Annotated in this window: 52 protein-coding genes, 1 pseudogene and 1 other annotated feature; of the genes and pseudogenes, 43 read left to right on the top strand and 10 right to left on the bottom strand. The window is 37.9% G+C overall.

The features are described from left to right. Positions 1-179: 179 nt before the first annotated feature. The 18 genes from AC59HZ_RS21310 to AC59HZ_RS21225 all read left to right on the top strand — a co-directional run bounded on the left by AC59HZ_RS21310 (position 180) and on the right by AC59HZ_RS21225 (position 17,531). Complete coding sequence (locus AC59HZ_RS21310; protein WP_496547781.1) at positions 180-1,349, top strand: aminotransferase class I/II-fold pyridoxal phosphate-dependent enzyme; 1,170 nt, start codon at positions 180-182, stop codon at positions 1,347-1,349. Between the two features lie 15 nt (positions 1,350-1,364). Then, positions 1,365-1,997 (top strand): acetyltransferase, encoded by a 633-nt coding sequence (locus tag AC59HZ_RS21305; protein WP_496547780.1) that lies wholly within the window; start codon positions 1,365-1,367, stop codon positions 1,995-1,997. Between the two features lie 28 nt (positions 1,998-2,025). Next, positions 2,026-2,259: an acyl carrier protein gene (locus tag AC59HZ_RS21300; RefSeq protein ID WP_430065324.1), complete on the top strand. Its 234-nt coding sequence runs from the start codon at positions 2,026-2,028 to the stop codon at positions 2,257-2,259. Between the two features lie 191 nt (positions 2,260-2,450). Next, positions 2,451-4,001 (top strand): amino acid adenylation domain-containing protein, encoded by a 1,551-nt coding sequence (locus tag AC59HZ_RS21295; protein WP_496547779.1) that lies wholly within the window; start codon positions 2,451-2,453, stop codon positions 3,999-4,001. Between the two features lie 98 nt (positions 4,002-4,099). Next, positions 4,100-4,330: a hypothetical protein gene (locus AC59HZ_RS21290; protein WP_430065320.1), complete on the top strand. Its 231-nt coding sequence runs from the start codon at positions 4,100-4,102 to the stop codon at positions 4,328-4,330. Continuing rightward, positions 4,327-5,391 carry a 3-oxoacyl-ACP synthase III family protein gene (locus tag AC59HZ_RS21285; RefSeq protein ID WP_496547778.1) on the top strand — a complete coding sequence of 355 codons (1,065 nt, stop codon included), beginning with the start codon at positions 4,327-4,329 and terminating at the stop codon, positions 5,389-5,391. The genes AC59HZ_RS21290 and AC59HZ_RS21285 overlap by 4 nt, the downstream gene beginning before the upstream one ends. A gap of 31 nt (positions 5,392-5,422) precedes the next feature. Further along, positions 5,423-5,791: a holo-ACP synthase gene (gene acpS, locus AC59HZ_RS21280; protein WP_430065315.1), complete on the top strand. Its 369-nt coding sequence runs from the start codon at positions 5,423-5,425 to the stop codon at positions 5,789-5,791. Between the two features lie 205 nt (positions 5,792-5,996). Then, positions 5,997-6,743 carry a YveK family protein gene (locus AC59HZ_RS21275; RefSeq protein ID WP_496547777.1) on the top strand — a complete coding sequence of 249 codons (747 nt, stop codon included), beginning with the start codon at positions 5,997-5,999 and terminating at the stop codon, positions 6,741-6,743. Positions 6,744-6,753: 10 nt separating this feature from the next. Next, positions 6,754-7,410: a CpsD/CapB family tyrosine-protein kinase gene (locus tag AC59HZ_RS21270; RefSeq protein ID WP_496547776.1), complete on the top strand. Its 657-nt coding sequence runs from the start codon at positions 6,754-6,756 to the stop codon at positions 7,408-7,410. Between the two features lie 75 nt (positions 7,411-7,485). After that, positions 7,486-8,250, top strand: a complete 765-nt coding sequence (locus AC59HZ_RS21265) for a tyrosine-protein phosphatase (RefSeq protein ID WP_496547775.1) — start codon at positions 7,486-7,488, stop codon at positions 8,248-8,250. Between the two features lie 79 nt (positions 8,251-8,329). Then, entirely contained in the window at positions 8,330-9,862 is a 1,533-nt protein-coding gene (locus AC59HZ_RS21260; protein WP_496547774.1) for a lipopolysaccharide biosynthesis protein, read from the top strand. A gap of 274 nt (positions 9,863-10,136) precedes the next feature. Beyond that, the gene (locus AC59HZ_RS21255; RefSeq protein ID WP_496547993.1) at positions 10,137-11,192 is read left to right on the top strand and encodes an O-antigen ligase family protein; all 1,056 of its coding nucleotides are present in this window, start codon (positions 10,137-10,139) and stop codon (positions 11,190-11,192) included. A gap of 14 nt (positions 11,193-11,206) precedes the next feature. Further along, positions 11,207-12,328: a glycosyltransferase family 4 protein gene (locus AC59HZ_RS21250; RefSeq protein WP_496547773.1), complete on the top strand. Its 1,122-nt coding sequence runs from the start codon at positions 11,207-11,209 to the stop codon at positions 12,326-12,328. Between the two features lie 57 nt (positions 12,329-12,385). After that, on the top strand, positions 12,386-12,994 hold the full coding sequence (locus AC59HZ_RS21245; protein WP_496547772.1) for a sugar transferase: 609 nt from the start codon (positions 12,386-12,388) through the stop codon (positions 12,992-12,994). Between the two features lie 254 nt (positions 12,995-13,248). After that, positions 13,249-14,652, top strand: a complete 1,404-nt coding sequence (locus AC59HZ_RS21240) for a glycosyl hydrolase family 28-related protein (protein ID WP_496547771.1) — start codon at positions 13,249-13,251, stop codon at positions 14,650-14,652. A gap of 84 nt (positions 14,653-14,736) precedes the next feature. Then, positions 14,737-15,654, top strand: coding sequence for a beta-1,6-N-acetylglucosaminyltransferase (locus AC59HZ_RS21235; protein WP_496547770.1), 918 nt, complete (start codon positions 14,737-14,739; stop codon positions 15,652-15,654). Between the two features lie 185 nt (positions 15,655-15,839). Next, on the top strand, positions 15,840-16,976 hold the full coding sequence (locus tag AC59HZ_RS21230) for an O-antigen ligase family protein (RefSeq protein WP_496547769.1): 1,137 nt from the start codon (positions 15,840-15,842) through the stop codon (positions 16,974-16,976). A gap of 51 nt (positions 16,977-17,027) precedes the next feature. Next, positions 17,028-17,531 carry a serine O-acetyltransferase gene (locus tag AC59HZ_RS21225; RefSeq protein WP_496547768.1) on the top strand — a complete coding sequence of 168 codons (504 nt, stop codon included), beginning with the start codon at positions 17,028-17,030 and terminating at the stop codon, positions 17,529-17,531. Between the two features lie 329 nt (positions 17,532-17,860). Here AC59HZ_RS21225 and AC59HZ_RS21220 read toward each other — a convergent pair whose 3' ends face one another. Further along, positions 17,861-18,913 (bottom strand): lactonase family protein, encoded by a 1,053-nt coding sequence (locus tag AC59HZ_RS21220; protein WP_496547767.1) that lies wholly within the window; start codon positions 18,911-18,913, stop codon positions 17,861-17,863. Between the two features lie 618 nt (positions 18,914-19,531). On the opposite strand from AC59HZ_RS21220, the gene AC59HZ_RS21215 reads away from it, so the two are divergent. From AC59HZ_RS21215 to AC59HZ_RS21175, 9 genes are all read left to right on the top strand, one after another. Then, the gene (locus AC59HZ_RS21215) at positions 19,532-21,472 is read left to right on the top strand and encodes a BglG family transcription antiterminator (protein ID WP_496547766.1); all 1,941 of its coding nucleotides are present in this window, start codon (positions 19,532-19,534) and stop codon (positions 21,470-21,472) included. A 2-nt stretch (positions 21,473-21,474) separates the two neighbouring features. Next, on the top strand, positions 21,475-21,792 hold the full coding sequence (locus AC59HZ_RS21210; RefSeq protein WP_496547765.1) for a PTS sugar transporter subunit IIB: 318 nt from the start codon (positions 21,475-21,477) through the stop codon (positions 21,790-21,792). A 245-nt stretch (positions 21,793-22,037) separates the two neighbouring features. Continuing rightward, entirely contained in the window at positions 22,038-22,343 is a 306-nt protein-coding gene (locus AC59HZ_RS21205) for a PTS sugar transporter subunit IIB (protein WP_496547764.1), read from the top strand. A gap of 37 nt (positions 22,344-22,380) precedes the next feature. Continuing rightward, positions 22,381-23,709: a PTS cellobiose transporter subunit IIC gene (celB, locus tag AC59HZ_RS21200; protein WP_496547763.1), complete on the top strand. Its 1,329-nt coding sequence runs from the start codon at positions 22,381-22,383 to the stop codon at positions 23,707-23,709. Positions 23,710-23,779: 70 nt separating this feature from the next. Beyond that, positions 23,780-24,106 carry a PTS lactose/cellobiose transporter subunit IIA gene (locus AC59HZ_RS21195; protein WP_496547762.1) on the top strand — a complete coding sequence of 109 codons (327 nt, stop codon included), beginning with the start codon at positions 23,780-23,782 and terminating at the stop codon, positions 24,104-24,106. A 181-nt stretch (positions 24,107-24,287) separates the two neighbouring features. Further along, on the top strand, positions 24,288-25,727 hold the full coding sequence (locus AC59HZ_RS21190) for a glycoside hydrolase family 1 protein (protein WP_496547992.1): 1,440 nt from the start codon (positions 24,288-24,290) through the stop codon (positions 25,725-25,727). Between the two features lie 29 nt (positions 25,728-25,756). After that, the gene (locus AC59HZ_RS21185; protein WP_496547761.1) at positions 25,757-26,023 is read left to right on the top strand and encodes a phosphocarrier protein HPr; all 267 of its coding nucleotides are present in this window, start codon (positions 25,757-25,759) and stop codon (positions 26,021-26,023) included. A gap of 273 nt (positions 26,024-26,296) precedes the next feature. After that, entirely contained in the window at positions 26,297-27,001 is a 705-nt protein-coding gene (locus AC59HZ_RS21180) for a DsbA family protein (RefSeq protein WP_496547760.1), read from the top strand. A 1-nt stretch (position 27,002) separates the two neighbouring features. Continuing rightward, a complete protein-coding gene (locus AC59HZ_RS21175) occupies positions 27,003-27,428 on the top strand; it encodes a disulfide oxidoreductase (protein WP_496547759.1) in 426 nt (141 codons plus the stop codon). Between the two features lie 11 nt (positions 27,429-27,439). Here the strand turns inward: AC59HZ_RS21175 and AC59HZ_RS21170 are convergent. From AC59HZ_RS21170 to AC59HZ_RS21155, 4 genes and pseudogenes are all read right to left on the bottom strand, one after another. Continuing rightward, positions 27,440-27,850 (bottom strand): annotated as a pseudogene (locus AC59HZ_RS21170) (DUF2935 domain-containing protein); the annotation flags it as partial. A gap of 105 nt (positions 27,851-27,955) precedes the next feature. Then, positions 27,956-28,039 carry a YjcZ family sporulation protein gene (locus tag AC59HZ_RS21165; protein ID WP_496547991.1) on the bottom strand — a complete coding sequence of 28 codons (84 nt, stop codon included), beginning with the start codon at positions 28,037-28,039 and terminating at the stop codon, positions 27,956-27,958. A gap of 94 nt (positions 28,040-28,133) precedes the next feature. Beyond that, positions 28,134-29,393 carry an FAD-dependent oxidoreductase gene (locus tag AC59HZ_RS21160; RefSeq protein ID WP_496547758.1) on the bottom strand — a complete coding sequence of 420 codons (1,260 nt, stop codon included), beginning with the start codon at positions 29,391-29,393 and terminating at the stop codon, positions 28,134-28,136. A gap of 128 nt (positions 29,394-29,521) precedes the next feature. Continuing rightward, on the bottom strand, positions 29,522-29,968 hold the full coding sequence (locus tag AC59HZ_RS21155; protein WP_496547757.1) for a Dps family protein: 447 nt from the start codon (positions 29,966-29,968) through the stop codon (positions 29,522-29,524). Positions 29,969-30,309: 341 nt separating this feature from the next. Here AC59HZ_RS21155 and AC59HZ_RS21150 point away from each other — a divergent pair, with 341 nt between their 5' ends. Continuing rightward, the gene (locus tag AC59HZ_RS21150; RefSeq protein ID WP_496547756.1) at positions 30,310-30,906 is read left to right on the top strand and encodes a cell wall hydrolase; all 597 of its coding nucleotides are present in this window, start codon (positions 30,310-30,312) and stop codon (positions 30,904-30,906) included. A gap of 78 nt (positions 30,907-30,984) precedes the next feature. Here the strand turns inward: AC59HZ_RS21150 and speB are convergent, their stop codons facing one another. Further along, complete coding sequence (speB, locus tag AC59HZ_RS21145; protein WP_496547755.1) at positions 30,985-31,917, bottom strand: agmatinase; 933 nt, start codon at positions 31,915-31,917, stop codon at positions 30,985-30,987. Positions 31,918-32,121: 204 nt separating this feature from the next. Between speB and AC59HZ_RS21140 the strand changes: the two genes are divergently transcribed. The 11 genes from AC59HZ_RS21140 to AC59HZ_RS21090 all read left to right on the top strand — a co-directional run bounded on the left by AC59HZ_RS21140 (position 32,122) and on the right by AC59HZ_RS21090 (position 46,587). Further along, positions 32,122-33,462 (top strand): APC family permease, encoded by a 1,341-nt coding sequence (locus AC59HZ_RS21140; protein WP_496547754.1) that lies wholly within the window; start codon positions 32,122-32,124, stop codon positions 33,460-33,462. A 268-nt stretch (positions 33,463-33,730) separates the two neighbouring features. Then, positions 33,731-35,083: an APC family permease gene (locus tag AC59HZ_RS21135; RefSeq protein ID WP_496547753.1), complete on the top strand. Its 1,353-nt coding sequence runs from the start codon at positions 33,731-33,733 to the stop codon at positions 35,081-35,083. A 280-nt stretch (positions 35,084-35,363) separates the two neighbouring features. Beyond that, positions 35,364-36,365, top strand: a complete 1,002-nt coding sequence (locus AC59HZ_RS21130; protein WP_496547752.1) for a nuclease-related domain-containing protein — start codon at positions 35,364-35,366, stop codon at positions 36,363-36,365. A 126-nt stretch (positions 36,366-36,491) separates the two neighbouring features. Beyond that, positions 36,492-37,781 (top strand): Glu/Leu/Phe/Val family dehydrogenase, encoded by a 1,290-nt coding sequence (locus AC59HZ_RS21125; protein ID WP_496547990.1) that lies wholly within the window; start codon positions 36,492-36,494, stop codon positions 37,779-37,781. A 16-nt stretch (positions 37,782-37,797) separates the two neighbouring features. Next, complete coding sequence (locus AC59HZ_RS21120) at positions 37,798-38,088, top strand: SAV0927 family protein (RefSeq protein ID WP_430065265.1); 291 nt, start codon at positions 37,798-37,800, stop codon at positions 38,086-38,088. A 23-nt stretch (positions 38,089-38,111) separates the two neighbouring features. Next, positions 38,112-38,360, top strand: coding sequence for a biotin/lipoyl attachment domain-containing protein (locus AC59HZ_RS21115; protein ID WP_430065263.1), 249 nt, complete (start codon positions 38,112-38,114; stop codon positions 38,358-38,360). 112 nt (positions 38,361-38,472) lie between these two features. Further along, the gene (locus tag AC59HZ_RS21110) at positions 38,473-40,608 is read left to right on the top strand and encodes a sigma-54 interaction domain-containing protein (protein ID WP_496547751.1); all 2,136 of its coding nucleotides are present in this window, start codon (positions 38,473-38,475) and stop codon (positions 40,606-40,608) included. A gap of 207 nt (positions 40,609-40,815) precedes the next feature. Further along, positions 40,816-42,288, top strand: a complete 1,473-nt coding sequence (locus tag AC59HZ_RS21105; RefSeq protein WP_496547989.1) for an aldehyde dehydrogenase family protein — start codon at positions 40,816-40,818, stop codon at positions 42,286-42,288. 50 nt (positions 42,289-42,338) lie between these two features. Next, positions 42,339-43,712 carry a putrescine aminotransferase gene (locus AC59HZ_RS21100; protein ID WP_496547750.1) on the top strand — a complete coding sequence of 458 codons (1,374 nt, stop codon included), beginning with the start codon at positions 42,339-42,341 and terminating at the stop codon, positions 43,710-43,712. Between the two features lie 45 nt (positions 43,713-43,757). Then, positions 43,758-45,128, top strand: a complete 1,371-nt coding sequence (gabT, locus tag AC59HZ_RS21095) for a 4-aminobutyrate--2-oxoglutarate transaminase (RefSeq protein ID WP_496547749.1) — start codon at positions 43,758-43,760, stop codon at positions 45,126-45,128. A 37-nt stretch (positions 45,129-45,165) separates the two neighbouring features. Further along, positions 45,166-46,587: an NAD-dependent succinate-semialdehyde dehydrogenase gene (locus AC59HZ_RS21090; protein ID WP_496547988.1), complete on the top strand. Its 1,422-nt coding sequence runs from the start codon at positions 45,166-45,168 to the stop codon at positions 46,585-46,587. A 179-nt stretch (positions 46,588-46,766) separates the two neighbouring features. On the opposite strand, the gene AC59HZ_RS21085 is transcribed toward AC59HZ_RS21090, so the two are convergent. Continuing rightward, positions 46,767-47,210 (bottom strand): MarR family winged helix-turn-helix transcriptional regulator, encoded by a 444-nt coding sequence (locus AC59HZ_RS21085; RefSeq protein WP_496547748.1) that lies wholly within the window; start codon positions 47,208-47,210, stop codon positions 46,767-46,769. A 172-nt stretch (positions 47,211-47,382) separates the two neighbouring features. On the opposite strand from AC59HZ_RS21085, the gene AC59HZ_RS21080 reads away from it, so the two are divergent. After that, a complete protein-coding gene (locus AC59HZ_RS21080) occupies positions 47,383-48,510 on the top strand; it encodes an HAD family hydrolase (RefSeq protein ID WP_496547747.1) in 1,128 nt (375 codons plus the stop codon). A gap of 155 nt (positions 48,511-48,665) precedes the next feature. Here AC59HZ_RS21080 and serA read toward each other — a convergent pair whose 3' ends face one another. Next, the gene (serA, locus tag AC59HZ_RS21075; protein WP_496547746.1) at positions 48,666-50,309 is read right to left on the bottom strand and encodes a phosphoglycerate dehydrogenase; all 1,644 of its coding nucleotides are present in this window, start codon (positions 50,307-50,309) and stop codon (positions 48,666-48,668) included. 66 nt (positions 50,310-50,375) lie between these two features. Next, positions 50,376-50,589, bottom strand: a binding site (T-box leader). A 279-nt stretch (positions 50,590-50,868) separates the two neighbouring features. Between serA and AC59HZ_RS21070 the strand changes: the two genes are divergently transcribed. From AC59HZ_RS21070 to thrB, 3 genes are read left to right on the top strand one after another with little or no spacing between them, the layout of a single operon-like run. Further along, on the top strand, positions 50,869-52,164 hold the full coding sequence (locus tag AC59HZ_RS21070) for a homoserine dehydrogenase (RefSeq protein ID WP_496547745.1): 1,296 nt from the start codon (positions 50,869-50,871) through the stop codon (positions 52,162-52,164). Next, complete coding sequence (thrC, locus tag AC59HZ_RS21065) at positions 52,161-53,231, top strand: threonine synthase (protein ID WP_496547744.1); 1,071 nt, start codon at positions 52,161-52,163, stop codon at positions 53,229-53,231. Before AC59HZ_RS21070 ends, thrC begins: the two co-directional genes overlap by 4 nt. After that, entirely contained in the window at positions 53,218-54,135 is a 918-nt protein-coding gene (thrB, locus tag AC59HZ_RS21060) for a homoserine kinase (protein ID WP_496547743.1), read from the top strand. The genes thrC and thrB overlap by 14 nt, the downstream gene beginning before the upstream one ends. 623 nt (positions 54,136-54,758) lie before the next feature. On the opposite strand, the gene AC59HZ_RS21055 is transcribed toward thrB, so the two are convergent. Then, positions 54,759-57,164, bottom strand: coding sequence for a bifunctional diguanylate cyclase/phosphodiesterase (locus AC59HZ_RS21055; protein ID WP_496547742.1), 2,406 nt, complete (start codon positions 57,162-57,164; stop codon positions 54,759-54,761). 161 nt (positions 57,165-57,325) lie between these two features. After that, entirely contained in the window at positions 57,326-57,514 is a 189-nt protein-coding gene (locus AC59HZ_RS21050; RefSeq protein WP_496547741.1) for a hypothetical protein, read from the bottom strand. Positions 57,515-57,671: the final 157 nt, after the last annotated feature.

The raw sequence follows: 57,671 nt of genomic DNA, 5'->3' as shown, positions 1-57,671 counted from the left end.
TTCCTGGAGATGGCAATTAAATAATCCTGATGGGTATATTGATGAACAAAAATTTCCAGAAGATTCCCAGATAGCCGGAATGATAATTAACTAGAATTATTTTTGTCATGTGAATTTATTTCTTCCTGGAAGAACCCGGAATAAAAGTATGAAATGCAAGATGATTGGGGGCCTATAATTTGGTAGTTAAAACAAAGCAAAGGAGAATTTTTCTTTCCCCGCCCCATATGAGCGGAAGAGAACAGAAATATATTAATGATGCATTCGCATCAAATTGGGTTGCACCTCTAGGTCCAAATGTCGATGCTTTCGAAATGGAAATAGCCAGATATACTGGTGTCAAGAGTGCTGTTTCTGTTAGTTCAGGAACCGCTGCGATTCATTTGGCACTTTCTTTATTGGATGTCCAAAAAGGAGATACCGTATTTTGCTCAAGTCTTACTTTTGTAGCGTCCGCCAATCCAATCTTATATCAGGGGGCAGAGCCAGTATTTATTGACTCAGAACCGACTACCTGGAATATGTCTCCATCAGCACTGAAGGATGCATTTGTGAATGCTGTTGCTTCCGGTAAACTGCCAAAAGCCGTCATCGTCGTAAATCTTTACGGACAATCTGCCAAAATGGATGAGCTTGTTTCCATTTGTCAGCAATACAGTGTTCCCATAATAGAGGATGCTGCAGAATCCCTTGGTGCCAAATATAAAGGAAAAGTTAGCGGTACATTCGGAGAATTTGGTATTTATTCGTTTAATGGCAATAAAATTATTACAACATCGGGCGGAGGCATGCTTATTTCTAATAATTCTGAAGCAATAGGTAAAGCCCGGTTTTTAGCCACTCAATCGAAGGATCCTGCTCTGCATTATCAGCATAGTGAAATCGGGTATAACTATCGCATGAGCAATATTTTGGCTGGAATCGGCAGAAGTCAATTAGAGGTATTAGGAGAAAGAGTCGATGCCAGAAGGAAAATCTTTGAAACTTATCAAAAGGAATTAGCCCAGCTTCCCGGAGTTTCGTTTATGCCGGAATTGGCCGGAACTTTTTCGACTCGGTGGTTAACGGCATTAACCATAGATGCAAATAGACTCGGTGTTACCAACGAAGAATTACTATCGTCATTAGATTCGGAGAATATTGAGGCTAGACATGTTTGGAAGCCGCTCCACATGCAGCCGCTATTCAGTAATTGCAAGTACTTTCCGCATTACAAGAATGGGAGTGTTTCCGAAAAGCTTTTTAAAACGGGAATATGCTTACCATCCGGTTCTAGTATGACAATTGAAGAACAAATGAGAGTGATTAACTGTATCAAAAAAAGAGTAAAACAAATAAACTTTTTGTGAGGAGAAATCTTAAGTATGAAAAGATTATTGATCGTTGGTGCCGGAGGTTTTGGTAACGAAGTATTATTTTGGGCTGAGCAAATTCAAAAAGAGAATATCTTATGGGAGGAAATAGCTTTCATTGATGATAACCCAGATGCTCTTAATGGATTAAGTATTGATAATAAGGTCGTATCCTCAATTGAGGAATTTGAACCTCAAAAAGAGGATTATTTAGTATGTGCGATTGGGAACCCAAAGGATAAACTTCGTATTTGTAATCAACTTTTACAAAAAGGTGCTAAATTTACAAATTTAATTCATCCTACAGCAGTAGTTGCAGAAAATGCTGTTTTAGGGACAGGTGTTATATTAGCTCCTTATTCAATTGTTTCTAACAACAGTGCTATTGGTGATTTTGTTACATTAATGAGCTTCTCAATTATAGGACATGATGCAAAAGTAGGCAGTGGCTGCACTATTTGTGACCATTGTAATGTAATGGGAAACGTTAGTATAGAAGACTCTGTTTTTCTTGGCGGAAGTGCAGCCGTTTTGCCAAGTATTCATATTCAAAACAATGCAATAGTAGGTGCAGGAAGTGTAGTAACACGTAAGGTAAAAGAAAATACAACAGTATTTGGCAATCCAGCGGTTAAGGTTAATTAAGAATTTAAATTTAGAAAGGGAGATCAAAATGAAAATAGAGGAATTTATTCAAAAAATCGCTGAGGCTTTATATGAGGAGGAAAATGTATTAACAATTGATACTGTTTTAGATGAATTGGATGGCTGGGATTCCTTGGGCAGATTGGAGATTTTTTCTCTTATTAAAGAGGAGTTTGAAAAAAGTATAGACCCAGAATCCCTTAGAAACTGTCAAAAAGTTGGAGACATTATTGATTTAGTGGAAGACGGTTTAAAAGTTTAAAACGATTCATGTACCATTAATTATATTTTTATTTCTCTTCACCAAAATTTCGGTATTATGTTCGCCCCCTAAGTACACTTTCAAAAGGGGAAAATTGGCTTTTGATATCAGAGATAAATTGTTTTGGCTTCTTTAAGGGTTTAGGATTATTCGCAATGAAAAAGAATAATTTGTAAGAGGAGAAATATAATTTGAAAATCAATGCACTAGAATATTTAAAAGAGACGGCAATAAAATATCCTAATAAGCCAGCAATCATTGATGGGGAAAGAAGTATCACGTTTCATGAATTAGAATTAAAATCAAAATGGTTAGGATTTATTATACAAACAAAAACAAAAAGTCGTAATCTACCAATTGCTATTTTTTTGCCAAAAGGATTGGATGCCATTGTTTCCTTTATGGGTACGATCAACAGCGGGAACTTTTATGTACCTATGGATGTGAAATCCCCTGAAACAAGAATAAATGCAATATTATCTAATCTTAATCCATCAATAATAGTTACAAATAAACATTATAGAAGTATTTTACTTTCATATGGTGTAGCTGAACATCTATTTGTACAAGTTGAGGATATAGATGAAGAACCGGATAATTTTGCAATGTCTTTTGAAGAGCATATTTCATTTAATATGATCGATACAGATCCGATTTACACAATTTATACCTCTGGGTCAACGGGAGTTCCAAAAGGGGTTGTCATTTCACATAGAGGTGTTATCGATTATATTGAATGGGCAAAGATAACTTTTAATATAGACGACAAAACGATTATTGGTAATCAGGCACCTTTTTACTTTGATAACTCAACTCTGGATATTTATCTTTCCATGGCTGCCGGTTGTACTTTAGTAATCATTCCGGAACAGTATTTTGCATTTCCTATAAAATTAATGGAATACATTAACGAACTAAATATTAACTTCATATTTTGGGTTCCTTCTATCTTAATAAATATAGCAAATTTTGATATTTTAAGTCAAATGTCGAATTTTAGCTTAACGAAAATTCTATTTGCCGGAGAAGTAATGCCTACTAAGCAGCTTAATTATTGGAGAAGAAATTTACCTAGTGCCTTATATGCTAATTTATATGGCCCCACTGAAATTACTGTTGATTGCGCATATTATATAGTTGATCGCGACTTTGATGATAATGATCCATTACCAATAGGCAAGCCGTGCCGTAACAGTAATATCATTATTATAAATGATGATAACAAAGAGGCTGGGGTTAATGAAATTGGGGAGTTATGTGTAAAAGGTAGTTCTTTAGCTTTGGGCTATTGGAATGATCCGGTAAAAACGAATGCAAGCTTTATCCAAAACCCCTTAAACAGTAACTATCAGGAAAAAATTTATAAAACCGGTGATTTAGTCTATATAAATGAATATGAAGAAATCATTTATGTTGGTAGAAAAGATACACAAATTAAACATATGGGTTACAGGATTGAACTTGGGGAAATAGAAATGGCAGCTATAAGCCTGGACTCCATTTTTAATGCATGTGTTCTATATGATCATGAAAAAAAGGGAATTGTTTTAGTATATGAATCAGAAAATAATTTAGCTGTTTCTGATATTAGAAGACAATTGATGAATTTGGTACCTAAATATATGATACCAACTACAATCATCCAATTAGATCATTTGCCCTTAAATCCAAATGGAAAAATTGATCGGGTTTTATTGAAAGAGATTTACATGAACAGAGGATTTCCTATTGAACAAAGGTAATCTAAAAGCAGTTAATGATTACTTTGTCAAAGTGTCTGAATGTAATAAGACATATTTTATGGGAAACATTGGTTTCTTATTTATAAAAGGAGATTAACATGGAAAAGGTTTTAAGAATGTTAGAAGAGATAAGACCTGAATTTAACTTTCAAAATTCAAGCAACTTTATTCAAAATGGGTTCCTAGATTCACTGGATATCATTACGCTTGTTTCAATGCTGGATGAATCTTTCCACATATCAATAAATGGAACTGATATAGTTCCTGAGAATTTTGAAGATATCGAATCTATCAAAAAACTTATATTAAAGAGTGGTGGTACTTTATGAACCTAACATTTCAAAATAAAAAAATAACAGGCGTATTGACAGTTCTTCCTAAAAATGAAGTAAATTTCGATGATGAAGCTGCCAATTATAACTTTCCTATTGAAAAATCCTTAAGATTGAAAAAAATTATGGGGTTTAATAAGCATCGAATCGTAGACGAAGAGACATGTGTTTCAGATTTATGCGTTTTTGGCTTAGAACATTTAATTGAATCAAATTTTTTAAAGAAAGACGACATAGACGCTTTAATACTAGTAACACAGACTCCCGATCATTTCATACCTCCTACCAGTAACATTATCCAAGGGAGGCTTGATCTTAAACAAGACATGATTTGTATGGACATTAATCAAGGTTGTGCCGGATATTTATTGGGCTTGATTCAGGCTTTTATGCTTTTAGAACAAGACTCCATTAAAAAAGTAGTGTTATTAAATGCCGATGTATTAAGCAGAAAGACGTCATCAAAGGACCGCAATAGTTATCCGCTCGTAGGTGATGCAGCTTCTGTGACGATTGTTGAAAGAGGAGATCAAAATGTTCCGATATACTGCAACATTAAGATGGACGGGAGCAAAGCCAATTCTTTAATTATTCCAGCTGGAGGATTAAGGATGCCTTCTACACAGGAAACTAGTGAATTGGAAGACACAGGTGATGGAAACCTTAGGAGTAAGGATGACTTAATAATGGATGGAACAAGTGTATTTAATTTTGTTCAAACAGAAGTTCCACCAATGGTAAGTGATTTATTAGATATAAGTAAAGTTAACAAGGCCGATGTCGATTATTTTATGTTTCACCAACCTAATAAGTTCATGCTTAAAAAGTTAGCGGATAGTATGGAAATTCCCTATGAGAAAATGCCAAATGATATTGTTACTAATTTCGGAAACTCAAGTAGTGTGACAATTCCGACAACCATTACATTCCATCTTGGTGAGCAGCTGCAAGATAGGTCCTACAAGATTTGTCTAGCTGGTTTTGGGGCAGGGTTGACATGGAGTTCAATGATGATCGAACTAGGGAATTTAGACTTCTGCAATATCATTGAATATTAGATTTGCATAAATTGGATTGGGGAAATTTTCTATGTATATAGGCATTGATATTATTGAAACAAATAGAATTTCTAAGCTTCTTGATTATGAAAAATCTCTATTGAACATTTTCACTAAAAATGAGTTAGACGTTGCAAATAAGCTTGGAGCAAAAAGGAAAATAGAAAGTCTAGCTGGTAAATTTGCAGCAAAAGAAGCTACGGTAAAGGCACTCGGAAGCGGATTTAATGAATTTATTCAACCAAGTGATATTGAAATTTTAAATAATGAAAATGGAATGCCTTTTCTGATACTTCACAATAGATCTCTTGAATATTCAAAAAAAATGAATATTCAAGAATATAAAATTTCAATATCCCATAATAAAACAACGGCTGTAGCAGTTGTGGTGCTGTTATAAATTTAACTTAACGCTATAGATAAATCATTTTTCAAATTTTTACTGTACACATAATTGAGTAAAAATACTGCCAGGGAGTTAAGCTTTCGCAACTTCTTTTCTTTTTTATTAAATGGAAAAAACCAAAAACGGAACATTAATGAAATTCTGTACATCGGCTGGTTCTATTATGGTCTGTTTTGAAACAAATAAATTGGAGGACATTATGGATAGTACAGTGAGTTTAATGGATATATTCAAGACATTGAAGAAGCGCTGGAAGTTTATTGTGCTCTTAACATTGGCGGCCGCATTAATAAGCGGTGCTGTTTCTTATTTAGTATTGAAACCTGTTTATCAGGTATCCACGCAAATTCTAGTTAATCAAAAAACTGCGGACAAACAGCCTGATCTTACTCTAATGCAAAGTAATGTAAATTTAATTAATACGTATAGCGATATTATGAAAAGTCCGGTTATTCTGGAAAAAGTCATCAATGAGCTTAACCTTCCACAAAATGCTGAGGAACTGAATAAAGATATTTCCATTACCAATCAAGAGAATTCACAAGTCTTTACTTTGAATGTAGAAAATGAGAATGCAAGTTTAGCTGCTCAAATTGCAAATACATTGTCTGAAACATTTCAACAGGAAATCAAAGGCATTATGAACGTCGATAATGTGACTATTCTTGCTAAAGCAGAAGTAAAAAAGAATCCTGTCCCTGTAAAACCAAAGCCGCTGTTAAATATCTTTGTTGCCATCGCATTAGGTTTCATAGCGGGATTAGGGACTGCGCTTCTATTGGAATTCTGGGACAATACCATAAAGGATGATCAGGATGTTGCTGATTTGGGACTGCCAGTTCTAGGGTCAATTCAAAAAATGTCAATGGTTCATAAAAAGGTGAAAAGAAAATCAATTACACCTGCATTGGGGAGTGAAACAGTTGTCTCGTCAGGAGAAAAATAAATATAAAAAAATGGTAAATTTAATTACACATTATGATTCCAATTCAGCAGTTTCTGAACAGTATCGGCTAATTCGGAATAATTTACACTTTTCCTCGGTGGATAAGGATATCAAAACGATCGTTGTAACTTCACCGGATGCCTCGGAAGGAAAATCTACAACCTCTGCCAATTTGGCCATTGTTCTGGCGAACCAAGGAAAACGAGTATTACTTGTGGATACAGATTTAAGGAAGCCCACTGTGCATCATTCATTTGGTGTTAGTAATTTAGATGGGCTGACAAGTGTACTTACAAAGGACATTTACTTGGAGCAGGCAATTTCGAAGACAATTATAGCAAATTTGGACATTTTAACATGCGGACCCATCCCTCCCAATCCCTCAGATCTATTAGATTCAAAAGCTATGGAAAAGGTGATAGATGAGCTAAAACTAACATATGATTATATTATTTTGGACACTCCGCCAATACTTTTGGTGACAGATACACAGATTATCGCAAGTAAAAGTGATGGAGTCGTCATGGTTGTTGCCAGTGGCAAGACTAGAAAGGACAGGCTGATGAAAGCGAAGGAATTATTAGAAAAGACAAACACTCTGATACTTGGTGCAGTTGTGAATGGAGTGGAGTCAAAGAAAAATGATTACTTTGGTCATTACAGTTAAAGGAAGCTTAACAGATTTTTCATTTTGTAATAAATCTATTGCAATTCTCACTATTATTAGAGGGGCTTGATTTATATGATTGATATTCATTGTCATATTCTTCCGCAAATCGATGACGGTCCCAGAAATATAAATGATTGTTTAGGCATGGTGAATGCTGCAGTAGAAAATGGAATAACCGCTTTATTTGCAACTCCACACCATTTGAATGGACAATATGAAAATTCAAAAAAGAAAATATTATATCGTATACTCGAACTCAATAAGTTATTGCAAAAGGAAAATATTCCCCTTATAGTCTATCCCGGTCAAGAGTTAAGACTGCATCGGGAAATTTTTATGTCAATTGAAATGGATGAAGTTCTTACACTTGGCGATAAGGGGCAATACTTGTTATTAGAACTTCCTTCAGGTGAAGTTCCGTCATACGCCCGTGAGGTGGTTTATGAACTGTTATTAAAAGGGATTACACCGATAATTGTCCACCCGGAAAGAAATAGGGCATTGATCGGGGATATTCATCTCCTTTTTGAACTGATACAGGAAGGCGCGTTGACACAGCTTACTTCTGGCAGTATTCTCGGTCATTATGGTAAAAGGATTAAATCATTTTCTGAAAAAATCATTGAGCATAATTTAGCACATTTTATTGCAACAGATGCCCATAACACTGATTCAAGGTGCTTCTCCTTATGGGAGGCTTATGAATGTGTCACAAATAAATTCGGTATTAACCGCACCTTTTATTTCAGAGAAAATGCTGAATTGCTCATTAACGGTCAACATATTAATAGACAGGAACCGGTTCCTATTAGAAAAAGGATTTTGGGTATCTTTTAGTCCATTAATCTCATTAAAAATGAAAGTTAAAATATGATTTTAGCTGGCGGTTAAATAAAATAAAGGCGGCACACATTTCATGAGAACAAAAAAGGCTTTTTATATTATGATTTCCAATCTTTCTTACCAATTGGTTTATACGCTGATTTGGCTGGTTTTGCCGAGGTTGTTTATGACCTTTTATGGTTCGGTCATGAACGGTCTGATCTTATCAATTAGGCAATTTCTTAATTTTTTTAATATAGTTGAAGCTGGAATTGGACTTTCTTCGGTAACTGCTTTGTTAAAGCCATTAGCATCAAATGATAAAGATGCTGCCAATGGGATTCTTTCTTCAACAAAAATATTTTACATGCGGGCAGGATATATATTTTTAAGTCTAATCACACTGCTCGCATTTATTTACCCTTTTCTTATTGCACATCAAGTTGATTTCAAAATCTCCTTTTTTCTAGTTCTGATATTGGGCAGCAGTAATTTTTTAGATTTCTTTATCATCGGCAAATATAAAGTATTGCTAACAGCCGACCAAAGAGGTTATGTGTTAACAAATATCCAAATCATAAGTCTGCTAATCAATTTGATATCCTACGTAGTATTAATTAAGTTTGGATTCAATATCCTTCTCGTAAATGGTATTGCGACCTTAATGTTTGCATTGCGAACATTTATGGTCTTTGTATATGTCAAGAAAAATTATCCATACGTTAGCTTTAAAGAACAGCCCAATATGGCTGCATTAGCTCAACGCAAGGATGTTTTTATTCAACAAATTGCCGGTTTTATTGTATTTAATTCCCCGGTTATTATCATTACAATCTTTTTGGGACTTAAGGAAGTCAGTGTTTTTACAACTTATAATATGGTGTTTTCCGCTATTCTTTTACTGGTTACTTCCTTTTCCAGTGCATTATTCGCGGGCTTGGGGGATTTGCTGGTAAGGGGTGAAAAACAAAGGGTTATTGAAGTTTTTACTATATTTGAATCGATTTTTTATGCGATTATTGCCTGGGTCTTTACAACAACTTTTTTGCTTATCATACCATTTATAAGAATCTATACTCTTGATATTTTAGATGCCAACTATATACGCCCTGATTTGGCGATATGGTTTATTGTTGCCGGAATTGTCATGAATATTAGAATCCCGGCCTATACTCTCGTTAATTCTGCCGGACATTTTAAAGAAACAAGGAATGGCGCAATTGCTGAAGCTATAATAAACCTGGTGGCATCTCTTATTTTTATCCAGAAATTTGGAACAGAAGGTGTATTGATTGGTGCTTTTTGTTCTTCCATATTTCGGACAGTGGATCTCATTTTTTATGCTTCCAGAAAAATATTGAATAGTTCACTAAAACCTACCATTTTTAAATTGGGCATCAATTTAGCTTTATCTATAGTTGCGGTGATTCCTGTTCAATGGCTGATAAAAATAAATCCGAAAAATGCTTATGAATGGGTTATATATGCCGTAATTCTATCCATTTGGAATTTAATGGTCATAGTGATCGGCAATATCATTGCGGACCCTAAAATGTCCCGAAAGGTGTTCCATAGATTCAAGGTGGTTCTCTCAAGAAAAAGAGTCGTTACAACTGAAGAAATGTAATGAATTACGAAAGGGGAAATATCCAAAAACCTAATATATGAGGGGGGGGAGAGACATCTATAGTTTAACCGCTGTTAATCATAAGGAAATGGAAAGGAACCTCTTTTTTTATCTTGTGGTTTTATTTTCCGTTTTTTTAAATCAAACAAGTATAATCGGAGGAATTAATTTTTCATTAAGTGATTTAATTATTCCCTTTATGCTTTTTTTCGTGATTTGTAAAGGAATCAAAGTTCCTGGTTATCACTTCGTGTATTTTTTGTTTTTGTCTGTTGTGACCGTAGCAACTGCTTTTTTCTATACCCCTTATAAATTTGGTATTCCATTAGACTTAAATTCAACAATAAAAGAATATATAAAACTGGCAGCAGTATCTATGTATCTGTTAGGAGGGTATAATTTTATTCAAGAAAAAATGGTCCGCTTATCATTAAAGTGGTATTCATATGCTGCACTATTCACAGGGATATTGGGGATATTCATATATATCCTGGGAATGAAATTTCTTTTTCGTATCTATAATTTTGGTATATTTGATCGTTATAACGGTTTTATGAACGATCCCAACTATTTTGCGATAATTCAAATTAGCGCACTTCCTTATTTTTTACGATCCAAAAATATTTCACTTAAGGCCAAAATAATTACTTATGCCATAATGATGCTCAGTATTTTTCTATCAGGATCAAAAACAGGATTTATCACATTAATCATATATACAATGCTATTTGGCTTAGGCGAGGTATTAAAAAACAAAATGCGCTTGAGAACAATTTTATTTGGGTTTTCTGCCATTTTATTTCTATCAATCCTAGGTGTAGCTATACTTTTAATCGGCTCAAATTTGAATTTAAATTTGGACAAATTCGTACAATTTCAAAGAATTTCCCTTTTGTTCACCAATTTTGATGAAGCCATAAATGGGAATGGTTCATCCAGACTGCCCATATGGATGGCAGGTATTCATCTAATTAGTTTATCTCCTCTGTTTGGTGTCGGAATCGGGATGTATCCTGCGGTATCTGAGAAAATAGCAGGAATAGGGGCGGTTGCGCACAATACGTATATTCAAGTCTACTCTGAATGGGGAGGGTTATTTGCAACAATCCTTTTCATGTATCTAGCCGCCATTTTGTTAAAAGTTACAATTGATAAAAAAATCAAGAATGTGACCAATATTGTATTAAGGGATATACTAATCATTTTGTTAATTGGATCAATTGCCATTTCCTTAAATAATTCCAGAATGTTTTGGTTTTTCTTAGGTGTGTTGGCTTACAGGATCAGCGAGAAGCAACAAACTAAATTGCAAAGTCGTATTATTTCTTAATGGAGGGCTATCAATTGAAAAAAGTATTATTTGTAGCATCGATTTACGGCCATTTTGCTGCATTTCATAAACCTTTTATGCAAATGTTTCAGGAAAAAGGATATGAAGTTCATGCAGCCGGAAGTAATTCCTTGAACAGCAAAGATGAACTGCTTGAAATGGGGATTATATGTCATGACATCGAATTTGATCGTTCACCATTTTCCAAAAATAATCTATTAGCCATAAAAAAACTCCATCACTTATTCCAGGTTAACTATTTTAGTTTAATACATGTTCATACACCAACTGCGGCTTTTTTGACAAGATATGTTGCCTCTAAACATGACCAAGGTAAAGTTCTATATACAGCGCATGGATTTCATTTTTTTAAAGGAGCATCTCGAAAGAATTGGCTTCTTTTTTATCCTGCAGAAAAGATGGCTAAACGCTGGACAGATGGGTTGCTGGTGATGAACGAGGAAGATTACCAGTTGGGTAAAAGGCTTGGATTTAAAGAAAACGATAATATGTTTCGCGTCCACGGCGTTGGTGTGAATTTACACGAATTCAATGCGAGAACAGAAAAAGGGATGGATATCAAGAGCGAATTAGGTCTGAGCTCAGATGCAGTTATTATCAGTTGTGTAGCAGAGTTAATAGCCCGAAAAAACCAAATGTTCTTGCTGGAAAACTGGAAGGAGATTGTAAACTGTTGCCCGAATGCTCATTTATTAATAATCGGCAGCGGAAAAGATTTTGATAAAATTAATACTTTCATTCATGAACAGGGTATGATAAATGTTCATCTTTTGGGACATAGGCGTGATGTGCCAAAAATTCTTGCCGTTTCTGATATTGTAACACTTGTTTCTAAACAGGAGGGGCTGCCCCGCTGCTTGATGGAGGCAATGGCTTGTGCAAAACCAATTATTACTACAAATATAAGAGGCTCAAAAGACTTAGTAGATAATGGTCACTGCGGAATAGTGGTCAATCTAGGTGATCATGAACATCTTCGTAAAAGCTTTATCACCTTAATCAAGGATGAACAATTAAGGACTGTTTACGGGAAAAAAGGTCAACAAAGAATCCAGAATTACAGTTTAATGAATGTATTAAGTGAAATGGAAGACATATATTCACGTTATATATAATAGCCGGATAAGTCAAAGAGAGGACAAAAATTAGAATATAAGATTGGTAGGTATCTTATGAAAAGAGTAATAGATATCTTTACTTCATTTTTTCTTTTAATTTTATTATCAGTAATAATTGTAATTGTCGCTTTATTGGTCAGATGGAAATTAGGTTCTCCCATAATATTTAAACAGCAGCGTCCAGGACTTCATGGGATGCCCTTTTTTATTTATAAGTTCCGAACAATGACGGATGCCAGAAATAATAAGGGTGATCTTCTGCCGGATGAATTTCGTTTAACTTCCTTTGGAAAATTTTTAAGAAAAACCAGTTTAGATGAATTGCCCCAGCTTTTTAATATAATTAAAGGAGATATTAGTTTAGTGGGACCTAGACCACTATTAATGGAATACCTTCAATTATATACTCCAGAACAAGCAAGAAGGCATGATGTTCGGCCTGGTATTACAGGTTGGGCGCAGATTAATGGTCGTAATGCTATTACTTGGGAAGAGAAGTTTAAGTTAGATGTATGGTATGTAGACCATCAATCTTTATGGTTAGATATGAAAATATTATTTTTTACTGTTATAAAGGTTTTTAAATCAGAAGGAATAAACAAGCAGGGGCATGTTACTGTCGAAAGTTTTACGGGGAATAAAGAAAAAGAGGAAATATCGTGAGGAAAATTGCCATTTTCGGAGCCGGCGTTTATTTAGGGGTCATTTAGGACATCATTCGTACAAACAAAAAGTATATAAAGGTCGGTATTTTGACGAAATATATGATCGTTTAAAGAAATTGGAGCTTTATAAAATAATCCCCGCCTTGGTGACAGGCGGGGATTATTTTAATCTAAGTAAAAACTTACTACATATTTGAGAATTCCCGTTCGAATATATATTATTTTCCTCAAATTTCAGAATGGAGGAATAATTTGAAAAAAAATCCAATTTTATTTCTTGCTTGTATTCTTGTGTTATTGACCACTATTATCGTCTGGAAATTAAATGATATAAAGTCATTTTCATTCGTCTTGCCCAATAGTATGAAACAGGAAACACCAAGTCTTCCACGAGTAAACGACCGAATAAATGTTAAGGATATTGGGGCTGCAGGAAATGGCTATACGGACGATACCAAAGCATTTCAATCAGCTATTAACAAAGCAAGCAAAAATGGAGGGGGGAATGTTTATATTCCCGCCGGAACTTATATATTACATTCGTTTTATTTAAAGTCAAATGTGAATTTAATTGGTGAAAATCGAGATTTGGTGACATTAAAACTTACAGATAAAGCAAATGATCAAGAACAAACCAGATTATTAAATATCTCCGAAGTAAAAAATGTAAAAGTCCAAAATATAACGTTTGACGGAAATTATGAAAAACATAAAAAAGGTATCGAACATATGCATGACATTTTTATTTGGGACAGCAAGAATGTGTTAATTGATTATTGCCGAATGCAAAATGCGGTTGCAGATGGCATTTCTGTTACGGGGTCTAAAAAGGCTAGCAATAATGTAATTATTTCCAATAATATTTTAATTAATAATCATCGTTCCAATATAGTAATTGAACAGGTAAACAATATCAATATATTCAACAATTTCAGCAAATCGGAGATTGGAAGACCAACATTACACTTCGAGCCTTTTAAAGAGGTTCAACTTCAAAACGCAAAAATTTATAATAATACATTTGATACGAATGCAACTGAATACGATTCTATTCAAATTATGGGAGGAACAGATAGTGGAAGGTTTCATGGAATTGAATTTCATAACAATATAGTTAAAGGTAAGAATACAAGAATCACGATCACTAGGACAGTTGACGCAAAAATTAAGAATAATGACATATCTACTAAGGATGTGAACATTTGGTTTCAAAATGATAATTTAGCACTTTACAAAAATATTATTAACACGAAAAACGGGGTTTTAATCGAAGGTGAATATGGAAAATCAGTTGGAACCGAAATATATGATAATAAAATTACCACCGATAACACAGCAATTGCGATTCGGACTGATTCAATAGATACCTTAATAAAAGGGAATACCTTCATTGGAAAAGGAAATAAGGATGCAATCTTTTTATGGGCTTTGAGAGCATCGATCCAAAAAACACATTTTATCAATAATACCTTTACTAATTTTGATAGTGTTTTATCGACTGATTTTTATCAAGAGTCCAGTATTAAGGATTTAGTATTTCAAGGAAATCAATTCAATAAATTTAAAAATCGAACGACAAATTCAAGCAGACCCATTCAAAACTTGGTTGTAAATGATAAAACTTACAGTTCTATTCAAATTATAACCATTAAGTAAGTGATTTTTCATATCTTAAAAATACTATAAAAAGAACAAATCTATTTATTATAAAAAAATAATATGTTTAATGGAGTGAAGAAAATGAATTCAATTCCAAGTACAGCATTTATTTTACAAGTTCATAAGAATCCGGAACAAGTTAATTTATTTATAAACCAATTAATACATGAAAAACTAGCAGATGTTTATGTACACATTGATCAAAAGAGTTATAAATACATGTATAACAAAATAGTAAAAAGTCCAAATGTAAAGATACTTGAAAATAGCATTAATTGTGAATGGGGTGACATCAGTCAAGTTGATACAACTATCCTCCTTTTAAAAGAAGTGTTATCTTCCCAAAAAAACTATGACTTTATTTGTTTAAGAAGTGGTCAAGATTTATTAGTCAAGGAGGGATTTAAAGATTTTTTAGTTGAAAAAAGGAATAGTGTATTTTTGGATATTAGGGAAATATCAGATAATAATTTAAGTTCGTTGAAGATTAATTGGCCAAAAGTAACAACGAGAAGGTACAACAATATGCATCCTTATAGAATTTATCGACGAATTTTAAAAGACTTGTATGGAAAAGGAATCAATTTATTTCCTAACACGAATTATTGGCCGGTGGATTATAAGTTTTATTGTGGTTCTCAATGGTTTAACATTCCTCTTAATGTAGCCGCATATATCATTGATTTCCTAAATGAAAATAAATGGTACTATAAATATTTTGAAAACACGTTAATTCCTGATGAATGGTTTTTTCACACAATTATAATGAACTCGCATTTTCAATCAGAAGTGGTTTCAAATAACCTCGTGTATTTGAGAATGGGAGAGACGTTAAGTGAAACAAATTCTCCGGTGTGTTTAACAACCAAAGATATAAGTTTTATTGAGGACTCAAATCAATTTTTTGCAAGAAAATTTGACGAGACCACTGATAATAATGTTATTAAGTATTTTACAAATAAAATAAAGTTGGGTTCTAGGACACTGGTGGGTTCCTAATGGTCTTTCCAATGGATAAAGCGTACAATTCTTTATTTTATTACTTTTTTGGTATATATGTATTTCTCATTTATCCCTGGGGAGAATCTTATTATTATGCGAATGCAAAAGCCTATTATTTCATAGGATGGATTCTTCTTCTTAGTCTTTTTCACTTTTTAAGAGTTTGGTTGGGGAATAATAAGTTGATTTGGAAATTAGAAAAACTGGACGCACTTTTGGTTGCTTTTTTATGCCTGCTCTTTTTCTCAACTCTTCATTCCATCAAAATATCATGGGTTGGGGAGGGGACAGAGCACCAAGGATTGCTTATCATGCTGTCCTATATTATATTATTTAGCTTGGCTTCTCGATTAAATTCAGTGCATTTAGAAAGGCTTAGCAAAGTTATTATCATAAGTTCATTCTTTGCTTCTTTTTATAGTGTAATTCAGTATTATCATCTAGCTATTTTGCCTCAAGATTCAGTTGATAAGTTACTATTTGATCAAAGAACTTATTCCTTTTTTGATAATCCGGACTATTTTGGTTCCTATTTGGTATTGGTCATTCCTTTAACCATTACAAACTATTTCTTATCACAAGATAGGAAATGGAGAGTTCTTTATTTTTTTATTTTATGTTTTCAGTTTCTCTCTTTAATTGAGTCACAGACTAGGAGTGCTTGGCTGGGAATAGTTATCAGTTTAACTATTATTTTAGTTTGGGTCGTCTGGAATAGGAGGGAGATTTGGAAGAAATTAGTCTTTATTATAATTTCAGCTTTTTTCATCTTTACGATCTCTGATCTGGTTTCTCACCAAGGGTACTTTTCTCGAGCTTTAACGATTACGAATGATATTCATAAAATCATCACTAATGAAGATGCAGGTTCTGCAGGTTCTTCCCGTTTGGATATTTGGCAAATTTCTCTCCCTCTTATTTCAAACCATTTATGGCTTGGAAATGGTCCGAATACATTTGAAGAGGTTTTTTATTCACAGGATTCAAAAATAATAAAAAACTATTTAGGTTCAGGGAATGAAGTTTATGACGAAAACAATGATTATTTACAAATAGCCTTTACAATGGGGGTGCCGGCATTATTAATCTATTTACTAATCTTGTCAATCATCTTGATTAGAGGGATTAGACAAGTAAAACAATTGGATATTGACCAGAAGTTGTTCTCTATTGGCATGCTGGCGGCTATTGTTGGATATCTGGTACAGGGATTTTTTAATATAAGCGTCATTTCCGTGGCTCCTTATTTTTGGTTAATCTTAGGGCTTTTTGTGAATAAGGATCGGTTCCAGGGCTTGAATAGAAGATATGTGTCGTGACTCCTGGAGATTGCAGCAGAAGAATCCGAAATAAGGGTGGGGGTTAATCTAATGTATATTTTTCAAGATTTTAAGGGGATTAACAAACTTACTTTAATGGGTCGTTTGTTAATTGGAACTAGTTCAAGAGCTGTATTTATTTTTAGATTAAGTTCATGGTGTCATCAACATAAGCTAAAGTTATTTGCTAGAATTTTTTGGTATCTAAATATATGGTTACATGCTTGTGACATCTCACCAGCAGCTGACATTGGTAGTGATTTCTTTATGTATCACACTGTCGGTGTCGTTATTGGTGCAATTACAGCAGGTACAGGCTTACGCGTATTTCAGAATGTTACAGTTGGAGAAAATAATTTTAGCAAAATTGCACCGAGAATCGGAAATAATGTAACACTGTACGCTGGATCAGTTGTAGTTGGTGAGATAACTATTGGCAATGAAGTTATGGTCGGAGCGAACTCTGTGGTACTTAAGAATTTGCCTAATAACTGTACTGCTGTAGGAGTACCATGCCGAGTTATTGATAATAAATATAAGCAAGTTGTATTATGAATAAAATGCTGCTAGTGGTAAAAATTCATCAATTGCTCCGGTTGGTTGCAAAGTTCGCGATTTACCACTAGCAACAACTATTCATTTAACTTTACCTGCTACTACTGGTGCTGCATTCCATATCACTATTCCTTGTGTATATCTGTCTAAACCTATGAGGTGATCGCATTAACAGATGCATGAATCCTTGCTAATTAATTCGATGGAGGAATTCTTGTTGTAACAGTAGCAAGACTGAAAATAAGTAAATAGGCCCAAGGAAAGCTTCCTTGGGTTGTATTAAATCATAAAGAACTTTAAATGAATTTTAAACCTGGTTTTTTAACTTTCTATAAAAACTTCACACAAACCGGATGAGGAACAACAATATCAGAATTAATAAGCGTTAACCTTCCAGTTGCATCATCTCTGGAAAACAATACAAGATTGCTTGATTCCTGATTAGATGCCACGATGAATTTCTCGGTAGGATCTAAAGCGAAATCCCTCGGCCAATCCCCTTCAGTTGATGTATGCTCGATAAAGCTCAACTCTCCGGATAAAATATCTGCTCTAAATACTGCCAAGCTGTTATGCCCCCGGTTAGCGGCATAAACAAAGCGGCCGTCAGAGGAAATATGAATCGCACTGCCTTGGTTATTTTCCTTAAAATCATCCGGAAGCGTCGATATATATTGTTTTTCAGTAAAATGACCATTTTCAGGATGATAGGTTAAAACAATAACCTCTGAACTGAATTCCGTCATGACATAGGCAATTGTTCCATTCGGATGAAAAACTAGATGTCTTGGCCCGCTTCCTGCCTTTAAAGGTAAACGACTAACCTCTGATAATTTACCCTCAGCACTGATTTCATAGGTTATTAGTGCATCAATTCCTAATTCCACAACAGCCAGATATTTTTCATCAGGGGTGAGTCCTGCATAATGGGTATGCGGTTTTTCCTGTCTTGGATCTGGGCCACGGCCTTCATGCTTTACTGATGAAATAACTGGTTTAACAGCGCCATTCTCCTGGTTAATCTGCTGGGACTCTACTAAGCCTTTATGATAATTTGCGCTGAATACAAACTGATTTTTACTGTCTACACTAAGATGGCAAGGAGGGGATCCTTCTGAACCTTCGCTATTGAGTGCTTTTAATTCGCCCCCTTCATTAATAGAAAAAGCGGCAACTCCGCCAGCGTTTCCTTCCTTTGCAACTGAATAAAGATATTGGTTGTTTGTACTAATTGCTAAATATGTAGGATTTTCCAATTCAGCCGCAACAGAAACATCCTCTATTTTTCCTGTGTTGGTATCTAAAGTAAAGGAGTAGATCCCTTTGCTTTCTCCTTTTGTATAGGTTCCAATAAACCCTAGAAATTTGCTTTGATTTGACATTACCAACGCTCCCATTAATTAATTTCATTTATATTTTATCATTACTGATTGCATTTACTCATTATTTATACTTTTTGCTCTGTTAAACTTAGTTGTTGATTTGCGCTCCAGGCACTTCGCTCCAATCAACAGTGTTAAAAATCAACAATGGCCTTTAACACAGCCATACTTTTAAAAGAATTCTTTCGGCACTTCTATTGCAAATTTGTATTAAGGTACCAAGGAAAAATATAAAAACCACACTGCCTAATCCAACAGGTCCACCCATCAGCTACTCCGCCAGTAACCAACTCCTTCTAAAATAGTTCTAGAAAGATTTATTTTCAGACCAAATCTTTCATACAGATATTCCTCCAAAATTAAAACATTCATTATTTTTATGATTTCAGCTCCAATAACGATTTGAAAAGTTTGCATAGGTTTACATTAGTCCATTAATGAATAATTTTACACACATCCTTTTTCCGGAGTATAAAGGAAGTCATAGGGAATATTACTTTCTTCTACTGGAAAAAATTATAGTCTTATTATTTTCGAAATTTATAGTTAATTTAGTAAACTAGTATGATAAAATATAAAAATTAATCAAGCTGAGTTTTGTAGGGAGCGAGAATTCTAATGCTAAATGCTCGAATGACTGTTATCATACATGAATTAATGAAAGCGCATACTCCTCTTACAAGTGAATATCTAGCAAATGTTCTTGATGTCACATCAAGAACAATTCGAAATGATCTGAAAGACTTGGAATCAACTGTTTCCGATTTTGGTGCTTCCATTAAATCTATTCGAGGTACAGGATACCAGCTTTTTGTTCATGATGATCAATTATTTCGCCATTTGGTACAAGAGGTTACGGAAAAAGACAATAATATTGAGATTCCGACGCTTCCTGAAGGACGAGTTCAGTATATTATCAAACGACTTTTACTTACCGAGTACATTAAACTTGATGATATAGCGGAGGAATTATTTATCAGTAAGTCCACATTACAAAACGATTTAAAGGATGTTAAAGACAAATTCCACCGTTATGGAATTACGCTTAGTAAGCGCCCGAATTTCGGATTGAAATTGAACGGGACCGAATTCAAACTCCGCCTATGCATGGCTGACTATCTGTTTGATCATATCGAGAATCAACTGGATGTCGACAGTGAAAATGATTCGATTTTTTCAAAAGAAGCGTTAACGATTATTCGCAGTATTATTCTTGAACAGATTAACTTGACTCAAATTGCCCTATCAGATATCGGCTTAAATAATCTAGTTATTCATATTGCGATTGCCTATAACCGAATAAAAGACGAAAAGTATGTGACTCTTGCTCAAGAGCTAGAAGAATTGAAGGAACAAAAGCAGTATGCGGTGGCTCAGGAAATAGTCAACCAGCTGGAAAAAGAATTAGAAGTGGATTTCCCTGAAACGGAAGTTGGTTATATAACGATTCATTTACTCGGTACAAAAATGGTGACACATCTTCCCTTGAATGAAGTTAATATTCAAGGTATCTTTGATCATCAAATCTATCGAATCGTTCAGGAGATTTTAGAAACCATTGATCGGGAACTTTGCTTAAAGATAAAGGATGACCAGGAGCTGTTTGTTGCCATTTGTCTTCATTTAAGCCCTGCCATTCACCGTTTCCAATATGGAATTAATTTGCCCAACCCCTTAATTGAAGATATTAAATCGAAATATCCTGCCGCTTTTCAGGCTGCGATAATTGCTGGAATGGTTCTTAAACGGGAATTAATGATTGACATCAATGAAAATGAAATGGGATACCTAGCTCTTCATTTAGGTGCAGCAATGGAAAATAAAAAGGCAGTGCATCCACCGAAAAGATGCATTATTGTGTGTGCGTCTGGTGTCGGCAGTGCTCGGTTATTAGCTTCGAAGCTCCAATCCAAATTCGGGGCGAAAATAAACATAGTCGGGACAACCAATTTTTACATGATAAACCAAATTTCCGTGCACACCATCGATTTCCTCATCAGCACGATTCCTATTTCAATGCATTTGCCTATTCCGGTTATACAAGTAAACACCATTCTTGGCGGCAGGGATTTGGAAAAGATTGAACATTTATTAATAGAAGGAGTGGATCACAAGTTTGAATTTATCAAGGAAGAATTGGTTTTTCTACAGAAGTCTTTTGAAACTAGAGAGGAAGTTTTGAAATTCTTAGTTGTACATATGCAATCAATGGGACTCGTAGATGAACATTATTTGGATAACGTGTTCGCTAGAGAAGCTCTTTCGCCAACCAGCTATGGAAATTTTGTAGCGATTCCTCATCCGGTTACTCCGCAAACCGATTCTACCTTTTGGACAATATGTACGTTACAAAAGCCGATTGATTGGGGCGGGAAGAGGGTTCAATTTGTTTGCTTGTTAAATGTTGAAAAAAATTCTAGCCTTGAGCTTCAGTCTATGTATGATCATTTAGTCGAAATAATTGATAATAGTCAAGTTGTCCAGCAGCTTATTAAATGTAAAACGTACAAAGAATTTCAAACCATTTTTCAAAAAGATTCTATTTCCGGGGGATATTAGGCGTGAATATAATATTATGCTGTTCTGTAGGAATGTCATCAAGTTTATTAGTATCCAAAATGCAAAAGAGTGCAAAGGAGCAAGGAATACAGTGTAATATTTGGGCCGTTCCGATAGATATTGTTCGCAAACAAATTGAAAAGGCAGATGTCTTATTGATCGGACCACATTTCCGCTATCTCCTGCCTGAATTTAGACAGTTAGGTGAAGAAAAAGGGATTCCCGTTGAAATAATTAATACAGTACATTATGGCACTTTTAATGGGAAGGAAGTTCTAAGGTTTGCTGAAAAATTAATAGCTTCGAAACAAAAAGGATGAGTGATACCGACTCATCCTTTTCACATTTTCCTCTATTGAAAAAGATATACTGGATTTTTTACACAATTTTGAACAATTGTTTCCGTTGTGTAACGGAAAAAGGATATGTGTAAATGAAAGCGGTTCTAAAATAAAATAAAGCTATCGAGAGAGCGAAGCAAAAAATCATCTAATAGCGCTACATACCATCTTGAAATAAACACATTAAACTACATCTCTTGTAAAAATCTAAGGAGGATTTAAAAATGAATATCTTATTATGCTGTTCAGCAGGAATGTCTACTAGCTTATTAGTAACAAAAATGGAAACTGCCGCTAAGGAACAGGGACTTGAATGTAGAATTTGGGCAGAGGGTGTCGACGCAGTTAAAAACCATATTGATCAAGCGGATGTTCTATTGCTTGGGCCTCAAGTACGCTTTATGCTGCCAACGATGAAAAAGTTAGGAGAAGAAAATAATGTCCCTGTGGATGCGATTAACGCGGTTCACTACGGAATGGTTAATGGGGCAGAGGTATTAAAAGCAGCAATCCAATTAGCTAAAAAATAGGTTCTGGACAAATAAAAAAAATAAGGGGAAATAGCGGATGAATAAACTAACAGCTTTTTTAGAAGAAAAAGTTATGCCGACTGCTGGCCGAATCGCTGGTCAAAGACACCTGCAAGCGTTGAGAGACGGACTAGTTGCCACGATGCCATTGATGATTATTGGGTCGATATTTTTAATCTTAGGTTTTATTCCAATTGATGGCTACTCTGATTTCATGGCAGGTATATTCGGAGATGAATGGTTAGGGAAATTATTATATCCAGTGGGAGCAACATTTGATATTATGGCTCTAGTGGCAGCATTTTCCATTGCGTATCGCTTAGCTGAAAAGTATAACGTTGATGCATTGTCAGCAGGGATTATCTCGATAGTTGCATTTTTGCTAGCTACCCCATACAAAGTTTCTTTTACACCTGATGGTTCGACAGAAGCCATCATGGTTGGTGGGGCGATTCCTACAGCATTAACTGGAAGTAAAGGTCTTTTTATTGCAATGATTTTATCTATTATCTCTACGGAAATATATCGCTTCATTATTCAAAAGAAAATTGTGATCAGAATGCCTGACGGTGTTCCGCCGGCAGTAAGTAAATCATTTGTTGCCTTAATTCCTGGTTTTATTGTTGTTATTATTGTTTGGTTGTTACGTTTATTAGTGGAACAAACAAGCTTTGAAAGTCTTCACAATGTTGTCACTCAATTATTACAAGATCCGCTTAGTGCTTTAGGTGGTACATTATGGGGAACAATTTTAGCTTTAATTCTAGTCCAAATGCTATGGTCCACAGGTTTACACGGTCAAACGATCGTAGGTGGAGTGATGGGACCAATATGGCTGTCAGCAATGGATGCGAACCGTGTTGCTTTCCAAGCAGGGAATGAAGTACCAAATATCGTTACGCAGCAGTTTATTGATATCTTCGTCTTAATCGGTGGTGGAGGGGCAACTCTGGCGCTCGTTCTTGCCATGTTATTTACGGCAAAAAGTAATCAAATGAAATCATTAGGCAGATTAGGTATTGCACCAGGATTATTTAATATCAATGAACCGATAATCTTCGGGATGCCAATTGTTATGAATCCAATCATGATTATTCCGTTTATTCTAGTTCCAGTCGCAATCACTACTACCAGCTTCCTTGCGATGCAAATGGGGTTAGTAGCAAAGCCTGTAGGAATATCGCTTCCTTGGACAACGCCTCCTATATTTGGTGGATTCTTAGCGACAGGTGGTAAACTCTCTGGAGCTGTTTTACAACTCGTTAATATGGCCATTGCTTTTGCGATCTATCTGCCATTCTTTAAACTTTGGGATAAGCAAAAATTAACAGAAGAAAGTCGATTTGATACGAAAAAAGCATCTTAACTAACTTGGATATTCCCCATTTAGGCATTCATTGGGGGATATCTTTTCTAACCACTACTTGGAGGGAAACATGATGGAAAACTTAGAAACAGTTATTTTTCAAATTATTCTTCACGGAGGAAATGGAAAAAGTGCAGCAATGGAAGCTATTGCTGCAGCAAAAACCGGAGATTTTGAAGGGGCTAGACAGAAGCTAAAGGAATCAAGTGATGCGGTGATTGAGGCCCATAAAATTCAAACAAACCTTGTTCAGGGAGAAGTACGTGGCGAAAAAACAGAAATTTCTCTATTAATGGTTCATGCCCAGGATCATCTGATGAATGCGATTACGATTAAAGATTTAGCTGCTGAGTTTGTGGATATGTACGAAAGGGTAAACTTGCAAAACGTAAAATAATGAAATGAATAGCTTCATGGAATATTACGTTTGTATATAAAAAACTAGATTCTGTTCCTTTTTTTCTAGATGGCAGAATCTCTTTCCTATTATTCATTAGGGCAACTCTCTTTTGTCGAAGGACTTGTTGCTCGCCAGTCTGCGAGTTTCTTTATTATTTTAATGTGAAGGAGTGATGATGGTGATACATAAAGCATTAATGCCATTTCCTGATGGTTTTCTATGGGGTGCTGCTTCTGCTGCATATCAAGTCGAAGGTGCATGGGATACAGATGGAAAAGGTGTTTCCAATTGGGATAAGTTTGTCCGAATTCCCGGAAAAACATTTAAAGGAACAACAGGGGATATGGCAGTAGATCATTACCACCGCTATAAAGAGGATGTCCAATTAATGGCTGAGATGGGAATGAAGGCTTATCGTTTTTCTGTTGCTTGGACACGGATATTCCCAAGCGGAAAAGGTCAATTAAATGAAAAAGGTTTAGAATTTTATGATCAGTTAATTAATGAACTAAAGGCAAATAACATTGAGCCAGTTTTGACGTTATATCACTGGGATTTACCGCAGGCACTTCAAGATGAGTATGGGGGCTGGGAATCGCGGCAAATCGTCGAAGATTTCACGAACTATAGTGTTGAACTTTTTAAACGATTTGGTGATCGGGTAAAATACTGGGTCAGCTTGAATGAGCAAAATATTTTTACCATGTTTGGCTACCGGATGGCAGCCCATCCTCCAGGGGTAAAGGATGACAAGTTATTCTATCAAGTTAATCACCATGCAAATCTGGCGAATGCTAGTGTCATTAAGGAATTCCGTAAGTATGTTCCAGATGGGAAGATTGGTCCTAGCTTTGCCTATAGTCCAGCATATGCATTAACCTCGAAACCAAGTGACATCCTTGCTGCTGAAAATGCCGAGGAGCTAAACAACCATTGGTGGATGGATATTTATGCTTGGGGAAAATATCCAACGGCCGCCTGGAATTTTCTCGAACAAAATGGCCTAGCACCAACGATTGAAGAGGGCGACTTTGAATTGTTACGTGCTGGAACGCCTGATTTTATGGGATTAAATTATTATCAGACTACCACCTATGAAGAAAACCCATTAATGGGCGGAGTTGGTGCCGGTGAGATGAATACCACTGGGAAAAAAGGGACTTCCAAGGATACCGGAATTCCTGGCATGTTTAAAACCGTCGAGAATCCAAATCTTGAAAAAACGGATTGGGATTGGAATATTGACCCACAAGGATTAAGAATTGCGCTTCGCAGAATCACTAATCGTTATCACCTGCCAATCTTAATAAGTGAAAATGGTTTAGGTGCCTTCGATAAAGTCGAGGAAGGCGATATCGTCAATGATGATTACCGGATTGATTTTATCCGGGCTCATATAAAGGCGATTCAGGAGGCGATAACAGACGGAGTGGAAATGTTGGGTTATTGTGTTTGGTCTTTTACGGATTTATTGAGCTGGTTAAACGGTTTCCAAAAACGATATGGATTTGTCTATGTCAACCAACACGAAGAGGGTGAAAATGACCTTCGACGCATTAAAAAGAAAAGTTATTTCTGGTATAAAGATGTAATTGATAGCAATGGTGATATCTTATAATAAAATCGAACAAAAGGAGACAAAAAACAATGGTTGAAAAAACATTCACTGTAATAGATAACACAGGTATACATGCCCGCCCGGCAACGATTCTAGTAAGTACTGCTTCCCAATTTAAAGCGAATGTAACGCTAGCATACAAAGAAAAGGAAGTAAACCTGAAATCTATTATGGGTGTCATGTCTTTAGGGATCCCTAGCGGAGCTGATATTAAAATTTCAGCAGAAGGCATAGACGGAGATGCTGCGATTCAAAAACTAGAAGAAGTATTGAAAAATGAAGGTTTAGCGAATTAAAGCCCCCCACACTGTAAGATCTTACAATGAGGGAGATTGCTCATCGGCTTTCTACCATACAGAATGCTACCCGACACATTATGAATTAATGAGTTTAAGAGGTCATTATTGGAAGATAAATAATTAACAAAATAATTCCTTTAAAAGTAATCTAAATACCATTTTAAAATGGTATTTTTTTTGTAACAAAATAAAACCTATTATTTGCTTTATTAATAAGGATAGGTAATATTTATACTATCAAGGACAACAATTTACATAAGGAGTCTGTTTATGGCAAATAACAAAAAATACACTAAAACTAATAAGAATTCATCATCGATGTTTATTTTCTGGGTAGTCGGTCTAGTTGCGGTTGGAATATTGGCACTTATTTTATTCGGAAATCATAATAAGGATCAGGATAATACAGCATCCGAAAAAATTGATTACGCTAATCAGCCATTCCAGGGCAATAAATCTGCACCCGTCTCTATCATTGAATTTGGCGACTATAAATGCCCAAATTGCAAAAACTTTGCTGATCAAGTAATTCCTCTGATTCAAAAAGATTTGGTGGATACAGGAAAAGCTAAATTGTATTTTATGAATGATTCGTTTATCAATGTTGATTCTGAACGCTCTGCTAAATTTGCGGAATCTGTTTATCAGGAATTAGGAAACGATACGTTTTGGAAGTTCCATGATCTCCTTTACAAAAAACAGCCAGAAGATACTAAATATGAAAAAATCGATCTATATACAGAAAAATTCTTAACAGATACATTGAAAGAAGTAGCCAGCGACAAAGAAGTGGATAAGGTTGTCCAAAACTTCCAGGCAAAGAAATCGGATGCTGCATGGAAAAAGGATATGGATTATGCTGGAAAATTAGGTGTAACAGGAACGCCAACCATTTTTGTAAATGGCAAGAAGTTTGAAGGCGGAAGTATGGACGATTTAAAAAAGATGGTTGATAAAGCCGCGAAGGGGAAATAGCATGAATAAATCCTTATTAGTCTCGTGGGTTGCTGCTTTAATTGCAACACTCGGCAGCTTGTACTTTAGTGAAGTCATGCACTTCGTTCCATGTACGCTTTGCTGGTACCAGCGGATATTCATGTATCCGCTAGCCATCATATTGGGAATTGCTGTCTACCGAAACGATAGAGGAATTTATAAATATGTACTGCCGCTGTCAATCATCGGAATCCTAATCTCAGGCTACCATACTTTATTGCAAAAGATTCCTTATTTACAACAGTTTGAAATGTGTACAAGCGGGGTTCCCTGTTCAAAGGACTATATCAATTGGCTGGGATTTATAACGATTCCTCTCTTAGCGCTGATTGCTTTTATTACCATAACGATCAGCTTAGTGATTCTCGCTCGCAGTCAAAAGGAAGAAGAGACTATCCAAGGATAGTCTCTTTTTTTCTACATATGCTGTTGTTCTTGTTGTTTGACTTTTAATCGTTGTTCTAAAACATGGACCATTTGCAAGAAATGATCAGCTTCCCTAAGTACATGGTCAGCAAGTAGTGGGTCAATGACATTTTTAATTTGACAGTTTTTAATGAAATCCAGTCCGGCCTGTTTAAAGGCACGAATCTCCTGTGCTGCATTTTCACTATCTTTATTAAGCTTGCCAATTATCGGGTAGGTTGGTTTTTTCTTATACAGCATCGATTCCACGTCTCTTGCCTGGTTGAGGAGAACTTCAAAATCATCCCCAAATTTTAGTGCTACTCTAACTAAATTCCGTTCCGATTGATCGAGCAGGGATGCAATAAAACGTGAGTGCTCCATCATGATTTTTAGCCAAAAGACATTTTCTTTAATAATCGCATGTTTTTTTCAACAAAGAACTTGAAAAAGAGAAAAAAAAGAGCAGTAAAACCATGAGATTTTACCGCCCCTCTTTTTATTAAGGTGTAATGGCCTTTGCCAGGATTAGTACACGAAAGATGCACCAACAATGATTAAAAGGATAAACAATACAACGATTAGAGCAAAGCTCATGCTACTGTGTCCCATTCCAAAGTCACCTCCTATTTAATAATTACAATTTATGCAAATAGGAGAAACTCTGAAATGGACAAACGTTGAATCGCAGAAAAAAAGAATGAAATTAACTATATTGCGGTCTTAGTTTTGTTCGTTTGTTGACGTGCTGTTCGGCACTTAATGCTGCAATCGCACCATCGGCTGCAGAAATAACGGCTTGTTTAATCGGTGTTCTTCTAGCGTCGCCACCTGCAAACACCCCATCAATATTTGTACGAAGATGGTCGTCAACTATCACATAACCTTCCTCATCTCTCATGACGGCTCCATTTAGGAAATCAGTCCCCGGTTTCATCCCGCCAAGGTATAAGAAAATACCATCGACATTCCAAGTTTCCACTTCTTTTTTATCATTTAGAATAACTATTTTCTCAACACTATCTGTACCAGTTATTTCTCTGACTCGGTGACGTCGATATATTTCGACCTTTGGATTATCTTCTAGGGATGAAAGGTCGGTTTCCCCCTTTAACTGTTCCTTAGGAATTAATAATTTAACTATTTTGCAATACTTCGCAAGTGTTTCTGCCTCATGAATAGCTTCGTCATTATCACCAACAACAGCGACAACCTGATCTTGATAAAAGGCGGCATCACAGGTTGAACAATAGCTGACACCAAGGCCGGTGAATTCTTCTTCACCATTAATCTTACTAGATGGAGCTTTTGCGCCAACGGCAATAAAAACGCTTTTAGCCTTAATCGTTCCTTCAGCTACTTCTATCATTTTGATTTCATTTGAAAAATCAACGGAAAGAACAGTAGAGCGTACGAATTCTGCCCCAAAGTCTTTTGCTTGTGCTTGCATTCTTGTCAGCAGTTCAAGACCTGTTACTTCTTCACGCACCCCTGGATAGTTAGCGATTTTATGAGTAATCGCTAATGTTCCTGCCTTTGGTGCCTTATCAATAACAAGAGTTTTTAATTTACCGCGGGCAGCATAAACAGCAGCAGACGCTCCAGCAGGTCCTCCGCCAATGGTTACAAAGTCATAGACTTCCTCAAGGATCTTTTCATTAACTGGCTGGAAAATGGATTCTTCACTTTCAGGTTGCGGGGGTTCTGCTGATGCTGGCCTGTCCTCTTCTGACAACTCAAGAAGTTTAATAAATTTTTTCTCCTGGAAGCCTAAAACTAGCTTTCCATTAATAAAGGTTGCGGGTGTTCCGAAAATTTTCCGTTCCTTTAACTGATCAAAATATTCTTTATGAATCGAGGCATTACGTTCTTCAAATTCAATTCCCTTTTCTTTTAGATACGATTTTACTTTTTCACAATAAGGGCAGCCTGAGCTGCTATATACGATGACTTCATTTTTGGACATTTAGGGTACCTCCTAAAAGTTTTTCTTAATTACAATAATAATATTAATACTAAATAAAAGTCAAACCTTTTTAATAATAATTCTAATTTAAAAAAAGTCCAACAATTTAATGTTGGACTTTAAGTTAATTAAAGTGTTTTTCCAAGGAACGCCGTCAGCATCCAAACATGCTTTTCTAAGCCGGAATGGATAGCGAGCAGCATATCGCCGGTGGTTTCATCATCTAACTCTCCAGCTAAACTCATTCCTTCTTTTATTTCACCAATGATAATCGAAAAGTCGTTAATAATCGATTGAACCATATCTTCAGCCGGTTCTGTGCCTGTTGCTTCTTGGATAGATGAGATTTCGAGGCATTCTTTCATGGTTGCGACAGGATTACCTCCAATTGCAAGCAACCGTTCTGCCAATTCATCGACATGGAGCCCAGCCTCATTATAAAACTCTTCAAATTTGGCGTGGAGTGTGAAAAATTGCTCGCCCTTCACATACCAATGATAGTTATGTAACTTCATATACAATACAGACCAATTGGCAATTTGTTTGTTAAGTACGTCCACTAATTGATTATTCATAAAAAATCCTCCTTTTTATCATCTCTTTATATTATTTCCAAAGATACACTTGAAATCCTGTATGATTTCAAGGGAATTATTGTCAGATTGGTGAATGTTTCTCATTTACCATGTTACATGGCTGAAACAAAATGTAATAATATACCCTCCATTATCCAATAAAGCATTTTTATGGAGATTAATATGAATTGGATAGACCTTCCTTTTTGGTGAGGAACGCTATGATATCAGGCGGTCGCTTTGCTTGTTTCTGCATTCCACTTTTTGGCTAATGAATTCGTATGTTACAACTGGTAGCCTTAGTTGTAGAGAAACGAGCTACTAATCTAGGAGGTTTTCAAATGAACAAATTTAAAAAACTAGTAATTGCAGCTGGTCTTATCTTATCAATGTCAGCATTTACGGTAAATGGAAAGACAGAAGCAGCTACGACAACTCATAAAATTCAGTCTGGAGAAACTTATTGGAAAATTGCAAAAGGTTTTGGTGTACCTTTAAATAGTTTAATGGTGGCTAATCAATCTAAGCCACTTTATGCAGGGCAAAATATGTTGATCCCGAACTCTCCTTATACAGCAGCAGAGAAAGATCTAATGGCACGTCTAGTCCGTGCAGAAGCGGTGGGAGAACCTTATGCTGGGAAAGTAGCAGTTGCTACAGTCATTTTAAATAGAGTAAAAAGCCCTGACTTCCCAAATACAGTTCGTGGAGTTATCTATCAAATTGCAAATGGGCATTATGCTTTTACTCCTGTCCAAAACGGTCAGATTAATCAGCCAGCGGATTATGCTTCAAAGAGAGCTGTTAATGAAGCAATCGCTTTTAGTGGAAAAGGAAGCGGCTCATTATTTTTCTACAACCCTAAAACAGCGCAAAGTCAATGGATTCTAACACGCCCTGTTACGGTAACAATCGGAAATCATCGATTTGCAAGATAACCATTAACATTCCAAAAAAAATAGATTTTTATGCAAAAAGCAGTGGATTTCAAAAGGGAATCCACTGCTTTTTTGTATTTATTTATTCATTTTAAGAGCTACTAAACTAGCAAAATCATGAATGATAGTGGCAGCGAGCAGGGAAGTAATTTGTGTTGTGTCGTATGGCGGCAGCACTTCGACTAAGTCAAAACCTATAAAATTAAAATCTGTTAGGGCACGGATAATTTGTAAGGTTTCAAAGCTATTTAATCCGCCGACCTCAAGTGTCCCAGTTCCGGGAGCACAGGAAGGATCGACAAAATCAATATCAAAGCTAAGGAAGCAAGGAGTATCCCCAATTTTTTGTTTGATTTCTCTAATAACATCCTCTATTCCGCGTTCTTTTAATTCAGGTGTGGTAATGACATGGTAGCCCAAGTCCTTACTAGCATCAATATCGCCTGGATGATTCAGTGTACCCCGAATCCCCACCTGAAATACCTTATCTGGAATAAGCAGATTTTCTTCGTAGGCTCGGATGAAAGGAGAACCGTGCCAATATTTTTCATCATAATAGGTATCCCATGTATCGGTATGGGAATCAAAATGAATTAAGGCAACTGGTCCGTGCACCTTGGCAGCTGCTCTTAAGTTGGCCAATGTCACAGAGTGATCTCCGCCAAGCCCAATGGGAATGATTCCTTTTTCCATCAATTCCATGACTGCTTTTTCAATGACCTCGTAACTGCGATGGATATTATGAGGGATCACGGAAACATCGCCAATATCAATGGCATTGCAATCATCAAACGGATACACCTTGTGAATCGGATGGTACGGGAATAAGGTCATCGATGCCTGACGAATGGCTTGCGGTGCGAAGCGGGCCCCAACACGGAAGGATGCGGCAGTATCAAACGGCATACCGACAATCGCTAATTTCGCATTTTCTCTTGTGGAAGGCAGTCTCATAAACGTGCCTGTCGTACAAAATTCAGGTTTTACGTCTGGTGATAAAGGATATTGCATATTTAGATTCCCCCATTTCTGCTTTTTCTAAATTAAATAATGCAAGTTTTATGCCAAATAAAAGGAGGGAACTCTTCATGATTGGCACGGAAATTGCAAACTTACAAACTGATTTTAAAAATAAGGGGGAATAAAAAATTTTAAAAGGATGATAAAGGGGTTCTCTTAAATTGAAAGCGGTTTAAAAAAGGGGAGGTATGATAGGTGGAAAATGGCGTAAAGTTGAAAAGATCTTTAAAGCTTTGGCAGGTTGTTATTATGGGGCTTGCTTATATGACCCCCATGGTTGTATTTGATACGTTCGGAATTGTTTCAGGAATAACCAATGGTCACGTGCCAAGCGCCTATATTGTTGCATTGATCGGCATGCTTTTCACGGCGGCAAGCTATGGCAAACTGGTTAAGGTTTTTCCGCAGGCGGGTTCGGCCTATACTTATACGCAAAAGGCGATAAACGGTCATTTAGGATTTCTTGTTGGCTGGTCGTCTTTACTTGATTATTTATTTTTACCAATGGTAAACGCATTATTAACCAAACTGTACTTAAATGCTTTGTTTCCATCCGTTCCTGATTTTTTCTGGGTATTAGTGTTTGTCGGAATCGTTACCTTTCTTAATTTACGAAGCGTTAATATCCTGGCAAATTTTAATACGATTTTTGTGGCCGTGCAAATCATGATTATGATCGTCTTTATTATCCTTGTCGTTAAAGGGCTAAATAGAGGAGAAGGAGCCGGAACCGTCCTTAGCTTGAAGCCTTTTTTTCTAGAAGGGATGAACATTCCTATCCTAATTACAGGAGCTACGATTCTCTGTTTTTCCTTTCTTGGTTTTGATGCGGTTACAACCCTCTCTGAGGAAACGCCAAATCCTGAAAAAACAATTCCAAAAGCGATCCTTTTAACAGCTTTATGGGGGGGAGTCATCTTTATCACCACATCGTTCTTTATTCAGTTATTCTTCCCTGATATTTCAAGATTCAAAAATCCCGATGCAGCCCTGCCGGAAATCGCTCTATATGTGGGGGGAAAGCTGTTTCAATCGATTTTCTTATGTACAACCTTTGTCAATACTCTGGCATCAGGACTTGCTTCACATGCAAGTGTATCCCGACTTTTGTATGTCATGGGACGGGATAAAGTCTTTCCGGAGAAGTGGTTCGGCTTTGTCCATCCGAAATGGAGGACGCCGGCATTTAATGTTATTTTTGTCGGTGCCATCTCCTTATCGGCTTGGTTCTTTGATTTGGTCACTGCTACGTCGTTAATTAACTTTGGCGCCCTTATGGCGTTTACATTTGTAAATCTTTCGGTTATTAGTCATTTTGCCGTTCGGCAAAAAATGCATCGGACTCCAAAAGGGTTTTTTGATTACGTCATCATGCCATTAATTGGGGCCGCTGCAGTAGGAATCTTGTGGGTAAATCTTGAGATAAGTTCCTTGACCATGGGCCTTATATGGTTTGGGGTAGGTTTTGTCTATTTGCTCTATCTAACAAAAGCATTTCGGGCAGCGCCGCCACAATTTAAAGCAGAAGAAGCATAATGAGCTTTTAAGCCTTCAATCATTTTAGATTGAAGGCTTTTTTGATGCTCTTGTTTATGCAAATAAGATTAGATTATGCAAAATTTCATAGATTTAAGGATTATTTTATGATTTCCTTAGATAAAAATTATTGGCATGAAAATTGCAACTATTTTGAATAGTAATATAATTATTTTGAAGGGGAGGTTCTATTTGTATTCATATTGATTTGAACAAAAAATGAAACTGCTTACATTTATTTTTTTTTAAAAAAGGAGAGTTGTTCAAATTGGAGAATGTAACCCTTAAACGTTCACTCGGACTCTGGGCCATAGTTGGTCTTGGATTAGGCTATATGACCCCAACTATTGTGTTTGATACTTTCGGGATCGTTTCTGAAGAAACAAATGGTGTTGTTCCCCTTGCCTATCTAACGGCATTAGCTGTTATGTTATTTACAGCGATTAGTTACGGAAAAATGGTCCAAGTGTTTCCAAGCGCTGGATCTGCCTATACGTATACGAAAGAAACAATGGGCCCCCATCTTGGATTTATCGTTGGCTGGGCAGCATTGCTTGATTATATCCTCTTACCCATGGTGAATGCCTTGATTATCCGTATTTATATGGTATCCGTCTTTCCTTCGGTTCCAGCATGGATTTGGGTTGTCTGTTATGTTGGCGTCGTTACCGGCATTAACGTATGGAGTATGAGTAAAACCTCAAATTTGAATTCCCTTCTTGTTATTTTTGAAGTTGTCTTAATTGGTGCTTTTGTAGTCCTCGCTTTTGTGAAGCTATCCCAAGGGATGGGGCAAGGGACGATTTTCACTACGGAACCACTTTTTCATTCCAATGTCCATCTTGGTGCTGTTTTGACTGGTGCTACAGTAGTTTGTTTTTCCTTTATTGGTTTTGATGCCGTCACGATGTACGCTGAGGAGGCCACTGATTTAAAAACAATGCCGAAAGCGATTATGTTGACGGTCTTTATCGGCGGAGCCATCTTTTTCATCTGTGGTTACTTTGCGCAAGCTTTATTCCCAGATGTTTCGGGGTTTAAAGTAACGGATGATACCTTACCCGAAATTGGTTTGTTTGTTGGAGGAACGTTTTTTAAACTAGTTTTTCTTGCGGGTGCGTTTGCAGCCACTGTCGCTTCCGGGCTGGCATCCCATGCGAGTGTGGCACGCCTGTTATATGTAATGGGACGTAACGGAGTCCTTCCGAAAAGGCTATTTGGTTCGGTTCATCCGAAATTCCGGACACCTGCCTTTAATGTCATTCTCGTTGGAGTAGTATCATTGCTAGCGATAGCACCTAGCCTTGAGCTTATTTCTTCCTTTATTAACTTTGGGGCGTTGATTGCGTTTACCTTTGTTAATTTGTCGGTTATTGCCCATTTCGTTTTCCGTCAAAAAAGATACAAAACTGGTAAAGATATTTTCACCTTTCTCGTTATGCCTATCCTTGGAGCAGGTACCACGGGGATTTTGTGGTACAACCTCCAAGCGGATGCCCTCATCGGAGGAATTGCTTGGATTGTCATCGGATTAATTTATTTAGCCTTTAAAACTAAAATCTCAAAAACGAGTATTGTAGACCTTCAATTTGATGAAGCGGAGCAACCTACCACTTTATAAGTAAAAGTTACCTGAGCCAGGCTTGATGCCTGGCTTTTAGGTGTTTTGTGGCGGGAGGTAGGGGATGGCGAGTAAAAGGGAAAGATTCGCGAGTATTTAATGAAAATCGGCAAGAAAAATGTAATTTTGGCGAGTAAAACCTTCAAAAAGGCGAGTAACAATTTTCCTTATCCAAAAGGAATTTAAAAGTTCAAAAAGTGCTCACAATTATTGTCGATTATTGCAGGAAATTGGAAGAAAGAGCAAGAAATTAGTGGAAAAATGAAAGGGTGTGGTATTTTTGTTCGCTCAAGAAATTCATATAACACCAAGAATTGAAAAACTAGAGGCACTTACTAGGAGATTATCCACTTTTCATCCAAAATGGCCTGAAGTTATGGCAGATTATAAAGGCAGAATGGCTGGTTTTCGCGGAGAGAAATCTTTAGGCTTCTACTTAAGTATGCTATCCGACTCAAAATATCTAATATTTCATGGACTTCGCCAATTATATCGGCAATATTACTTCCAAATGGATTTTTTTCTATTATGTTCCGCCTTTGGGATCGTTCTTGAGGTCAAAAACATGTCTGGAGAATTATCCTTTGAAAAGGATCATAATCAAACCACCTGCAAAAGAAATGGGAATGAAGAAAGAATCAAAAATCCCGTTTTACAAGCAAAACTTCAGGCAAGAAAGCTAAAAAATTGGCTGCTGGAACATAATTGCAGCGATATCCCTATTCTTTATTTTTTTATAAATAGTAATGAAAGAACCATCATAAGAACAGAAATTAGAAATGAACAGATTACTCAACATATTTGTAATAGCGAAAACCTCTTAGAGAAAATAGATCAAATAGAAAAATATTATAAAGTAGACAAACTAAACAAAAAAGAGCTTAACAAAATAAAGCGTCTCCTCTTGACCAACCACACACCAGATAACCCTGATATCCTAAAAACCTACCATTTATCTCCCAATGATATTTTAACCGGTGTAAAGTGCCCTGAAAGTTGCTCCATACTAATGGTTTATAAAAGAGGAAAATGGAATTGTCCGAAGTGCAATGCTCAATCCAATAAAGCACATATTCAAGCCATCCATGATTATTTTCTATTAATCAAGCCTTGGATAACAAAAACGGAATTCTGCCAATTTCTACATATCGACTCTCCCCATATCGGACAAAAGCTACTAAAATCGATGAATCTACCTACCACAGGAAAATTTAAAACTCAAGTATACCATCAGCCCGAAAGCCCCTTATCAGGATACGAAAAACCAATTATGCAGAAATGAATAAATCAGTCACTTTTTCATAATACCTGAATTTCTTTTTCAAAAAAAGTAGCAATATTGCCCCTTTCTTAAGTTGGCACGAATCTTGCTTCTACCTTAAGTAACAACAAAAAATGAGGTGTTATGATGGCGATCGATTCTTTAGATTTGAAAAAGAGCGAGGTATTAAAGGAAAAGGATAACTCTTTAACTGAGTTTCAGGAAACACTCAGAGAGGCTGTTCAAATCCTAAATTATCCGCCGCAGGTCTTTGAATTCTTAAAGAAGCCGATGAGATTTTTAGAAGTAAGTATTCCCGTCAGAATGGATAACGGGCAAACAGAAATTTTTCAAGGATACCGGGCCCAGCATAATGATGCATCAGGTCCGACAAAAGGTGGCATACGCTTCCACCCAGATGTTACCCCTGAAGAGGTAAAAGCATTAGCGGGCTGGATGAGTCTAAAATGCGGGATAACCGATCTTCCATACGGCGGGGCAAAGGGCGGTATTGTCTGCGATCCCCGAATAATGAGCCCTGACGAACTAGAACGCCTTAGCAGGGGCTATGTAAGAGCGGTCAGTCAAATTGTGGGGCCGACCAAGGATATCCCCGCACCGGATATGTATACAAACTCGCAAATTATGGCGTGGATGCTGGATGAATACGACCATATCCGCGAATTTGATTCCCCAGGTTTTATTACAGGAAAACCCATTGCACTAGGCGGTTCACAAGGAAGAGAAACAGCCACCTCGAAAGGCGTTTTGTACACCCTTGAAATGGTTTGCGAATTAAAGAAAAAGCCAGTAAAAGACATGAAAGTTATCATTCAAGGATTTGGCAATGTAGGCAGTTTCTTAGCGAAATATTTATTTGATCTAGGAGCTAAAGTTGTCGGCATTAGTGATGTTCTAGGCGGTTTATATGATGAAAACGGCCTTGATATCCCATACCTCCTTGAAAATCGAGACTCTTTTGGGATTGTTTCAAATCGCTTTAATAGCTCGATGACAAACCAGGAATTATTAGAAAAAGAATGCGATATCTTAATTCCAGCAGCGATTTCCGGGGTCATTCATAAACAAAATGCCAGCCGTCTGAACTGCAATATTATCATCGAGGCGGCGAACGGGCCAACGACAAAAGAAGCGCTGAAAATTCTCGATGAACGTGAGATTCTCGTGGTTCCGGATATACTCGCAAATTCAGGCGGCGTAATCGTTTCTTACTTCGAGTGGTGCCAGAACAACCAGGGATATTACTGGACGGAGGAAACCGTTGATAAAAGACTCAAAGAAAAAATTACTCAGAGTTTCCTAAATGTTTTTAACACCTCCAAAAAATATAGTGTTAATTTAAAAATTGCTGCTTATATCGAAGGAATTCAGAAATTAGCTGAAGCTTCAAGACTTAGAGGCTGGCTGAAATATTAAAAAGGAGGAATAAACCATGAAATTAGAAATATTATCTGAACAAAAAGAACGCCAGCTTTTACATTATTTTTGCTTAATTTCTAATAATCATCGTTATGATTTGACAGTCGGCTATTCAGAGCACTTTTTTGGAAAAGCAATGGTAACCTCATTACAAACAGCGAACATGGTCTTGCTCTGCCAAGAGGATACCTATGCAGATGAACTTTGGGCCGACAAACTTGGTATCGAGCATGAGGACATTCCAGAATTCCAAGAGTTCTTTGGTCTTGTATTACAAACGGCGCCATATCAGGAACAATATTAAGCCGGGATTGGAGGAGAAGCCCTATGTATTTAGGAGTGGTTATAAGCCCTTGCTTCGGGAGGGTTGAGAAAGTTCAAATCAAAAGCGAAGAAAGAATATACGAATGGGAACCATTATTCATGATAAAAGCTGATGACGGACATGTGGAGATGATCCAAACCGGTGTTAGTGGTGAGGTAGAGTCACTCGAGGTACAGGAAGGAGATAACGTTATTCCTGGAATGGTCCTTGCCTATATAAAAGAAGATTTATTTATAACTGGTAGTGATTAAACGATTAAAAAAGAAGATGGACAATGCATCTTCTTTTTTACTGATTTTTTATTTAAAAAATTCTGATTAAAGTGGTAGTATAAGGTTGATAGGATAGAAGGGGATGAAAAATATGTTTTCCGTCGCTATGGAAAAAATCAAGCCAATTATTTCAGTCACAGTGGAACATCAAGCAAAATTAAAATCAACCTTAAACAATATAAAAGAACCCTTTATATTCTTAGAAAAACAAAATCAATTATTTGCCTATGTATCGTTAAACAATCAATTGCTAGAAAAGCTGAAAGAGAATCATTTTTCAATAGATATTTTGCTCGACCAAGCAAAGTCCATCGAAAGTATATGCCATTTAAGCGAGAATATTTCTCTGCCTGTTTTGTTTCAAATTATCGGGGAGCCGTTTGCCATCATAAAAGGCGAGGATGGAAAACCTTCAGGTTACATAAGAAGAGAAGATGTTCTGGCCGAGCTATTTAAACAAGAGAATAAAAGCGTTGATTTGCTTAAAATTATTTTAACTTCCATTCCGATGGGGATATTTGTCCTGGATAAGGAAAAACGCATCATCAATTGTAATGAAGCCGGATTAAAAATGATTAAATCAACCGCCGAAAGGGTCTTAAATTTTCCGGCAGAAACGATATTCAGCAAAGAGCATATTGACAATGTGTTTTCAACCGGAAAAACCCTCCTCAATCACCTGGAGATTACGAACGAAATGGGTGTCCTCGTCGATTACAGCCCGATTATGAACTATGATGATGTGGTAGAAGGAATCATTATCGTTGTCCAGGATTTACCAATGGTCGAAGAAATGGCAATGGAAATTGAATATATTAAGGACTTGAATAAAGACTTAAATGCCATTCTTTCAAGCATATATGATGAAATCCTCGTGGTTAATGCTAAAGGAGAACTAATCAGATATAGCGATAATATTATTCAGGATTTTTGGAAGGTCGATCTCAAAGAATTAATTGGAAAAAATATTCTTGATTTTGAGGATCAAGGGCTGTTTACCCCTTCAGTCACAAGACTTGTTTTAGAAAAAAGAAAAAAGGTATCAGTTGTTCAGGAAACAAAATCAGGCCGAAAAATTCTAGCCGTCGGAAATCCAGTTTTTAATGAAAAGGGGGAGCTGGACCGGATTATTGTGGCTTCAAGGGATATTACCGAGACTACCCGCTTAAAAAGCGAACTTTTGGAAATGCGCAAGATATCAGAACAATATAAGAAGGAATTAGATGATTTTAAATCTAAAGACCGCTTCTTAAAAAAGCTGATCTACTGCAGCCCAAAGATGGAAAAGATTATGAACCAAGTGAAGAAAATCGCCGACTTCTCCTCAACTGTTCTCCTTCATGGAGAATCTGGGGTCGGAAAAGAAGTGATTGCCCAAGCGGTACACCAGTTAGGAAAACGATCTTCAAAACCATTCCTCAAATTAAATTGCGGGGCCATTCCTGAAAACTTATTGGAAAGCGAATTGTTTGGCTATGCAAAGGGTGCTTTTACCGGTGCTGATAAGAATGGAAAAGAAGGTTATTTTAAACAGGCGAATGAAGGTATTTTGTTTCTTGATGAAATTGGTGAGATGCCGATGCATCTTCAGGTGAAGCTGCTCAGGGTGCTTCAGGAGCAGGAGGTTATACCAGTCGGAAGCACTACGCCAATCAAGGTCAATGTGCAAATCATCGCCGCTACCAACAAAAAATTAGAAAAAATGGTTGAGGACGGGACTTTCAGAGAAGATTTATTTTATCGCTTGAATGTTATTCCTCTCCATATACCGCCATTAAGGGAGCGGACGGAAGATATTTCTTTACTGGCTTTCCATTTTCTGCAGAAGCTGAATGAAAAATACGACCGAAATTATCATTTAACCCCAGATGCCGTGAATGTCATGGAATTCTATCCATGGCCGGGTAATGTCAGGGAGCTGCAAAACATAATTGAACGGTTAGTAGTTACAGCAGACCATTCGGCCATTGATGCTGAATTCGTCAGCCAGTTTTTATCATTAGGTTATGAGCACAAAAAAGTGAAGCCAGTCATTACAAGGGTTATTCCGTTACAGGAAGCCATCGATCATGTCGAGGAACAACTGATTGTCCTGGCAATGAACCAGTACAAGACAACTACAAAAGCAGCAAAAGCATTGGGAATCAGTCAATCTTCCGTCAGTAGGAAATATCAGAAAATCTTAAGTGAGAAAAATATGAATATCGATAACTTGTCTACCATTTAAGTGAAAACTGCTTCCAGATAACTATTCTGGAAGCAGTTTTTTGTTTATGCAGAAAATACTATAGTTATGCAAAAATGCATAGACTCGCAATTTAATTTTTCTAAAAGCACAATTTTATTAGGTTTTATGTTTTGGCACGCTTCTTGCATTAATAGTAAGTGAGGGAATTAAAAGGAGGAATTGATAATGGTCGAGGTAAAAAATCGAGTGATTAACCTAAAAATGTTCATTGATGGTGAATGGAAAGATGCTGAAAATCAAGAAACACGCCCAGTTATTAATCCTGCCAATGGCGAGGTAATTTCATATGCCCCTGAAGGAACAGTTGCTGATGCGCGCGCGGCCATTTACGCTGCCCGCCGAGCATTCGAGGAAGGTGTCTGGTCAGGTCTATCCGCACAGGAGCGAGCTTCCTATTTATTTAAAATAGCTGACAAAATCGATGAGTATGCAGATGAGCTTACGCAACTTGAAACCATGGATAACGGTAAGCCCTTAAGAGAGGCAGGATTTGATGTAGGCGATGCCGCTGCCTGTTTCCGTTATTATGCCGGCCTGATTACAAAACCAGATGGTTATACGTATCATGTAGCTGACCCAATGCAGGCAATGGTTGTCCGTGAACCAGTGGGTGTGTGCGGTCTGATTGTTCCATGGAATTATCCGCTTTTAATGAGCGTTTGGAAAATTGCCCCTGCTCTAGCTGCCGGCAATACCATTGTTTTCAAACCTTCAGAAGTAACTCCTGTGACTCCTAAAAAATTATTCGAGATTTTTGAAGAGGTGGGTCTTCCAAAGGGTGTAGCTAATATGGTGATGGGCGCTGGTCCAGTTGCAGGAAATGAAATTGCCTCCCATCCGGAAGTGGATATGGTTTCATTTACCGGCGGTACGAAAACAGGCAAACATATTATGAAAACAGCAGCCGACACGATGAAAAAGGTATCGCTTGAGTTAGGCGGAAAATCACCGAATATTATTTTTGCTGATGCAGATTTTGAAACCGCTGTCGATTATGCGCTATTTGGAATTTATGCCGGTGCCGGTCAAGTGTGCTCCGCCGGATCCAGAATTCTGGTTGAAGAAAGTATTTACGAGCAATTTGTCGAACGTTTTGTTGATAGGGCTAAGAAAATCCAAGTAGGTCCAGGCAACGATCCTTCCACTGAGATGGGCCCGCTTGTCAGCCAGGAGCATTTGGAAAAGGTTCTTCATTACATTGAGCTTGGAAAGCAGGAAGGTGCAAGGGTCGCTTGCGGCGGCAGCCGAATCGTCCGTGACGGCTTAGAAAAAGGATATTTCGTTGAGCCTACCGTTTTTATAGATGTCAAGCAAGATATGCGAATCGTCCAGGAGGAAATTTTCGGTCCTGTAGTGGTTATTCAAAAGTTTAAGAATGAAAAAGAAGCGGTAAAGCTCGCGAATAGTACAGTTTATGGGCTTGCCGGTTCCGTATTTAGCAGTGATGGTGCTAAGGCACTTAGGGTTATTAAAAAGCTTCGGGCCGGGATTACCTGGATTAACTCCTATCATCCTACTTATAATGAAGCGCCGTGGGGCGGTTATAAACAAAGCGGGATCGGCCGCAGTCTAGGAACATTTGGCCTTGAGGAATTCCAAGAGATTAAACAGATAAATATCAATTTGCAAGTTGAGCCAGTAGGCTGGTTTTCATCTTAAAAGCGTAAGCGCCCGTTGTATTTACTATTTTAATAATGAGGAGCGATAACATGAGTATCGATTTAACACGAGAGACAAAGACTGAGCAAAAACAAAATGTGACTGAATATATTAACAAGGTTTTGAGTTTAATAGAAAAAGAACAAATCAACAAGGAAGAGGCGGCATGGATCACAAAAGAAACAGTCGATGGCTTCCGTGAGCACGTAAACCCTGGTTTCCTGGAATATCGCAAAACTGTTACGGAAGGCGGTCAATTCGCCGCTGTTGAATGGTCCGATAATGGCGCCTGCTTTAAGGATGTAAATGGGAAGGAATACGTTGATTGTCTTGGCGGCTTCGGGATTTACAATGTTGGCCACCGCAATCCAAAGGTGGTTAAAGCTGTAACCGATCAACTAAAGCGCCAGGCCCTTCATAGCCAGGACTTGCTAGACCCGCTTCGCGCCATGCTGGCAAAAATTTTAGCAGATATCACCCCAGGTGATTTGAAATATGCCTTTTTTACCAACAGCGGAACCGAAAGTGTGGAGGCTGCATTAAAACTTGCAAAAATGTACAGCGAGCGGACCACCTTTATTTCCACCACTCGTGCTTTCCATGGAAAAAGCCTAGGTTCGTTGTCCGGAACAGCGAAAGGAATGTTCCGTAAGCCATTTCTGCCATTAATTCCAGGCTTCCGTCATGTGCCTTTCGGGGATATCGACATGATGAGAAAAACGTTTGAAGTATGCGCTTCGGTCGGAGAAGACGTCGCTGCGGTTATTTTAGAACCTATTCAAGGCGAGGGCGGAATTATTCTTCCGCCGGAAAACTACTTAAATCAAGTTCGTGAGCTTTGTGACCAATACGGTTCTCTGTTAATTTTTGACGAAGTGCAAACAGGCATGGGACGTACCGGGAAAATGTTTGCTGCTGAATTGTATGATGTTGTTCCGGATATTATCTGTTTGGCCAAAGCCTTTGGCGGCGGAGTCATGCCGGCAGGAGCGATTGTCGCAAAAGAAGAAGTGTTTAAAAGCTGGTTCCCAAATCCGTTCATGCACACAACAACTTTTGGAGGCAATCCATTAGCATGTGCGGCGGCGATTGCAACAATAGGTATTTTAATAGAAGAAAACCTGCCAGAAAGAGCAGGGGTAGTAGGGGAATATTTCCTTAATAAGCTGAAAGAAGCTGCAGAAGGACATGAAGACAAGGTCCAGGAAATCCGAGGCCAAGGCTTAATGATTGGGATTGAATTCCATAAAGATGAAATCGGGTATGAGGTTTCAAAGGGAATGTTTGACCACGGCATTCTAGTGGCGGGAACCCTTATCAATTCAAAGACCATCCGTATTGAACCGGCTTTGACAATTAGCTATGAAGAGGTTGATAAGGTTGTCAGCACCTTCAAAGAGGTTTTAGCACAGATCAAAGCGTAACGGTTATTTTTAAAGGTATGCATAGGTAAAAGGGGGAGCACGAAATTGGAAAAGAAATACGTCAAGCTCCAAACAGAGATACCAGGACCGAAATCGAAGGAAATATTGGAGCGTAGAAATAAGTTTGTCCCAAAAGGAATCAGCAATAACTGCCATTCCTTTGTTAAAAAAGCACAAGGAGCCGTAGTCGAAGATGTGGACGGTAATCGCTATATTGATTTTGCTGGTGCAATTGGAACGGTTAACGTAGGACATTCTCACCCAAGAGTGGTGCGAGCGCTTCAGGAACAGGCAAGCCAATATGTTCATACGGGCTTTAATGTCATGATGTATGAATCATATATCAATCTAGCCGAAAGACTTTGCGAGCTTGCACCAGGCAATTTTGACAAGCAGGCTGCCTTCTTTAACAGTGGTGCGGAAGCTGTTGAAAATGCAGTGAAGATTGCGCGAAGATATACGAAGCGTCAGGGGATTGTTTCTTTTACAAGGGGCTTCCATGGCAGAACCTTAATGACAATGACGATGACAAGCAAGGTGAAGCCTTACAAGTTCGGTTTTGGCCCCTTTGCCCCAGAGATCTATAAGGCGCCATATCCATATGTATATCGACGCCCTGATGGAGTGAATGAACAGCAATATACGGAGATGATTATAGAGCAATTTGAACAATTCCTTCTCGCTGAAGTCGCCCCGGAAACAATTGCTGCAATCGTAATGGAGCCTGTTCAAGGCGAGGGCGGCTTCATTGTGCCTGATGCCGCTTTTGTAAAAAGAGTCAGAGAGATTTGTACTCAATATGGAATTTTATTTATAGCAGATGAAATTCAAACGGGATTTGCCCGGACTGGAAAATATTTTGCGATCGATCATTTTGAAGTTGTTCCGGATTTAATTACCATCTCCAAATCAATGGGGGCCGGTGTTCCGATCAGCGGTGTTATTGGCCGTGCTGAAATTATGGCTGCTGCTGAGGCAGGGGAAATCGGCGGGACTTACTCCGGCAGTCCGCTTGGCTGCCGGGCTGCGCTAACAGTTTTGGATATTATTGATAGTGAAAACCTCAATGCTAGGGCAGATAAGCTGGGAGCCCGTGTGATTGAAAAGATGGCCCTTCTTGGCAGCCGATTCGAATGTATTGGAGATGTCCGCGGCTTGGGAGCGATGTGCGCGATGGAAATTGTAAAGGATCGGCAGTCTAAAACTCCTGATAAAGAGGCCGTTGGTAAAATAGTCAAAGCAGCTGGAGAGCGTGGTTTGATGTTGCTTAGCGCCGGACTGTTTGGAAACGTCATCCGTATTCTTATGCCCTTAACGATTACAGATGACCAGCTTGAAGAAGGCTTACAAATACTTGAGGAAACGATGGAAGCAGTTTATCTGAATGATCCTGCCTTATCGATTGGGGGGAAATGAAATGGATACGCTTAAGCAAAAATATCAAATCTATCCAATGTATTTAAATGGAGATTGGATTGGCAGTGATTATGAGGTTTTTACCGAAATCATTAACCCGGCTACAAAGGAAGTAGTCGGGGCTGTTCCAGCCGGGGGTGCCTATGAAGCCAAACAGGCCGTTGATGCTGCCCATAAGGCCTTCAAGCTTTGGGCGAAAAAACCAGCCGATGAACGCTATCAGCTGTTAATGAAATGGTTCTATTTAATTGAAAAACATAAAGATGAGATTGCTAGAATCATGACGATTGAACAAGGGAAGCCCTTGAAGGAAGCTCTTGGAGAGGTCCAGTATGCCAACGGGTTTATCTCCTGGTATGCAGAAGAGGGAAAACGGATTTATGGGGAAACCATTCCCGCATCCCATCCGAATAAACGGATTCTTGTCAGAAAAGAGCCTGTGGGTGTCGTAGCTGCGATTACTCCCTGGAATTTCCCTGCTGCGATGATTACAAGAAAGGTAGGTCCGGCGCTTGCAGCTGGTTGTACAGTCGTAGTAAAGCCGGCTACTCAAACCCCGCTTACTGCCCTCAAAATGGCGGAGCTTGCTCATGAGGCTGGCATCCCTAATGGAGTCATTAATATCATTACAGGCAGATCCTCGGAAATTGGGGATGTGTGGTTAAAGGACCCGCGTGTAACGAAGATAACTTTTACGGGCTCAACTGAAGTAGGAAAAATGTTAATGCGGGGAGCAGCCGAAAATGTTAAAAAAGTGTCTCTCGAGCTTGGCGGAAATGCCCCGTTTATCGTTATGGAGGATGCCAATCTGGAAAAAGCGGCAGTCGGCCTTGTTCAATCGAAATTCCGCAATGCTGGTCAGACCTGTATTTGTACCAACCGAGTTTATGTCCAAGAGGGAATAGCCGACAAATTTATTAATCTTTTTCAGGCGGAACTAGAAAAGCTTAAGGTCGGCAACGGACTTGAAAAGGGAACGGATATCGGCCCATTAATTGATAAAGCTGCTTATAAGAAAGTAGAAAGTTTGGTAAACGATGCCCTTAAAAAGGGTGGGAAAGTCACCTATACTGGGCTTAAACCTGCGAAAGAGACCGGCTATTTCTATGCTCCGACAATATTAACCGATATTAATGACGAGATGGAATGTATGAAGGATGAGATTTTTGGTCCGCTGGCACCAATCTCTACTTTCAAAACAGAAGAGGAAGTCATTGAACGGGCCAACAATTCTTGTTACGGATTAGCAGCCTATGTGTATACCGAAAATTTAAGCCGCTCCTTTAGAATAACGGAGCAGCTGGAGTATGGGATCATCGGACTTAATGATGCGCTGCCTTCCGCCGTTCAGGTTCCTTTCGGCGGCTATAAAGAAAGCGGTCTAGGCCGCGAAGGAGGACATTTCGGTATTGAAGAATTTTTAGAAGTAAAATATATTTCGATTGGTATAGACTTCTAAATGCCTGTTTTCACGGGAAGGCGGTAAATGCTCAAATTTATAAAGTCAATACAATCAATAAAAAACCAAGCCGTTCAGAGGGATTCCTGCACGGCTTGTTTTTTAATGTTTATTTAATACTGCTAAGATTGCATCAATCGTCGCATGATCCTCTGGCTGTGTATCAATATGGTTCCAAACTATCTCGTTACTTTTTGCAGATTTTCGATTAATTGATTCATTTTAAAAAGTAAGTCTTTATATTCCCCTTTCCCTAGGCCAAAATGGGGAATACACTCTTCAGGCAGTTCCAGTGCTTTTTCTCTAAGTTGAATGCCTTTTTCGGTCAGCTCTACAAATACTTTGCGCTCATCATCACTTGCCCGAACGCGGCTTAAATGGCCCATCGCTTCCATTCGTTTTAGCATAGGTGTCAAGGTGCCGCTGTCTAAATAAAGGAGTTCGCCAATTTCCTTGACGGTTAGTCGCTTATGCTCCCATAAAACCGTTAAAGTCAAAAATTGCGGGTAGGTTAGTTCAAGCTTATCTAATATTGGCCGGTATAACCGGGTTATTTCTCTAGAACAAGCGTATATCGCAAAACATAACTGATTATCAAGTTTTAAAAAATCATCAGAGTTCAAAAGTTAATGCCTCCTGGTCTATTTGATTGCACACAATTTAATTTACATAAATTTATTTGGAAAGTCAATCCTTTTATTAATATCTGTATAATTGGATAAATTACTTTATATTATTTCGTTCGCTGTGTTACGATAGCGTATAAAAGCATACTTGGAAATGAGGGTGGGGAAGTTGATTAAAACAATTTTATTTGACGTAGATGGAGTACTTTTGAGTGAGGAGCATTATTTTGATGCATCGGCTCTAACCGTTTGGGAGATGTTAATTAGCTGCAATTACTTAGCCTTGTCACCTGAAAAATTAAAAACGGATTATGATGAGAACGAGGTTAAGGAAATAAGAGAGCGCGTGTTTGATCACGACAACGTCCTTAAGTTTATGAAATCACGCGGATTAAACTCTAACTGGGATATGATTTATTTAACATTCAGCTATCAATTAATCCACTTAATGTCGCAAATTAAGGACACAGAATACGAAAAAATCAGTCAATGGTGTCAGGCACCAATCAATCGAGAAACACTATTAGAGATCGGCAGGGTGCTAAGTAATTATAATGCTGAAGTAGATTTTAATTTGTTTGTTGGGGATTTTGAACAGTCCAATGCGACGAAGCAGGAGCTCATGGAATATTTAAATGTTGTCGCAAAAGAAAAGCTTGAGGTGGAAACATCAATTTTTAAAGGGAAAGATGAGTTATGGTCTATTTGTGAGCATGTTTCTCAGGAATGGTATGTTGGTGATGAAAATGTTCTTGAATCTACAGGCAGGCCATCCGTGCAAACAGGTAAAAAAGGTTACTTGGCAAATGAATCCACATTAGCCCCTCAAGAAGAAATTGCTGAACTCTTCGGATTCCTTAGCGCTAATGGTTATGAAATCGGCATTGGCACAGGTAGGCCTGAGCTTGAAACCATCCAGCCTTTCCAGCATCTAAAATGGCTTCAGCATTTTGAGAGGAATAGAATAGTAACAGAAAATGATGTCCTAAAGGCTGAAAAACAGCTTACAGAACGGAAAGCCTTATCAAAGCCGCATCCGTATACATATGTTTTTGGTCTCTATCGTAAGGAGTTAACAGTTGAAGAATGTTTAAGCCTTCCATTGCCGATTGAAAATGGAGAAACGGTTCTTATTGTGGGTGATTCTTTAGCTGACCTTCTGGCTGCAAGACAAATGGGCTGTCAATTTGCAGCGGTTTTAACTGGACTGTCTGGAAAAGATGCTAAAAGTGAGTTTGAGAAGCATAAAGCGGATTATATTTTGGATTCCGTGCTTGATTTGAGAAGTATTCTATAAAAAAATAACCTGATTCTCGATTGTTATTTGCGGACAAATGCTTTTTATTTGCGAATCAAATTTTATCAGCGAATCCGGCCATTTTATCAACGAATCAAAAAAATCCAAAGAACAGGAAAAAGAGGGATTGCCACACAGCGCAATCCCTCTTTCCATTAAATACTTTCAACCTTCTCCGGTTCAATCCTGCCAGGTTCAAACGTTTCTACATTAGTCAATTCTAGTAATTGTGCTTCCTCAAGTCCATCAATTTGCGTTAATTCACCTAGAACATTCGCCTTTAAAGCTTTATCCAAGGTTAATACCATGATTGCTTCTCCGCCGACAGTCGTTCTGCCAACCTGCATCGTACCAATATTAATTTGGTAATCGCCTAATAGAGAACCAACCTTGCCTATCATTCCTGGTACGTCGCGGTGCTTGATATAAAGCAGATATTTTTCTGGTTTTACGTCAATCCGATATTCATTAATTTTTAAAATCCGAGCACCATAACCGTTTAACACGGTTGCGCCAATTTTGGCGGTTTCAAATCCATTGGTAACAGTTAGTTCCATGAAGTTAGCAAACCCTTTATTAGTAGCATTTTTCTGCACATTATAAGAAACACCCTGCTCTTTTAATAGATGAAGAGCATTGATCAGATTAACAGAATCACTTAAATGATAGGATAGTACACCCTTCAACAAGGTCCGTGTCAATAATTCCGTATCTTCATCAATTAAATCGCCGTAATAATTAATTTCGATTTTAGTAGGTGCCTGCTTTTTCGATAGCTGAATAACTAGCTGGCCCATTTGATCGCCAAGCAATAAATATGGCTGAAGCTTTGCCTGTGTTTCACCTGACATTTGCGGCATATTAACAGCATTTTTAATTGATTGAGTTTCAAAAATCTCGATAATTTCGGCGCTGACTTCTTCGGCAACTTTTTCCTGTGCCTCGACAGTAGATGCGCCCAGATGCGGTGTGACAATGATATTTGGATTTTGAAGCAGATCTGGGTCAGCTACTGGTTCTTTTTCAAATACATCCAGTGCAGCTCCGGCTACATGACCTGCCACAATCGCGCGGACTAATGCTTTTTCGTCAATAATACCGCCGCGGGCACAGTTAACAAAACGGACGCCTTTTTTCGTTTTCCGTAAATAGTCATCATTTATAATTCCTCTTGTATCATTGGTCAGCGGTGTATGGATGGTAATAAAATCAGATTCCTCAGCAATTAAATCAAGGCTTGCTTTCGTGATTCCCAGTTTTTTCGCTCGGTCCTCCGTTAAATAGGGGTCAAATCCCAAAATATTCATGCCGAAGGCTTTGGCACGCTTGGCCACCTCTGTCCCGATTTTACCCATGCCGATAACACCAAGGGTTTTTTTGTACAATTCCACCCCTTTAAAGGAGTTACGGTCCCATTCGCCTCCTGCGGTTTTTTGATGGGCCTGTGGAATTTTTCGCGCTAATGACAGCATCATCGCCAATGTATGCTCAGTGGCAGCCATCGTATTTGCACCTGGAGCGTTAATAACGATAATCCCTTTACGTGTTGCCGCATTAACATCAATGTTATCGACACCAACCCCGGCTCTGGCAATAACTCTAAGCCGGTCAGCTGCCTGAAGCAGTTCTTCGGTTACCTTTGTTTGACTTCTCACAATCAAAGCATCATAGTCACCAATAATCTTTTTTAATTCCGCCGTTGGAAGGGTCGGCTGCCTTTCTACTACAAAATGAGGATGCTCTATTAAACTCTTTAAACCTGTGTTGCTGATACCATCCGTAACTAGAACTTTAAACATCGAAACCATCCTTTCAATTTTAAATTAAACAAAAAGTCCCTCATAACAAGACATAGTGGTCGTGTTATGAGGGACGTGAAGGAACGTGGTGCCACCCTCTTTTGCTGCAAAAATAGCCGCAGCCTCGAAAAAAATGTAACGGTTTTAACCGGGCTAGCCTACTTATACGTTCAGCAGCCAGTTCAGAAGGGCTGGGCTATTTAAGAAAAAAGCACCGGTTCGCAGCAGCCACCGGCTCTCTGAAGCCATTTCTTAATGCCGTCTTCATCATCACATGTTATATTTAGAATTAAGAGAAATTTCAAAATTTAAATTGAATATAGGGATTATTCTACAACCATCCATTCAGAATTGTAAAGGGATTAAGTAGAAAAAATTCAGTTTTATTTGATGAAAAATTTTACTGAAAAAAAGAAATTCAGTAATGGCGCAGTAGTAAGCGATTACACTGCGAAATAGTGAAAACAAATCTATTGTAAAAAAATAAAGAGAGTCATATAATGTCTACAATACAAATACATTTGTACGCGACATAAGGACACGAACTGGAGGGGAAATCATGAAAGCAATATCGATTGGATTATTAGGCTTAGGCACCGTGGGTTGTGGAGTTGTGCAAATCATAAAAAATCATCAAGATAAATTAATGCATCAGGTGGGTTGTCCGGTTGTCATTAAAAAAATCCTCGTACAAGACGTACATAAAGCGAGATCCGTAGAAGTGGACGTAAGTCTTTTAACTTCAAATGCTGCCGATATCCTTAATGATGATGAAATTGATGTGGTCATCGAGGTAATGGGCGGTGTGCAGGATACAAAAGATCATCTCATTAGTGCGCTCCGTCAAGGAAAGCATGTGGTGACGGCTAATAAAGATTTGATGGCTTTACATGGATCAGAGTTATTAACAGTGGCATCTGAACATGGATGTGATTTATTTTACGAAGCAAGCGTTGCCGGCGGCATTCCAATTTTAAGAGGGTTAGTTGATGGGCTTGCCTCAGATCGTATTACTCAAATGATGGGAATTGTTAATGGAACTACCAATTATATATTAACCAAAATGAGCACTGAAGGAAGGTCATATGAAGAGGTCCTAAAAGAAGCACAAGCTCTTGGATTTGCCGAAGCGGATCCAACCTCTGATGTGGAAGGACTAGATGCTGCCCGCAAAATGACCATCCTTGCTACACTTGGTTTTTCGATGCATATTGATTTAGAAGATGTTAAAGTAAGCGGGATTTCAAACATTACTGAAGAAGATTTACGTTATGGACAACAATTAGGCTACACAATGAAGCTGATAGGCTACGCCCATCGGGAGGGTGAAAAAGTAGAGGTCAGTGTAGCCCCAACCTTCTTGTCTAATAATCATCCGCTTGCCTCTGTACAAAACGAATACAATGCTGTGTATGTTTATGGGGAAGCAGTTGGTGAAACGATGTTTTATGGTCCAGGAGCAGGAAGTCTGCCGACTGCAACAGCAGTTGTCTCAGACCTAGTCGGCGTCATTAAAAACCTGAGGATTGGAGTAAATGGGAAAAGCGCTGTGACTCCGCAATACGCTAAACTCTTAAAGGATGATGGCGAAAAGTATTCTAAATATTTCTTACGCATTCATGTACAAGATGAGGTTGGTGTGTTTGCCGATATTACCTCTGTGTTTGCCAAACATGGAGTCAGCTTCGAAAAAATACTCCAGCTGCCAATTAAGAAAAATGAAACATCAGAAATAGTTCTAGTGACACACCATGCATCATTAACAAATTATGATAAAATTTTACAAGAATTATATGATATCCAAGCGTTGAAAGAAGTAAAAAGTGCATATAGGGTGGTGCGAAAATCGTTATGAGATGGCCAGGATTATTAGAAGCATATAAAGAATATTTACCAATTAATAATGAAACTCCTAAATTAACTTTACATGAGGGAAATACGCCGTTAGTCAAGCTTGAACGTCTTTCCAAGGAATGGGATATAGAGCTTTATGTAAAAGTAGAAGGGGCAAACCCTACAGGGTCCTTTAAGGATCGTGGAATGGTTATGGCTGTTGCTAAAGCAGTGGAGGAAGGAAGCAAAACGATTATTTGCGCATCAACAGGCAATACATCTGCCGCTGCTGCAGCCTATGCAGCCCGCGCAGGCTTAAAATGCATCATTGTCATTCCAGAAGGGAAAATTGCGATGGGCAAGCTGGCCCAAGCCATGATGTATGGTGCAGAGATTATCTCAATAGAGGGGAATTTCGACCAAGCTCTGCAAATGGTCCGTAACATTAGTGAAGAAGAACCAATAACGCTCGTTAATTCCGTCAATCCTTTTCGGCTAGAAGGACAAAAGACAGCAGCCTTTGAGGTTTGCGATCAGCTGGGCTTTGCACCAGATATTTTAGCAATTCCAGTTGGGAATGCCGGTAATATTAGTGCTTATTGGAAAGGATTTAAGGAATTTGCCGATAAGAAGGGCACTGGTCTGCCACGTATGTTTGGTTTTGAAGCGGCAGGTGCAGCTGCTCTCGTTCACAATCGCGTGTTTGAAAATCCAGAAACAATTGCTACCGCGATTAGGATTGGAAATCCGGCAAGCTGGGATTTAGCCGTTTCTGCTGTTCAGGAATCAGACGGACTTTTTGATGAAGTTAGTGATGAAGAAATTTTAGCGGCTTATAAAAAATTGGCATCTTCTGAAGGTGTTTTTGTTGAACCAGCTTCAGCTGCTTCTCTTGCTGGAGTGTATAAAAGCATCCAAAAAGGAAAAATCGCGGGAGGAACAAAAATTGTCGCGGTCGTGACAGGAAACGGCTTGAAGGATCCTGACACTGCCATCAAAACTAGTCTCATTAAGCCAGTGCAGCTTCCAAATGATGAAAAAGCCGTTACGGAACATATTCGAGGGGTTGTCCTGAATGCCTCAAAATAATCGATTTATTATCGAAGTTCCGGCAAGCACTGCCAATCTTGGGCCGGGCTTTGATTCTATTGGCCTGGCGCTCGACTTATATTTAACATTAGAAGTTGAAGGAAGCAGTCGCTGGGAATTCTATTCCACATCAGATGAACTGAAGGAGCTTCCGAATGATGAACAGCATTTTATCGGCCAAGTAGCTATTAAAACCGCTGAGAAATATGGGAAAATATTATCACCATGTAAGGTTAAAATCGAAAGTGAGATTCCGTTAGCACGAGGATTAGGGTCAAGCGCATCAGCTATCATTGCCGGAATTGAACTTGCCGACCGTATTGGGGAATTAGGTTTAACGAAACAGGAAAAGCTCCTCATTGCTACAGAAATGGAAGGGCATCCGGATAATGTTGGTGCATCCATTTATGGCGGACTTGTCATTGGCTGCTATCAAAAAAATGAGGTCGACATCCTAAACTTTGCAAATTTATCGTTTGAAGTGGTAGTGGCAATTCCGCAAGAAACCTTACTGACAAAGGACGCACGTGATGTTCTTCCAGAAGTTTTTTCCCAGCAGGAAGCAATCCAAGCCTCATCGACGGCAAATCTATTAGTCGCAGCACTTTTAAGTCAAAAATGGGAAGTAGCGGGAAAAATGATGGAGCAGGATCTCTTCCACCAGCCATATCGTAAACCGCTAATCTCCTTTTATGAAGAGGTTGAACAAGTGGCAAAATCCAATGGGGCTTTTGGGGTAGCATTAAGCGGCGCCGGTCCGACTGTCATATGCTTTACTGAAAAAGGACAAGGCAAACTGCTGTCCCAAGTTTTACAAAGTGAATTTACAGAAATGACAGTAAAGCATTTAAAAGTCGATAATGACGGAAGCATTATTAAAGAAGTTGAAAAGTTTGTCAGATAACTTATTGAAAAAGAAGGGCAGCCATTAGCGCTGCCCTTCAGATTGTCGAGAAAGGGTTTTTTCTCGGCAATTTTTTTATAAATTGAATGTCTCTGCTACTGGCCTGTTGATTTCCGCTCCGGGCACTCGCTTTCCGCGGGGAGGTCCTGGAGCCTCCTCGGCGATGAAAGCGCCTGCGGGGTCTTCAGTGACCTCTATACCCGCAGGAGTCGGTGCCCACCGCTCCAATCAACAGGGAGGTAGATCAACCAAAGTTATAGCAACACACATTTTCCATCTAGGCTAAATGCGTTCGCTTCCACACTTTATCTTCTATATGATAGTAGCGAAGCTCGAACAGTTCTTTAAGTCTGCAAAGCTGCACTCAATTCTTTCCTTTAATAAATTTATAAAACATTTGTCCAATTAAAAACACTCTGTTGATTGGAGCTGAAGGCGCGAAGACTCCTGCGGGAGTACGGGGCAGGGGAGACCCCGCAGGAGCGAAGCGACGAGGAGACTCCCCGGCACGCCCGCGGAAAGCGAAGCGCCTGGAGCGCAAATCAACAGACTTGTGGCTGTCGAAAAACTTTAGGTAGCCTTTTATTTCATTCATATTCTTTAATAATTTTGAAGGGCAGCCATTAGCGCTGCCCTTTTTCCTTACTATCAAGAAATTGCTCAAATTCCTCTTTTCTTAATGGTTTACTAAATAAATACCCCTGCATTTGCACACAATTTTTCGATAGTAAAAATTCCTTTTGATACTCTTGTTCTACTCCCTCGGCAATTACATTTAAATGAAGACTGCGGGCAAGGTTGATAACCGCTTCAGATATTTCTGAATTCCCCCAATCCTCCTTGATGTCCTGTATGAAGGATTTATCAATTTTCAAAGTATTGATTGGTAAATTCCTCAAGTAATTTAAAGAAGAATACCCTGTTCCAAAATCATCGATAGAAATAGATATTCCAGCATCCTGAAGGAAGTGGAGCGATTCAACGATGTCCGAAGAATTATTGAGGAGAATACTTTCAGTTATCTCAATCTCAAAATTTTGCGGATCTAATTTCGTTTTATTTAATATTTCTTTCACTTGCTTGACCATACTGGTCGGTTCCTGGAATTGGCGGGCTGAAAAATTTACCGATATCGATAAAGGGATGGAACGATTCCTGTTCCATTGACTCATTTGTCCGCAGGCCTTTTTCATCACTAATTCCCATAAGGGCTGGATAAGCCCTGTTTCCTCAGCAATCGGGATAAATAATTCTGGAGACACAAATCCTAATTCTTCATCCGTCCACCTGAGTAGTGCCTCTGCACCAAAAAGCGTATCAGATTCAGCATTTATCTTGGGTTGATAATAAACTTCCATTTTTTCATTTTCAATCGCTTTTCTTAAGCGGGCTTCAAGACGCGGCCTTCCGATATTGGATTTCATTAATTGCTCAGAGTAAACCGTTAAGCGGTTGCCCCCCATCTTTTTAGCGGAATACATAGCCATGTCTGCATAAATTACGAGGGTGTCAAAGTTTTCTGTTTGTTCTGGGTATAAACTAATTCCACAACTGGCACCTAGGTAGATCTCGTTGCCATCTATAGAATATGATTTTTTTAAATTCGAAATGACTCTTTCGGCTGCTGCTTTTGTTTCTTGTAAATCATAATTGACTAATAAAATAATAAATTCATCGCCGCCTTGACGAGTAATAATGTTCCTGACTTCATCAGGCAAGCATTGCTTAATTCGGTCAGCGACATTTTTTAGTAATTCATCACCTTTATTATGACCAAATGAATCATTTACTTGTTTAAACCGATCCATATCGATAAACAAAACTGATAAAGTTCTGCTTGTATCATTTGTATCAATAATATGTTTGATTTTTTCTTGAAAATATCTCCTGTTGAGCAAACCAGTTAAAGGGTCATGATAGGCCTGGAATTCGATAAGCTCCTTACTTCGTTTTAAATCATCTACATAGCTGCGCAAATGGTTTGATAAGGCATTGACATTTTCAGTGAGAAGACCTAATTCATCTTTTCGATTTAAGTGCAGGTGCTTGCCAAAGTTTCCTTGTGCAATTTCATTGACCTGCTCGACAATATAGCCAATTGGCTGTGTGATCGAACGTGAAAAAATAAAGCTAATAATTAAAACGATAATCATAATGGCAATGGAAAGAAGAATATGTACTTTCAGTTCGTGAGCGAGTTCCTTTTGAATAAGCCCATAATCATACACGAGCTCGATAACAAATGGATCCCCATTAAATGCAGGTACAAACGTTTTCATGATGTTTTTGCCATTTATGTGATCCTTGTATGATTGGACATCCTTGTTTTTGATTGCTTTTTTGATATAATCCGAATCTTTTTTGATATTCGGATATTTGTAGTCCCCGTACCAATAGGGTTCTGCGGAAATTCGGGTGTAGCTTTGGCCATTTGAATGAACAACTTCTTTCTTTTTTCCAAAGTGTTTTGGATTAAGGACAATTAGCTCTAATATCCCTTGCTCCTTCGTGAAATCTTTGATAATACTTTGGGGACCAAAGCGGTTCTCGTATTCTAATACTTCATTGTCACGTAAAAATGGATTAATTATATAATTTGTCGTCCCATCATAATAATAGCCCCATTTATCTATATGCTCTGGATTGGAATCAGCAATTTCAATCGGACCTGACCAATAATGCGGTAAAGTGATTCCTTTCTCAACCTTTACGGGGGCTAACGAAAGAAGCTGCTGGAATGCGTCATACCAGTAGCCCCATTCCTTTGTGGACATATCGATTTCTTCAGGATCCGAAGAACGCACCCCGATAATATCATCAGGTGTTTGTGCTAACAAAGTTATATGGGAAACACCTACATCTTTAGCCAATTTCGTCAGCTGGTCATTGGTAATATCTTGATACTTAGGCGGCAGTTTCGCTTTTATGGCCAATGAGGCCATACGCAAGTCCCTTCCGAGGATGTCCTCTACATATAAAGAACCTTTTTTTGTATTTTTCACCTGAAAGGAAACTTCTTTTGTAATCATCGAAATCTCCCGCTCGTTATAATCAAGTAATTGATTTTTGGAGCGAAAAAAATGGAAAGCATTATTAGTTAGCAAAATTAAAAAAACTAAAAGGCAAAAAATAAGTGGAAGTTTTTTCTTGATAGACAATGACGCAACACTCCCATAAATTAATTGCTCATCTAAAATAGATGAGCAAATAGCGGTTTGGATCCTGTTAAGAGGAGTCTAGCCCTTAAACCCGTGCAGCCATTCTTGATAGCATTCATCACAAAGTGCTTCATCTCTTTCCGAATCTGCCGAAAAAACGATACAAGATGGAGATGTTTTTCCTCAATTTCCTCGGTGCAATAAAAACATTTTTCAGACATAACAATCTTCTCCTTAAAAAATTTTGATAGCTTAGTTTTTTCAGGGAGAAAGAGTTTTATTACATAAAAAACCCCCGTCTTTGAGGGCACTGCAAAACACTTACATTTTTTAGAAGAAACGCCCGTTAGGGCGTTTTTTTGTTAAAATAAAGTTATA

The organism is Neobacillus sp. DZ-9 (assembly GCF_059587065.1).
Note: the sequence above shows the minus strand (reverse complement) of the source record. Positions and strands in the feature narration are given on the sequence as shown.

Coding starts and splice junctions, on each gene's coding strand:
- AC59HZ_RS21305 (WP_496547780.1), top strand. CDS start 1,365: ATGAAAAGATTATTGATCGTTGGTGCCGGAGGTTTTGGTAACGAAGTA.
- AC59HZ_RS21300 (WP_430065324.1), top strand. CDS start 2,026: ATGAAAATAGAGGAATTTATTCAAAAAATCGCTGAGGCTTTATATGAG.
- AC59HZ_RS21290 (WP_430065320.1), top strand. CDS start 4,100: ATGGAAAAGGTTTTAAGAATGTTAGAAGAGATAAGACCTGAATTTAAC.
- AC59HZ_RS21285 (WP_496547778.1), top strand. CDS start 4,327: ATGAACCTAACATTTCAAAATAAAAAAATAACAGGCGTATTGACAGTT.
- acpS (WP_430065315.1), top strand. CDS start 5,423: ATGTATATAGGCATTGATATTATTGAAACAAATAGAATTTCTAAGCTT.
- AC59HZ_RS21275 (WP_496547777.1), top strand. CDS start 5,997: ATGGATAGTACAGTGAGTTTAATGGATATATTCAAGACATTGAAGAAG.
- AC59HZ_RS21270 (WP_496547776.1), top strand. CDS start 6,754: ATGGTAAATTTAATTACACATTATGATTCCAATTCAGCAGTTTCTGAA.
- AC59HZ_RS21265 (WP_496547775.1), top strand. CDS start 7,486: ATGATTGATATTCATTGTCATATTCTTCCGCAAATCGATGACGGTCCC.
- AC59HZ_RS21260 (WP_496547774.1), top strand. CDS start 8,330: ATGAGAACAAAAAAGGCTTTTTATATTATGATTTCCAATCTTTCTTAC.
- AC59HZ_RS21245 (WP_496547772.1), top strand. CDS start 12,386: ATGAAAAGAGTAATAGATATCTTTACTTCATTTTTTCTTTTAATTTTA.
- AC59HZ_RS21235 (WP_496547770.1), top strand. CDS start 14,737: ATGAATTCAATTCCAAGTACAGCATTTATTTTACAAGTTCATAAGAAT.
- AC59HZ_RS21225 (WP_496547768.1), top strand. CDS start 17,028: ATGTATATTTTTCAAGATTTTAAGGGGATTAACAAACTTACTTTAATG.
- AC59HZ_RS21220 (WP_496547767.1), bottom strand. CDS start 18,913: ATGTCAAATCAAAGCAAATTTCTAGGGTTTATTGGAACCTATACAAAA.
- AC59HZ_RS21215 (WP_496547766.1), top strand. CDS start 19,532: ATGCTAAATGCTCGAATGACTGTTATCATACATGAATTAATGAAAGCG.
- AC59HZ_RS21205 (WP_496547764.1), top strand. CDS start 22,038: ATGAATATCTTATTATGCTGTTCAGCAGGAATGTCTACTAGCTTATTA.
- celB (WP_496547763.1), top strand. CDS start 22,381: ATGAATAAACTAACAGCTTTTTTAGAAGAAAAAGTTATGCCGACTGCT.
- AC59HZ_RS21195 (WP_496547762.1), top strand. CDS start 23,780: ATGATGGAAAACTTAGAAACAGTTATTTTTCAAATTATTCTTCACGGA.
- AC59HZ_RS21185 (WP_496547761.1), top strand. CDS start 25,757: ATGGTTGAAAAAACATTCACTGTAATAGATAACACAGGTATACATGCC.
- AC59HZ_RS21180 (WP_496547760.1), top strand. CDS start 26,297: ATGGCAAATAACAAAAAATACACTAAAACTAATAAGAATTCATCATCG.
- AC59HZ_RS21175 (WP_496547759.1), top strand. CDS start 27,003: ATGAATAAATCCTTATTAGTCTCGTGGGTTGCTGCTTTAATTGCAACA.
- AC59HZ_RS21165 (WP_496547991.1), bottom strand. CDS start 28,039: ATGGGACACAGTAGCATGAGCTTTGCTCTAATCGTTGTATTGTTTATC.
- AC59HZ_RS21160 (WP_496547758.1), bottom strand. CDS start 29,393: ATGTCCAAAAATGAAGTCATCGTATATAGCAGCTCAGGCTGCCCTTAT.
- AC59HZ_RS21155 (WP_496547757.1), bottom strand. CDS start 29,968: ATGAATAATCAATTAGTGGACGTACTTAACAAACAAATTGCCAATTGG.
- AC59HZ_RS21150 (WP_496547756.1), top strand. CDS start 30,310: ATGAACAAATTTAAAAAACTAGTAATTGCAGCTGGTCTTATCTTATCA.
- speB (WP_496547755.1), bottom strand. CDS start 31,917: ATGCAATATCCTTTATCACCAGACGTAAAACCTGAATTTTGTACGACA.
- AC59HZ_RS21125 (WP_496547990.1), top strand. CDS start 36,492: ATGGCGATCGATTCTTTAGATTTGAAAAAGAGCGAGGTATTAAAGGAA.
- AC59HZ_RS21120 (WP_430065265.1), top strand. CDS start 37,798: ATGAAATTAGAAATATTATCTGAACAAAAAGAACGCCAGCTTTTACAT.
- AC59HZ_RS21115 (WP_430065263.1), top strand. CDS start 38,112: ATGTATTTAGGAGTGGTTATAAGCCCTTGCTTCGGGAGGGTTGAGAAA.
- AC59HZ_RS21110 (WP_496547751.1), top strand. CDS start 38,473: ATGTTTTCCGTCGCTATGGAAAAAATCAAGCCAATTATTTCAGTCACA.
- AC59HZ_RS21100 (WP_496547750.1), top strand. CDS start 42,339: ATGAGTATCGATTTAACACGAGAGACAAAGACTGAGCAAAAACAAAAT.
- AC59HZ_RS21090 (WP_496547988.1), top strand. CDS start 45,166: ATGTATTTAAATGGAGATTGGATTGGCAGTGATTATGAGGTTTTTACC.
- serA (WP_496547746.1), bottom strand. CDS start 50,309: ATGTTTAAAGTTCTAGTTACGGATGGTATCAGCAACACAGGTTTAAAG.
- AC59HZ_RS21070 (WP_496547745.1), top strand. CDS start 50,869: ATGAAAGCAATATCGATTGGATTATTAGGCTTAGGCACCGTGGGTTGT.
- thrC (WP_496547744.1), top strand. CDS start 52,161: ATGAGATGGCCAGGATTATTAGAAGCATATAAAGAATATTTACCAATT.
- thrB (WP_496547743.1), top strand. CDS start 53,218: ATGCCTCAAAATAATCGATTTATTATCGAAGTTCCGGCAAGCACTGCC.
- AC59HZ_RS21055 (WP_496547742.1), bottom strand. CDS start 57,164: ATGATTACAAAAGAAGTTTCCTTTCAGGTGAAAAATACAAAAAAAGGT.
- AC59HZ_RS21050 (WP_496547741.1), bottom strand. CDS start 57,514: ATGTCTGAAAAATGTTTTTATTGCACCGAGGAAATTGAGGAAAAACAT.